At 35.4% G+C, this 57,671-nt stretch carries 52 protein-coding genes and 1 tRNA gene (1 of these 53 running past the window's edge); 33 read left to right on the plus strand and 20 right to left on the minus strand.

The genetic code is table 11. The features are described 5' to 3' along the window. Window positions 1–254 (plus strand): transposase (locus tag DPQ89_RS08275; protein ID WP_164848317.1); only part of this gene is annotated, 254 nt, incomplete at its 5' end. Between the two features lie 176 nt (window positions 255–430). On the opposite strand, the gene DPQ89_RS08280 is transcribed toward DPQ89_RS08275, so the two are convergent. Continuing rightward, window positions 431–506: transfer RNA gene (locus DPQ89_RS08280), tRNA-His, on the minus strand. 165 nt (window positions 507–671) lie between these two features. Here DPQ89_RS08280 and DPQ89_RS08285 point away from each other — a divergent pair. Continuing rightward, on the plus strand, window positions 672–1,286 hold the full coding sequence (locus DPQ89_RS08285) for a hypothetical protein (protein WP_127716468.1): 615 nt from the start codon (window positions 672–674) through the stop codon (window positions 1,284–1,286). Between the two features lie 36 nt (window positions 1,287–1,322). Further along, entirely contained in the window at window positions 1,323–2,057 is a 735-nt protein-coding gene (locus DPQ89_RS08290) for an HAD family hydrolase (RefSeq protein ID WP_127716469.1), read from the plus strand. Window positions 2,058–2,088: 31 nt separating this feature from the next. On the opposite strand, the gene DPQ89_RS08295 is transcribed toward DPQ89_RS08290, so the two are convergent. Beyond that, on the minus strand, window positions 2,089–4,281 hold the full coding sequence (locus DPQ89_RS08295; protein ID WP_127716470.1) for a serine protein kinase PrkA: 2,193 nt from the start codon (window positions 4,279–4,281) through the stop codon (window positions 2,089–2,091). A 92-nt stretch (window positions 4,282–4,373) separates the two neighbouring features. Here DPQ89_RS08295 and DPQ89_RS08300 point away from each other — a divergent pair, with 92 nt between their 5' ends. Further along, on the plus strand, window positions 4,374–5,594 hold the full coding sequence (locus DPQ89_RS08300) for a hypothetical protein (protein ID WP_127716471.1): 1,221 nt from the start codon (window positions 4,374–4,376) through the stop codon (window positions 5,592–5,594). Continuing rightward, complete coding sequence (locus DPQ89_RS08305) at window positions 5,581–6,495, plus strand: hypothetical protein (protein WP_127716472.1); 915 nt, start codon at window positions 5,581–5,583, stop codon at window positions 6,493–6,495. Before DPQ89_RS08300 ends, DPQ89_RS08305 begins: the two co-directional genes overlap by 14 nt. On the opposite strand, the gene DPQ89_RS08310 is transcribed toward DPQ89_RS08305, so the two are convergent. The 4 genes from DPQ89_RS08310 to DPQ89_RS08325 are packed head-to-tail and all read right to left on the minus strand — an operon-like array spanning window position 6,492 to window position 10,203. Next, a complete protein-coding gene (locus DPQ89_RS08310) occupies window positions 6,492–7,571 on the minus strand; it encodes a hypothetical protein (RefSeq protein WP_127716473.1) in 1,080 nt (359 codons plus the stop codon). The genes DPQ89_RS08305 and DPQ89_RS08310 overlap by 4 nt on opposite strands. After that, the gene (locus DPQ89_RS08315) at window positions 7,572–8,729 is read right to left on the minus strand and encodes a cysteine desulfurase family protein (RefSeq protein WP_127716474.1); all 1,158 of its coding nucleotides are present in this window, start codon (window positions 8,727–8,729) and stop codon (window positions 7,572–7,574) included. It abuts the gene before it with no gap. 35 nt (window positions 8,730–8,764) lie between these two features. Then, on the minus strand, window positions 8,765–9,871 hold the full coding sequence (gene nadA, locus DPQ89_RS08320) for a quinolinate synthase NadA (protein ID WP_127716475.1): 1,107 nt from the start codon (window positions 9,869–9,871) through the stop codon (window positions 8,765–8,767). Between the two features lie 11 nt (window positions 9,872–9,882). Next, a complete protein-coding gene (locus DPQ89_RS08325; protein ID WP_127716476.1) occupies window positions 9,883–10,203 on the minus strand; it encodes a rhodanese-like domain-containing protein in 321 nt (106 codons plus the stop codon). A gap of 204 nt (window positions 10,204–10,407) precedes the next feature. Between DPQ89_RS08325 and DPQ89_RS08330 the strand changes: the two genes are divergently transcribed. The 5 genes from DPQ89_RS08330 (at window position 10,408) to DPQ89_RS08350 (ending at window position 14,997) form a co-directional block, all read left to right on the plus strand. Continuing rightward, complete coding sequence (locus DPQ89_RS08330) at window positions 10,408–11,181, plus strand: ParA family protein (RefSeq protein ID WP_127716477.1); 774 nt, start codon at window positions 10,408–10,410, stop codon at window positions 11,179–11,181. Window positions 11,182–11,217: 36 nt separating this feature from the next. Continuing rightward, window positions 11,218–12,117 carry a ParB/RepB/Spo0J family partition protein gene (locus DPQ89_RS08335; protein WP_127716478.1) on the plus strand — a complete coding sequence of 300 codons (900 nt, stop codon included), beginning with the start codon at window positions 11,218–11,220 and terminating at the stop codon, window positions 12,115–12,117. A gap of 181 nt (window positions 12,118–12,298) precedes the next feature. After that, on the plus strand, window positions 12,299–13,138 hold the full coding sequence (locus DPQ89_RS08340; RefSeq protein ID WP_127716479.1) for a hypothetical protein: 840 nt from the start codon (window positions 12,299–12,301) through the stop codon (window positions 13,136–13,138). Between the two features lie 133 nt (window positions 13,139–13,271). Then, window positions 13,272–14,531: a Glu/Leu/Phe/Val dehydrogenase gene (locus tag DPQ89_RS08345; protein ID WP_127716480.1), complete on the plus strand. Its 1,260-nt coding sequence runs from the start codon at window positions 13,272–13,274 to the stop codon at window positions 14,529–14,531. Window positions 14,532–14,610: 79 nt separating this feature from the next. Next, window positions 14,611–14,997, plus strand: a complete 387-nt coding sequence (locus DPQ89_RS08350) for a hypothetical protein (RefSeq protein WP_127716481.1) — start codon at window positions 14,611–14,613, stop codon at window positions 14,995–14,997. Here DPQ89_RS08350 and DPQ89_RS08355 read toward each other — a convergent pair. Next, window positions 14,986–15,825 (minus strand): serine protease, encoded by an 840-nt coding sequence (locus DPQ89_RS08355; RefSeq protein ID WP_127716482.1) that lies wholly within the window; start codon window positions 15,823–15,825, stop codon window positions 14,986–14,988. The genes DPQ89_RS08350 and DPQ89_RS08355 overlap by 12 nt on opposite strands. 138 nt (window positions 15,826–15,963) lie before the next feature. On the opposite strand from DPQ89_RS08355, the gene DPQ89_RS08360 reads away from it, so the two are divergent. Beyond that, window positions 15,964–16,494, plus strand: coding sequence for a hypothetical protein (locus DPQ89_RS08360; protein ID WP_127716483.1), 531 nt, complete (start codon window positions 15,964–15,966; stop codon window positions 16,492–16,494). Here the strand turns inward: DPQ89_RS08360 and pfkA are convergent. Genes pfkA through DPQ89_RS08375 form a run of 3 tightly spaced genes read right to left on the minus strand, consistent with a single transcriptional unit; the run spans window position 16,475 to window position 20,664 of the window. Further along, window positions 16,475–17,443, minus strand: coding sequence for a 6-phosphofructokinase (gene pfkA, locus DPQ89_RS08365; RefSeq protein WP_370350755.1), 969 nt, complete (start codon window positions 17,441–17,443; stop codon window positions 16,475–16,477). The genes DPQ89_RS08360 and pfkA overlap by 20 nt on opposite strands. Window positions 17,444–17,460: 17 nt before the next feature. After that, window positions 17,461–18,996, minus strand: coding sequence for a 2,3-bisphosphoglycerate-independent phosphoglycerate mutase (gpmI, locus tag DPQ89_RS08370; RefSeq protein WP_164848318.1), 1,536 nt, complete (start codon window positions 18,994–18,996; stop codon window positions 17,461–17,463). A 36-nt stretch (window positions 18,997–19,032) separates the two neighbouring features. Continuing rightward, complete coding sequence (locus DPQ89_RS08375; protein WP_127716486.1) at window positions 19,033–20,664, minus strand: lipopolysaccharide assembly protein LapB; 1,632 nt, start codon at window positions 20,662–20,664, stop codon at window positions 19,033–19,035. A 242-nt stretch (window positions 20,665–20,906) separates the two neighbouring features. Between DPQ89_RS08375 and DPQ89_RS08380 the strand changes: the two genes are divergently transcribed. The 4 genes from DPQ89_RS08380 (at window position 20,907) to DPQ89_RS08395 (ending at window position 25,613) form a co-directional block, all read left to right on the plus strand. Continuing rightward, on the plus strand, window positions 20,907–21,977 hold the full coding sequence (locus tag DPQ89_RS08380; protein ID WP_127716487.1) for a FecR domain-containing protein: 1,071 nt from the start codon (window positions 20,907–20,909) through the stop codon (window positions 21,975–21,977). Window positions 21,978–22,204: 227 nt separating this feature from the next. Continuing rightward, window positions 22,205–22,909 (plus strand): hypothetical protein, encoded by a 705-nt coding sequence (locus DPQ89_RS08385; RefSeq protein WP_127716488.1) that lies wholly within the window; start codon window positions 22,205–22,207, stop codon window positions 22,907–22,909. Between the two features lie 109 nt (window positions 22,910–23,018). After that, a complete protein-coding gene (locus DPQ89_RS08390) occupies window positions 23,019–24,734 on the plus strand; it encodes an acyl-CoA dehydrogenase (RefSeq protein ID WP_127716489.1) in 1,716 nt (571 codons plus the stop codon). A gap of 48 nt (window positions 24,735–24,782) precedes the next feature. After that, entirely contained in the window at window positions 24,783–25,613 is an 831-nt protein-coding gene (locus tag DPQ89_RS08395) for a hypothetical protein (RefSeq protein WP_127716490.1), read from the plus strand. Between the two features lie 4 nt (window positions 25,614–25,617). On the opposite strand, the gene DPQ89_RS08400 is transcribed toward DPQ89_RS08395, so the two are convergent. Continuing rightward, window positions 25,618–26,913 (minus strand): class I SAM-dependent RNA methyltransferase, encoded by a 1,296-nt coding sequence (locus DPQ89_RS08400; protein WP_127716491.1) that lies wholly within the window; start codon window positions 26,911–26,913, stop codon window positions 25,618–25,620. Window positions 26,914–26,915: 2 nt separating this feature from the next. After that, on the minus strand, window positions 26,916–27,845 hold the full coding sequence (locus tag DPQ89_RS08405) for a phosphotransferase (RefSeq protein ID WP_127716492.1): 930 nt from the start codon (window positions 27,843–27,845) through the stop codon (window positions 26,916–26,918). A gap of 157 nt (window positions 27,846–28,002) precedes the next feature. On the opposite strand from DPQ89_RS08405, the gene ahcY reads away from it, so the two are divergent. The 4 genes from ahcY (at window position 28,003) to DPQ89_RS08425 (ending at window position 31,677) form a co-directional block, all read left to right on the plus strand. After that, window positions 28,003–29,298, plus strand: coding sequence for an adenosylhomocysteinase (gene ahcY / locus DPQ89_RS08410; protein ID WP_127716493.1), 1,296 nt, complete (start codon window positions 28,003–28,005; stop codon window positions 29,296–29,298). A 114-nt stretch (window positions 29,299–29,412) separates the two neighbouring features. Continuing rightward, window positions 29,413–29,853, plus strand: coding sequence for a ribose 5-phosphate isomerase B (rpiB, locus tag DPQ89_RS08415; protein WP_127716494.1), 441 nt, complete (start codon window positions 29,413–29,415; stop codon window positions 29,851–29,853). Beyond that, the gene (locus DPQ89_RS08420; protein ID WP_127716495.1) at window positions 29,853–30,524 is read left to right on the plus strand and encodes a hypothetical protein; all 672 of its coding nucleotides are present in this window, start codon (window positions 29,853–29,855) and stop codon (window positions 30,522–30,524) included. Before rpiB ends, DPQ89_RS08420 begins: the two co-directional genes overlap by 1 nt. 91 nt (window positions 30,525–30,615) lie before the next feature. After that, window positions 30,616–31,677: a hypothetical protein gene (locus DPQ89_RS08425; RefSeq protein ID WP_127716496.1), complete on the plus strand. Its 1,062-nt coding sequence runs from the start codon at window positions 30,616–30,618 to the stop codon at window positions 31,675–31,677. Between the two features lie 30 nt (window positions 31,678–31,707). Here DPQ89_RS08425 and DPQ89_RS08430 read toward each other — a convergent pair whose 3' ends face one another. The 3 genes from DPQ89_RS08430 to DPQ89_RS08440 are packed head-to-tail and all read right to left on the minus strand — an operon-like array spanning window position 31,708 to window position 34,551. After that, window positions 31,708–32,442 carry a polyprenol monophosphomannose synthase gene (locus DPQ89_RS08430; RefSeq protein WP_127716497.1) on the minus strand — a complete coding sequence of 245 codons (735 nt, stop codon included), beginning with the start codon at window positions 32,440–32,442 and terminating at the stop codon, window positions 31,708–31,710. A gap of 26 nt (window positions 32,443–32,468) precedes the next feature. Then, window positions 32,469–32,858: a thiol-disulfide oxidoreductase DCC family protein gene (locus tag DPQ89_RS08435; protein WP_127716498.1), complete on the minus strand. Its 390-nt coding sequence runs from the start codon at window positions 32,856–32,858 to the stop codon at window positions 32,469–32,471. A gap of 22 nt (window positions 32,859–32,880) precedes the next feature. Beyond that, window positions 32,881–34,551 carry a hypothetical protein gene (locus tag DPQ89_RS08440; protein ID WP_127716499.1) on the minus strand — a complete coding sequence of 557 codons (1,671 nt, stop codon included), beginning with the start codon at window positions 34,549–34,551 and terminating at the stop codon, window positions 32,881–32,883. A 195-nt stretch (window positions 34,552–34,746) separates the two neighbouring features. On the opposite strand from DPQ89_RS08440, the gene DPQ89_RS08445 reads away from it, so the two are divergent. Continuing rightward, a complete protein-coding gene (locus DPQ89_RS08445) occupies window positions 34,747–35,286 on the plus strand; it encodes a metal-dependent transcriptional regulator (RefSeq protein ID WP_127716500.1) in 540 nt (179 codons plus the stop codon). Then, a complete protein-coding gene (locus tag DPQ89_RS08450; protein ID WP_127716501.1) occupies window positions 35,273–35,974 on the plus strand; it encodes a hypothetical protein in 702 nt (233 codons plus the stop codon). Before DPQ89_RS08445 ends, DPQ89_RS08450 begins: the two co-directional genes overlap by 14 nt. Here DPQ89_RS08450 and DPQ89_RS08455 read toward each other — a convergent pair. Further along, window positions 35,961–36,749, minus strand: a complete 789-nt coding sequence (locus DPQ89_RS08455) for a glycosyltransferase (protein ID WP_164848319.1) — start codon at window positions 36,747–36,749, stop codon at window positions 35,961–35,963. The genes DPQ89_RS08450 and DPQ89_RS08455 overlap by 14 nt on opposite strands. 62 nt (window positions 36,750–36,811) lie before the next feature. On the opposite strand from DPQ89_RS08455, the gene DPQ89_RS08460 reads away from it, so the two are divergent. Together DPQ89_RS08460 and DPQ89_RS08465 are read left to right on the plus strand one after the other, a co-directional pair. Next, window positions 36,812–38,077: an Npt1/Npt2 family nucleotide transporter gene (locus DPQ89_RS08460; protein WP_127716503.1), complete on the plus strand. Its 1,266-nt coding sequence runs from the start codon at window positions 36,812–36,814 to the stop codon at window positions 38,075–38,077. After that, window positions 38,074–40,104: a M3 family metallopeptidase gene (locus tag DPQ89_RS08465; RefSeq protein ID WP_127716504.1), complete on the plus strand. Its 2,031-nt coding sequence runs from the start codon at window positions 38,074–38,076 to the stop codon at window positions 40,102–40,104. The genes DPQ89_RS08460 and DPQ89_RS08465 overlap by 4 nt, the downstream gene beginning before the upstream one ends. Before the next feature lie 31 nt (window positions 40,105–40,135). On the opposite strand, the gene DPQ89_RS08470 is transcribed toward DPQ89_RS08465, so the two are convergent. Continuing rightward, window positions 40,136–41,185, minus strand: coding sequence for a saccharopine dehydrogenase (locus tag DPQ89_RS08470; RefSeq protein WP_127716505.1), 1,050 nt, complete (start codon window positions 41,183–41,185; stop codon window positions 40,136–40,138). A gap of 2 nt (window positions 41,186–41,187) precedes the next feature. Then, window positions 41,188–42,174 (minus strand): nitronate monooxygenase family protein, encoded by a 987-nt coding sequence (locus DPQ89_RS08475; RefSeq protein ID WP_127716506.1) that lies wholly within the window; start codon window positions 42,172–42,174, stop codon window positions 41,188–41,190. A 166-nt stretch (window positions 42,175–42,340) separates the two neighbouring features. Between DPQ89_RS08475 and DPQ89_RS08480 the strand changes: the two genes are divergently transcribed. From DPQ89_RS08480 to DPQ89_RS08495, 4 genes are read left to right on the plus strand one after another with little or no spacing between them, the layout of a single operon-like run. Continuing rightward, window positions 42,341–43,528 carry a M20/M25/M40 family metallo-hydrolase gene (locus DPQ89_RS08480; RefSeq protein ID WP_127716507.1) on the plus strand — a complete coding sequence of 396 codons (1,188 nt, stop codon included), beginning with the start codon at window positions 42,341–42,343 and terminating at the stop codon, window positions 43,526–43,528. A 48-nt stretch (window positions 43,529–43,576) separates the two neighbouring features. Continuing rightward, window positions 43,577–46,237, plus strand: a complete 2,661-nt coding sequence (locus DPQ89_RS08485; protein WP_127716508.1) for a helicase-related protein — start codon at window positions 43,577–43,579, stop codon at window positions 46,235–46,237. A 2-nt stretch (window positions 46,238–46,239) separates the two neighbouring features. Next, window positions 46,240–47,061, plus strand: coding sequence for a DUF455 family protein (locus DPQ89_RS08490; protein WP_127716509.1), 822 nt, complete (start codon window positions 46,240–46,242; stop codon window positions 47,059–47,061). Continuing rightward, on the plus strand, window positions 47,049–48,032 hold the full coding sequence (locus DPQ89_RS08495) for a hypothetical protein (protein WP_127716510.1): 984 nt from the start codon (window positions 47,049–47,051) through the stop codon (window positions 48,030–48,032). Before DPQ89_RS08490 ends, DPQ89_RS08495 begins: the two co-directional genes overlap by 13 nt. On the opposite strand, the gene DPQ89_RS08500 is transcribed toward DPQ89_RS08495, so the two are convergent. After that, window positions 48,012–48,623 (minus strand): class II aldolase/adducin family protein, encoded by a 612-nt coding sequence (locus DPQ89_RS08500; protein ID WP_127716511.1) that lies wholly within the window; start codon window positions 48,621–48,623, stop codon window positions 48,012–48,014. The two genes, DPQ89_RS08495 and DPQ89_RS08500, sit on opposite strands and share 21 nt — an antisense overlap. 83 nt (window positions 48,624–48,706) lie before the next feature. On the opposite strand from DPQ89_RS08500, the gene DPQ89_RS18495 reads away from it, so the two are divergent. From DPQ89_RS18495 to DPQ89_RS08530, 6 genes are all read left to right on the plus strand, one after another. After that, window positions 48,707–49,795: a hypothetical protein gene (locus DPQ89_RS18495; protein ID WP_164848320.1), complete on the plus strand. Its 1,089-nt coding sequence runs from the start codon at window positions 48,707–48,709 to the stop codon at window positions 49,793–49,795. A gap of 106 nt (window positions 49,796–49,901) precedes the next feature. Then, window positions 49,902–52,631: a chemotaxis protein CheW gene (locus DPQ89_RS08510; RefSeq protein WP_127716513.1), complete on the plus strand. Its 2,730-nt coding sequence runs from the start codon at window positions 49,902–49,904 to the stop codon at window positions 52,629–52,631. A 9-nt stretch (window positions 52,632–52,640) separates the two neighbouring features. After that, on the plus strand, window positions 52,641–53,117 hold the full coding sequence (locus DPQ89_RS08515) for a chemotaxis protein CheW (RefSeq protein ID WP_206611150.1): 477 nt from the start codon (window positions 52,641–52,643) through the stop codon (window positions 53,115–53,117). Then, window positions 53,114–54,679, plus strand: a complete 1,566-nt coding sequence (locus DPQ89_RS08520) for a methyl-accepting chemotaxis protein (protein ID WP_127716514.1) — start codon at window positions 53,114–53,116, stop codon at window positions 54,677–54,679. Before DPQ89_RS08515 ends, DPQ89_RS08520 begins: the two co-directional genes overlap by 4 nt. Window positions 54,680–54,684: 5 nt before the next feature. Beyond that, complete coding sequence (gene cheB / locus DPQ89_RS08525; RefSeq protein WP_127716515.1) at window positions 54,685–55,743, plus strand: chemotaxis-specific protein-glutamate methyltransferase CheB; 1,059 nt, start codon at window positions 54,685–54,687, stop codon at window positions 55,741–55,743. Next, window positions 55,744–56,787: a hypothetical protein gene (locus DPQ89_RS08530; protein WP_127716516.1), complete on the plus strand. Its 1,044-nt coding sequence runs from the start codon at window positions 55,744–55,746 to the stop codon at window positions 56,785–56,787. Here the strand turns inward: DPQ89_RS08530 and DPQ89_RS08535 are convergent. Next, a protein-coding gene (locus DPQ89_RS08535; protein WP_127716517.1) for an AarF/UbiB family protein crosses the window boundary here: on the minus strand, window positions 56,780–57,671 show its 3' portion. It continues 596 nt past the right edge of the window; only the last 892 of its 1,488 coding nucleotides appear in the window; the start codon falls outside the window, past its right edge; it ends in the stop codon at window positions 56,780–56,782. The two genes, DPQ89_RS08530 and DPQ89_RS08535, sit on opposite strands and share 8 nt — an antisense overlap.

The raw sequence follows: 57,671 nt of genomic DNA on the forward strand, positions 1-57,671 counted from the left end.
AGGGAAAAAATAGGGCCTCGAGAAGCCTTAGAAAACTCACTGATGTCTTAGCTGTCTCAAAGATTAAGGAGCTACAAAGCCTACGAAGAACGCTCATGACATGGCGTGAGGAGATCTTGAATTATTTTGAGAATCGTATTACAAATGCGAGAACTGAAGGATATAACAATGTCTGTAAACAGCTCCAGAAGAGGGCTTACGGATATAGAAACTTTAATAACTATAGATTGAAAGTATTGAATGTCTGTTGTTAAGGGCTTGAGTGCAGAGCGTTCCACCATTAAGGGAGTAGAACCCTAAAAAGTTTTAATGAAAATGAGTAGGAGAGAAAGTTATTTAGAATTGGTCATGAGTTAGAAACAAAAAAGCCCGAAGTGGGTTAAACGACGGGCTCTAATATAATTCACTCCGAAGAGATCGTTACTTTAAATGGGGTGGCCGAAGGGACTCGAACCCTCGACAACTAGAATCACAATCTAGCGCTCTACCAACTGAACTACGGCCACCACAATGATTTTGAAACTCATTTATAGAGCTTTTCGACTAACGAGTCAATATCTGAGGTAAAAAATTACGCATTTGCCTTGCGTTAACTTTGACTCGAGTAATATTATTAATATAGAATGTTACTTAGTAACCTTTTAAAATCATTATTCTCAAGGACGGAGTTTATGAACAAAATAAAATTTATTACAACATTAAGTACTCTTTTATTAACTTCGAATGCTTGGTCATTGGGGATGGGTGTTTCTTCGTACCCAATGCTATCTGGTAAGAAGCTAATTTCTTCTGAATTTACTGGTATTACTTCTAGTGGTGGCGGAGTTGGTCTTCAGGCAAGATATACTCAAAAGCTTTCAAGCAAAGTAATCGCTGATGCAGGTATTGGTATTTCTGGTGGAGAAAGAGCAAATAGATTCTTTACTGGTGTAGATTTTGAGCTTTACCCAGACTATTCGAAGCAACCAAAAATATCAGTAAGAGCTGACCTTGAACTTGCTAAGGAATTTGGAGTTGGTAGAACTAAGCTTGGCATGGCGCCAACAATCTCTAAAGGTTTCAACTTTTGGGGAAGAGAAGCTTTTCCTTACTTTTCAATGCCAGTAGGTATTTCTTTAGATGGTGATACAAGTACATATAAGTCTACAGTAAGTGCAAACTTAGGGATTAATGGAAACTTACCAATAGAGAGCTACAAACATTTACAAGCTAATGCTGAATTACAAGTAGATGTTAAAGATTCTTATACTTCAATCATTGTAGGGCTTTCTTACCCATTACAATAATTCGCAAGGCCCATTTAGTTGGGCCTTTTTTAATTTATGACTCCAAAAATAGTATTTTCAGATTTTGATGGAACTTTAACTAAGGGCACTGAGTTTACCGCTCAATTCTTTAGTATCATCGAATTATTGGAGAGTAAGGGAATAGACCTAGTTATTGTGACTGGACGCTCTCTTTCTTGGGCCCACTTTCTTATAACTCATTTTACATATTTAAAATATGTTATTGCAGAAGGGGGAGGAGTTCTTGTCCGTAGAGATAAGCATGGAAACCCACTTGATATTCCATTAGTAGAAAAAGGAAATATAACTCATCTTCGAGGAGTAACTAAAAGTCTTCTAAAGAAGTTTTCTAAACTCAAACTAAGTGCTGATTCTTTTGGAAGACTTACAGATAGAGCGATAGAGTTGTCAGATCTTCTGTCTGATGTTTCTATGCTTAAAGATGTTAAGACCTTTTTAGATAAAGAGAAAATTGAATTTAGTACTTCAAATGTTCATTTAAATTTTTGGAGTGGGGATATATCTAAATATAAAGCTGTAAAAGAATTTCTTGATAAGTATTTCCCAGAAATTTCAGTTGAAGAGTGTATCTATTTTGGAGATTCTTTAAATGATCAATCTATGTTCAGATACTTTGAACACTCTGTAGGAGTTTCAAGTATTAACGAAATTCTCTCAAAATTAGAGTATAGACCTAAACTAATTTTAAATGGTGATGAAAATGATGGGCCTGATGGTGTATATAACCATCTTTGTACACTGTTAAAGTAGAAGGCAAGTTTCCTTACCTTCCACTCTTATTTTAATATCTTTCTTTAATAATATACTTAAGAAGTGCTACTGCTCCATTTTCGGAGTATCCACAAACTGTTGTAAGATTAGTGATAATCTTTTTAATTTGATTTCTATTCTCTTCTGAAAGAGGTGTGCGAACTTCTTCATCTTCAGAGCGAGTAAGTTCCTTTTCAAAGAAAACAATGTGATTAGAAAGCTCTTTTATGACTCTCTTTTGCTCTTCTCTAAAAGATGCTTGCAGTCTCTCTACAACATCAGGGAACACTTCTTTATAGACAATTTTTGTTCCAGGGTTATCCAGATACCACGCACCAAGTTTTGATATTAAGTGAGATCTAAACGACTCAGCATTTTCTTTTAAGTTAATACTCGACTCGAATTCTTGAATGAAGTAATCATCTGATTCTTCATATTTTCCAGTGATTGAATTTTTCATTCTTTCACCTTTGATCTGAGAATTGATATTTTCAATATACTTTCTTAAGAAATCTTCATATGAACGATCATCTACTAGACCCAAGGCCCCTCGTAGCTCTCTATCAAAAAGATCTAAGCTTTCTTCTTTAATAAGAGATATGAAACGAGCAGGATGGTGAAAGTCTCCCTGCGGAGTCATGTTGAGAAAGTCGTAATTATTCTTTTTCTGAATAAGTTTATAGAGATAATCAATAATTTCTACAAAAGTAATTGTTTCGTGCTTGTTGGTGATTTTATAGAGAATATTCTTGATATCTCTAGGGGAGATACCAAACTTACCTTCGTATAAGTTCTCAGACTCGAACTCGGCCCTAACATCATCTAGACCTTGAATAAGGAGTTGTTTTTCTTCAGAGTCTAGATTGTCCGGTAAAGTTCCATCTGTGTATAGTTTAATTTTCTCAAGTGGGTCAAGTGCTGTTACAATTTTAGCAAGTCTTGAGTCTTCGAAGTGTTTCGTTTGGCTAGCTCTTAGACGGGTCATTGTTGCAAAAAGACATAGGGCCTCAAGTGAATGAGGCTCGAAGACAGATTCAGTCTCTAGACCACTAATCTGTTCAAGGTAGATATTCATCTCGTCTCTAAAATTGAGTAAATAAGGAACTCTGATGAAGTTCATTCTACCTTTGAATGAGTTAAAATCTGGATGTTGTTTAAATGCAGCTAGGTGAATTTCATTACTTGTACCTAAGAAGAAAATATCTAGCTCTGTTTGAATTCCTTGGAGATTAATACTTCCCGTCTCCATAGTCATTAAAAGGTACTTGTAGGTATCTAAAGGTCTTTTAAGTAAGTCTGAGTATTCAAGAATCCCTCTATTTGCAAGGACAACTTCGCCTTGTAGAGAAAAAAGATTTAAACTTTGAAGTGAGGGAGGCAGACTTGCTAGTCGCTTATCCATCGTTATCTGCTGCATCTTTGCGTCAACATGTAACTGAGGCTCAATTGTCACTGCTCCAGAAGAATATCTCTTGGATATAACAAATCTTTCAACTCTAATATGTTTTAAAACTTCTGTATGCTTACCTTTATAATTCTTAAGTAGAGCATCATAGATCATCCTATTTCTTTTAGAGAGATCACTTTTAAAAAGATATGATTTTTCTACTTTTTTAAGTTCTTCAGGTGAACCTGCTAGTTTCTCAGAAATAATTCTTTGACGATACTCTTTCGGTATAAGCAGTAGTGGGTGATCTTTTAACTCGCTGCCTAGTATTGCAGAGATATCTTTATCTTCAAGATGGGCATAAGTATTTAAGTCTTTACTAGATTGAGTAGAGGCAAATCCTAGATTTCCTTTAATAAAGTTATCAATTGGAAAAATCCAACTAAATGAATAGAGAACACCTTCATCAGTTTTTGAATATGTTTCTGCACCTTTCATGAATTGTCTTACAAGACTTGATTTAGAAGATCCATTAGGTCCAACGAGAAGTATAAATTTATTATTAAAACCTTCTTGCTCAAAATTTTCTAAGTTCTGGATAAGGGATTCTTGTGTTTTTTGTTGTCCATAGACTGGTGGAGAGTCAGGATACTTTCTTTTAAAAACTTCATAGCCACCATCATCTGACTTTCCATAATGATTAACCATATCCATGAGATATTTATAAGTAGGTCTTGTTTCACGAAGTGGATTTTTCTCGAAGACATCCATATAGTCTTTAAATGATAAGACTTCGCTATGTGAGTCTAAGTTATTTGCTTCTTCCAACCAATCCATTGATCCCCCTGAAACTTTAATTGAACTAGATACTAAACTGACCTTTTGTTATGGTTCTGGCCCTTATATAATTATAGGCCTATGAGGGATTAATGTCCTTAAAAAAAGGGTTTATGAAAAAAGTAAAGACCGTTCTATTTACTCTATTATTTGTTTTGGGCGTTTTTGGTGTCATCTTGGCCACAATGCGCTTTAAAAATCACGCTGAGTTGAAAAGTCTTAAAAATGAAGTCGGCTCGATTCGTAAACTTGAAAGAATCTCAAAGAAGTTACTCGCAAAATGGACTTTAGGTGCCAATGACGAAGAGTGGAAGATCGCACAAAAATCCTGTCTAGATTTAAAAATTAAAGATGGAGTTGATTCAACTTATTCACGCTGTAATGCTCTATATTTTAATTGTTATTTAAAAGATCAAGACTATGAGCTTAAAGAATATGAAAAAGGAAAATTTTATAAAATTATTTCTCGTCAAACATCTCTAGAGTCAAACATACCTCACTTTGCTGTTAGAGTTTCTTTAAAATTATCAAATAAGTACTATGATTTGGATTTTGAAGACTCTTGCCGTGATGTGTACCTTCCTCAGAAAAATTATGGATATAAAACGAAGAAAACAACTCGAAATAAGTTCCTTTGGACTTGGGATAATATGAATAAGAATATTTTCTTAGATAAATTTCTGGTTTCTAATAGAGAAGTAAATGAATGGATTGAAACAACAAAGCAAGATATAGAAAAAAAGTTTCCACTCGAAAGACCTGCAAGCTCTTTAACAAAGAAAGAAATGAAAAAATACTGTGAATTTAAAGGGAAAACTCTTGCAAGTGCTAAGGTTGTAGAAGCGGCGACTTTTTATCCAAGTGCTGGTTCAGATCTTCCTGGAGGTCTTCTTTTAAAATACGATTATCCATGGACACGTAGAAAAAAAGACTCATTTCTTTATCAGTTAAGTGAAGGCAAAGAGATTGAACTGACTAAGGATCATTGCGAAAGAACTTATGTTCGTGATTGCTTTGAACTTACACCCTATGTGAATAATAAGACTTCAAGCTCTAGTTGGGCCGGTATTTTTCAAACATTAGGCGGAGTATTTGAAACCTATGACAATACGATAGAGTCTCAACGTAATATGAGGGCATCAAGCTTCTATTTTGATGCAAGAAATAAAGTTCACAGAGTAGGTGAAAAGATTTACTGGGATGGCCTGGCAAATTTGGATAAGAATATAGAGTGGGGAGATCACAAACCAGATGGTGTTAGTGGACGCAGTCTAGAAATTGGTTTTAGGTGTATGAAATATGTTCAAAATTAAATTCTTACTGATACTTATATTACTTACTTCTTGTCATTTTACTTATACTAAAAGTGAAAAAGAAGTTCTCTTTAGTTCTGAATTGATTAAGCAGTTCAGCTTCGAACATATAATTGATATTAATAAGAATTATATAAATAAGAGTTCAATTAATAGGCCGGTTGGAACTTGGGTGAGATTAATCGAAACAGAAAATATATGCCTCGACTATAGAATCGCCTCTTCAACAATCGATGGTGAGCTTCGCTTGTCTGAGAAAAATCAAAAATGCCAAGATCTGCCAGTCGGTGAGTATATTTCAGATTTAAGCTCTATTCGTAACTTAAAAATTGATTTTAAAACAGACACCGTCGAAGGTAAGAAGGTGCGCAATGCAAATTATGGTCTAACTTTCTCATACGACTATATAGGAGAGAAAAAAGTATATGCAATCCCAATGTTTAATCTAAAACGAAGTAAGTACTTCGATAAGGTCAAATATGAAAAGTATGACTCATATGCTACACATCGATGGCAAAAAGGACTTAGGATTAATCCTGAGGGAAGAGTAAAAATTAGAACGAGCTCTTGGATAGGGAGTTCAAAAAATGACTATATTCACAAGAAGATAAACTTTTGCCACAGAGTAGATAGTAGTTGTAATGAGGTTATTGAGAATACTTGTGACGAATGTCTAAATAATTGGATTGAAGTTGTTGATTATAATTGTCCTACGGGGAGCTCGAAAATTTGTGCACCTTTAAGTTGTGGACAAAGAGGAATGCCAGCTTGCCCTCGCGGAACTTTTTGGAAAGGCATAACGACGATGGTTGATCTTTGTTTTACTGATAGTCCAGCTGGTTATTGTGATGAGGGTTTAAGTACGATTTGCGATGAGAATAAAATCTTAACGTGTATTTAGATTTCTTTTCCTAGGAAGCGAGCTGGGATTTTCTCGAAATCACTACTTTTAATAAGCTCCATTTTCTCCAAAGCATATTGATCTTTATTTATATGGCAATCCATAGTGGCCATAAAGAATCGACTACATAATTTTGTAGGCGAGTGGATAATTGTCTTATCTGAAATTATCTTCTTTTGAGACTTACTATAGAAAAGTTCTAGGCGGCTTAGATATTTACCCTTACCTTCATTCTGAATTACTGGAATGCCGTGAATTTTTCTTGAAATCATCTCTGCTGATGAGCCAATTATTGCATCAATTGAATTAGGAGGAAGTCTCTTTATCATGGACTCGATAATGTCACTGGCAGAAGAGCACATATCTTTTATACAATTACTTTGAGTGTGAACGAGAAGAATGTAAGCGTTAATCTTCTTTCTTCTTAACTGCCTTTTCGCTTTAAGAATACTTAGAACAGGGTCCTCAAAGTAGAGGCCATTAAGTCGCTTTTCTTTGATAGCGTCCGTATTCTTATAAGTAGATATGGCCAAGATCGCGACTCTTACACCATTAATATTTTTAATAATATACGGTGATATATGTTTAGAAGAGTAGGGACCTTGTTTTTTTAGGTTGATAATATTGGTATTTACAAAGTTAACTTTGGAGTCATCTATGAATTTATCATCAATTTCTAAATACTCTTGCTCTGAAAATTGAATGGCATCGTAGCCAACTCTCTTATAATGAGCTAAAACATCTTTGGTAAAATTTTGAGATGAGTTAGGTTCGTTAATTTCGCCCGAATCAACTAAGAGAACTTGATCAACATATCTATCTTTTAAAATATTAATATATTTCTCAATTGTTTCACTTCCACCCACGCTCATTACTCCGGCCTGGTTAAAGTTCTCGGTCTGAGGGCTTATTGCTCCAGAGAAGAAGTTAGTAGAAGTTACAACAACTCTCTTAATATCACTGTCTGAGTCTATATTTGACCATTCGGGCTCGCTAAGTACTTTAGTAGGTACTTCAATAGTTGCACAGGCAACTGCTAATATAGCTAGAGATGAATATAGATATTTTTTTATCATTTAATAGCTTTTAATTTTTCCAAGTTTTTCATAGGCCTTAGTTAAAGCTTCGAGTATTTCGTCATAACTTTCAAGTGGGCTACAATGTCCTAAACTAATTCTAACTACTCCACGACCGACTTCATCAGTTACTCCCATCGCTTTCAGAACTTTCGAAGTGACGGGCTCGTTGTCAGAGCAGGCCGATGAAGTTGTCACAAAAATATCCGAGGATTCAAGTTCAATTTGAACAGCTTGTCCGTGAATTCCAGGAAATGCTATATAGGTTGTACTTGGAACACGATGAGATTCTTCACCAAGAATAACTACTTGAGGGAATCTCTCTTTAATTTTTGATTCGAACTCAAGTTTCTTAGCTTTGAGGTCCTTATACTTATGAGAGTTTTTTTGAAAAGAATTCAAGGCAACTGCTAGTGTTTCATATCCAAGATAATTTTGAGTTCCACCACGAATTCCCTTTTCTTGCCCACCGCCTATTACAAGAGCGCTTAGCTTTGCTGGATGTTTAGCAATAAGAATACCTGTTCCTGTTAGTGCACCAAATTTATGCCCACTCGTAACAGCGTAGTCTATATTGGAGTCTTTAAAATTGAACTCTTCTTTACCGATTAATTGTGTCGTGTCACAAAGATAGGGAATAGCAGATTCATGACAAAGATTTGCAATCTCTTTATATGGTTGAACTACACCTGTTTCATTATTTGCGGCCATCACTGAGATAAGCGCGATTCTTCCTCTAAATTCCGAAGTCCAATCAATAAGAGTTTTAATATCTACAACACCATTTGAAAGGGTCGGTAGAACTTTATATGTATAACCCTTATTTTCGTAATATCTAGAGCAATTGATAATTGCAGAATGCTCTATGCCCGAAGTAATAATGATATTCTTTCCATCATCTAGTGCAGACTCAAGCACACTATGAAAGACTTGTGTGATTCCTTCCGAGGCACCTGAATTGAATATAACTTGAGTATACTTTGCTCCAAGAACCTTAGCACACATTGCCCTAGAATTTTCCATTGCCGTTAAGACTTTAGTTCCTAGTCTGTGAATTGCATTAGGGTTGGCAAAAGGTCCTTCTTGTAATCTATTGATGAAGTATTCTTTTACATCTTCACAAATAGGAGCACTTCCGTTGTAGTCAGCGTAGATCATATCCCTTCCTTAGAGTCGTTGTGTGTGTTTGTTCTCTAGCTTAATTCAAGCATTTTATTCAAGGCCTTCAGAGAAAGTTCCGTTGTCTCTTTGTCGACTTGAATAATATTGATAGGCTTATCTTCCTTTATCGCTCTAAAACTGGCAAGTAACCAACGAGGTCTAACGCGATACATTGTCGTACAGAGACATTGGTAGGGTGAAAGTGAGATAATTTCTTTGTCAGGAAAGTTCTGAGCTAGTCTATTAACAAGATTTATTTCAGTTCCCACTGCAAAGCTAGATCCTGCAGGAGCTTCTTTTATTTTATTTATAATATATGCTGTTGAACCATTGTCATGAGATGCTTTAACAACATCATGAGAACATTCTGGATGAACAATAACAGTTGTTTCTGGTTTTTCTTTCTTTATTTTTTCAACTTGATTGGCAGTAAAGCCCTGATGAACAGAACAGTAGCCATACCAAAGAATAACTTTTGCCTTAGCAATTTGATCGGCGCTAAGTCCGCCATTTAGCATATTTGGATTATAGACCACCATATCTTCTAGTGCTATTCCCATTTGTGCACAAGTATTTCTACCTAGATGTTGATCTGGAAAGAATAATAATTTCTCACCTTCTTTAAATGCCCATTCTATAATTGATCTTGCATTAGAAGAAGTGCAAATGCTGCCACCTTTTTCGCCGACAAAGGCCTTTAAAGTTGCTGCACAATTAATGTATGTAATAGGGACTATTTTTTCATTTGTAGAAGAACTAATGAATTCCCAAGCTTTATCTATTTGCTCTCTATTTGCCATATCTGCCATTGAGCAGCCAGCGCGTAGATCTGGAAGAATAACTTTTTGGTGATCGGCCACTAGCATGTCAGTTGTTTCTGCCATGAAGTGAACCCCACAAAAGATAATATAGTCCTTATCCAGGCCAGCAGCATCTTGAGCAAGTTTGAGTGAATCACCAGTAACATCAGCAAATTGAAAAACATCATCTTGTTGATAATGGTGACCCAAAACGACAACTCTATCTTTAAGTTCTTCTTTTATTTTTTTCAGCTCAACGATAACTTGTTCATCTGAGAGCTCTTTTTCAGAAATTAAAGGTAGGTGGTCATTACTCTTTTCTTCAAATAGATTTAGCATTGCTTATCCAATTATTCGACAGTTTCAAAGCCGTTATTTACCCAGCCCATGATTCCATCTTCAAGGTTTGTTAAGTTCTCATAGTCTTCACCAAGTAAAAACTGACAAGCATTTAAAGATCTTTTTCCTGATCTACATTGCATAACGATTTGGGCTTCCTTATTAGGTAGAGCGTCTCCATGTAATTGTTCAAACTTACTAAGTGGAACAAACTTAGCCTGTGCGATATGACCTGCATCCCATTCATCTTGTTCTCTGCAGTCAATAAGTATTAAGTCTTCGTTGGCGTCCAGCTTTGCTTTAAGTTCTTTAGAATTAATAGATTTGATCATGGTTTCCCCTTATTTTGAATTGCCCAAATATTGTTCATTTTAGCCTAATTGTCTAGACGCACATTGATACGCGTCAAACTTTGAAAAAAAATGTCTAAGAACTTTGACGAACCGTGACTCATTTCTTACTATTTTAATATGTTAGATCTTTTGAAAGATCGTTACACACTGGAATTGGACTCCAGTGTATTTAAGGAGTGATTCATGGAAGTTATCACAGTGGCCAACAACAAGGGCGGTGTTGGTAAAACGATGCAGTGTTATCAGCTTATTTGCCATCTAGCGAATAAAGGGCACAGAGTTCTTGTTATCGATTTAGATTCTCAGGCAAATTTGAGTTCAACTCTAGGTGTTCAAATTCAAAGAACATTAATTCCAGAATGGTTAATCGGTGATGTACCAGCTGAGGATGTAGTTGTGCAAGCAGAGGGAGATGCTGAGTTCTATCAAAATATAACTCTAATTCCTTCAAGTAGACACTTGGCGAATCTATCAAAACTTTTAATCCTTTCTGAAAGTGAAATTAGAAGAGATGCTGGAAGAAAAGAGAGACTACTAAGACTAAGGCTGCAAGAAATAGCTGATAGCTATGACTATGTGGTAATTGATACTCCACCAATGCTTGGTGATGAGTTGATTATGTCACTAGTTGCTTCAAATAGAATCTTGATTCCAACTCAGGCACAAGATTACTCTATTGATGGTCTTGAAGAATTAATGGATACATTTGAAATTATCAAGGAAACTGAAAATCCAACTTTGGATTTTTCAATTATTCCTTCAATGGTTGATACGAGAAGAAAAATTGAGCAGCAAAGGATTGTTGAACTTTCTCAGTCTTTCAGTATCACACCTCCAATTAGAAACTTGGTACAAATGCAAGAGTCGATCTCTACGCGTAAGCCAGTATTTATGATGGGGAAGAACAGTAGAGGAAAAGAAGATTACCAAAAGCTTTGGGATACTTTAAATCTATAGTTTTATTTTTTAACACAAGGATGTGGGGATTATTTTATGGCAAAGTCATTTGCTCCAAGAGTAGCTAAAAAACAAAGAAAAACGATTGATCTCTCTGAGAATCTCACTCGTGATTTAATTAAACTTGCTGACGATAGGCTTTTAAAAGGCGCTAAGTTAGATGAAATTCTAATTAAAGATATTATCGTTAAAGAGCAGGTTAGAACTAAGTTTAATGATTCTTCGTTAAAAGAGCTTTCTGCAAATATCAAAGTAAATGGATTGATTCAGCCGTTAGTGCTTCATAAGTCTAAAAAAGGCTACACGTTAATTTGTGGTGAAAGACGTTATAGAGCGATGAGCTTGATCAATATGAAGAAGTGTCCATGCTTCGTTCTAGATAATAAGACCGAAGAAGAGTTGATGGCAATTCAGTTTTCTGAAAACTCTTCAAGAGAAGCACTTCATTATATTGATAAGGCCGATGGTATTTTAAATTATCAAATAGCGACTAAAGCAAGTGAGAGAAAGATTTGTTCTGCCTTAGGTATCTCTAAGTCGGAGGTTCATAGATCTCTTCTAATCGCTAGAATGCCTAAGAAGTTAAGAGAGGCGGCTAAAGTACATAATATCGAAAAATATGTATTACTTGAGCTAGATGCTCTAGAAAAGTCTCCACTTAAAACTAAGCTGATGAAGTCAGTGCTTGGCGGAGATATTATTAAGAGATCTCAGCTTAAAAAGGCCATATCTTCAGGAACTATTAATGCTGGTAAGAAGAAGGCCACTGGAGCTAAGAAAAAAGTAACCAAAAAGCCGGCCCTTCCTAAAGGATTAACGGCAAGTGCGTTTTTAAAGGCCATGAATATGAAGTCTAAGGACTTGAAATTAGATAAGAAAACTAAGGAAATTCTTAAAACCTTGGTTGAAGAGACCAAAGATATGGTCGATCAGTAAGAAATCAATAATTTTTAGGGGTCTTTTTGGACCCCTTTTTTTTTCCTTTTTAGATTATGGTAGAATTTTAGGGTAGATACAGCCTTCAGGGAGGAAGTCGTGTCGCTTAGAGCTAATATTGGTACAGTGCTTGCACTATTAATTGTAGATAATAATTAAACTACGAGAAATAGGACAAAGTATGAAGCAATCACTATCAATAGTTTTTACAGGCCGTCTAAAAGTTAGTCAGTTCATTTTGGCGCTAGCTTTAATGTGCTCAGCTAATGCTCAAGGACCTTTATCTAAAGAAGATAATGTAAAGCTTCTTACTTCTCTTAATCCATATGTAAAATCAAATTCTAGAGGACCTAATAACTTTGTTCCAGACGAAGAGGCTAGAGACCTTCCGACAAATATTGTTCTTTGGTACGAAAATATCTTAGTAGAAGATACTGCCGGAGTTATGAGATCAATGAAGGATACTTATGATCAATGGGAAAAAACCAGAGAGTATGCTGAGAATTGGAATATGGAGTCAACAGGGCTCTACGACATAAAAGGACAAGAAGATAGAGTTGCTCACTTTAATCGTCATATTCTTAAATATCTAGATAAGAGATTATCAGGTGAAATTAAACAAGCGGAAGAAGGTTCGGCGCTAGCTAGGGTTGGAACTGTACAAAAAGCTCTTAAACCACAAACAAATGTTGATATATCACCTAATGTAAAATTAAAGTTTAAGGCAAGAGTTCTTCAGGCCCAGGCGCTTATGTATGTTGATAATCCATGGGTTAATAACTCAACAACTATTAAAGCAGATGGAAGAATTAATATTAATGTAAATAAAAATATTGGTCTTCTTGGTCTTAATGCAAATTTAGATTATTCAGTTAATGAAGGTCAGTATGTAGCAAGCCTTAATAAGACTTTAACTAAAGAAATTACGGCCCGTGTCACATCTTCACAAACTGATAAAGAAGTTGCTTTTACTGACTTTGATCAGCAAACATTTGAAGTATTGTATAATCTAGCGTTCTAAGCACTCTCTCTTTCTTAGATTGCTCAAGGATGAGCAAGAAATTACTCAAAAAAAATATCTGTTAAAGCTTCCTTAGTAGTAGTAAATTTAGTAAATATATCATGCTAAAAAATGAAAACTATAAGGAGCTAAAATGAGCTTATTTGATGCCCCGCTTTTTAAAGATGCATATGAGCAACTTGAGGATGCGGCAGATGTTATGGGTCTAGATAGAAATATTCTAGAAAGACTTAAGTATCCTAAACGTGCACTTCAAGTTGCCGTACCTATTAGACTAGATGATGGTTCAGTGAGAACTTTTCAAGGTTATAGAGTTCAACACAATATGACTCTTGGTCCTGGTAAAGGTGGAATTCGTTTTCATCCAGGTGTAGATCTTTCTGAAACAGCTGCACTTGCAATGCTTATGACTTTTAAGTGTGCGCTAGTTGGTCTTCCTCTAGGTGGAGCAAAAGGTGGGATTGAAGTTGATCCTACAACTCTCTCTAGACAAGAGCTTCAGTCTTTAACGAGAAGATACTGTACAGAGATCAGTATGATTATTGGTCCAAACACAGATATTCCTGCGCCAGATATTGGTACTGATGGGCAGACGATGGCCTGGTTTATGGATACATATTCTCAGCTCAAAGGTTACACAATTCCTGGTGTTGTTACTGGGAAGCCAATCGCAATTGGTGGGTCTCTTGGTAGAGCGGAATCAACTGGTAAAGGTGTTGCATTCTGTGTGAACTTTGCATATCAAAAATTAGATAAAGTTATTGATAAGAATACAACTGTTGCTATTCACGGTTTTGGTAAAGTAGGTGTTCCGGCCGCAGAAGATCTTGCTGCTCAGGGTGCAAGAATTGTCGCTATCTCTGATGTGTCAGGAGCCGTTTATAATGAAAATGGTTTAGATATTGAAAAGTGCTCGCAATGGACTCAATCAGGAAAACTATTAAAAGATCTTGATGGCGTGAAGTTAATCTCTAATGAAGAACTTCTAGAGCTTGATGTTGATGTTCTAATTCCTGCTGCAATTGATGGAGTTGTAACTAAGGAAAATGCTCCAAGGATTAAGGCCAAAATTATTGCTGAAGGTGCAAACGGTCCTTTGACTAAAGAAGCTATTCAAATAATTTCTGCGCGTGGTGGATTTATCATTCCAGATATTCTTTGTAATGCTGGTGGTGTTATCGTTTCATACTTTGAGTGGGTTCAGGGATTACAGAATTTTTTCTGGGATCTTGATCAAATTAATTCAAAATTACACGATATTTTAAAAGATTCTTTTGATAACGTTTTTGAAACAGCGACTAAGTATAATACTGATATGAAGAAAGCTGCATTCATTGTTGCTCTTGCTAGAATTGAAAGAGCGATGAGATTAAGAGGATTATTCCCTGCTTAATAAATTCGTATTTATTTTTCTTATTATCCAATGGCCTTGTTTTTCTAAAGTAATTGAAAATAAGGCCATTGGTCTTTCTATGAAAACCTATACATTTAGAGAAGTTTGTAAATCAATGGGGATAGAGAATAATCTTCTTGAGTCGGCCGTAGGTATGACAGAAGTAGATTGTACTTCAAGAAAAGTTTCGATCCTAGATTTTTGTAAAAAAAGAAAGTCTTCTCAAAAGCCTCTTATAAGAGGGAGAGTTGATAGTCTTGATCGAACTAAAGCATTGTGCGAATTTGCCGAGTCTGTTGTTTTAAGAATAAGTTGCGATGATAAAAGCGTAGACTGTAAAAATAAAAAGCAAAGCTGTTTGAATCTAAGAGCTGTTTTTGCTTATGGCCTAGATTTCCATTACTCAAAGATAGACAAGAGTATTCTAAGTTGTTTTTATACCGCTTCAAAAGATTTAGGGCTTTAACAGTTCTATAAGATTACCCTCTCCGCTATAATCACCCTTAGAAATCTCTCCTCCCCAAACATTACAGTTACGATCAGGGTCTCTTTCCATATTTTGACCAATTCCTCTTACTAAGATTCCAACAATTTCATTCGTATCAGCACTGAATATAGCTGAGCCAGAGTTAACTGAAAAAACATCTAAGTCATGACTAAAGCTGGAGTCAAATATTCTTGTGACTGAACCATTGTCTTGATATTTCATTGCAAGTCCAAAAGGAAATCCTAGAATAAAAACTTCTTCACCAATTTCGACTCTATCCTTTGATAAGGTTAATGGAGTTCTATTTTCTACAACTCTATCAAGTTCAATAACTGCAACGTCTTTGTCCTTAGGAAAGTTAAATATATATTGAGTGGTATCTTTTAGTTCAAATATTTGCTCTTTTGAAATGATAAAGTCTTCTTGATTGTGGGAAGTTACTTTATAGTCAAATATAGCGTAGTAACCACTGATATCAACTTTACCGTTATGCTCTATACAATGACCGGCAGTACCAATCTTATTTGGACCAACAAGAAAGGCCGAACAGTTAGCAACTATAGTTTGAGTTTCAACAAATCGAGCATCACCACAGAAATTTAGAGACTCTACATAGCTTTGACCCAAAAGCTTAAAGCTTCCATCGTCTTGTGGGATAACATTTTCCTTTCTAACAAGTGCTGCAATAGAATTTGATAGTTTTTGGATGGCAACAGGTGCGTCAATAATTTCGTGCCTATCATCATCTCCTGAGATGGCAGCGAGAGCACTATTAAGTAAAAGAAAGGCAATTAAAAATTTTATCATGAGACACAATCTATCAAAAAAAGTAGGGCAGATGTGAAAGCTAGTAAAAATTATCTATTCTCTTCAATGAAAAATTAATACCTTATAAAGTATTTTACTTATCTTCTTTGCATTAATGGACCAGTTAAGGAGAAGTTTATGGAAATGATGATTAAAGGACTTGTTAGAAATAAAAATCTATATAGAACCCTCAATATCTTCTCGTACTCAACAAATGGGTTGCCGGGGCTAGAGATTCGAGTTGGAACAAAAAGTTCGAGAATCTTGAAAGAGAAGATTATCTATTTGAGTCGAAAGCTTGATGTGAAGATACCCATAAAGAGATATGTCATTTGCGTAGAAGAGGGGGAAAATTTCTTACATTCTAGCGAGCTTAATCACTTAGAGCTTCCAATTCTAATCCTGTATTGGTGTTTAGCGTCTCAGATTTCAATCTCAAAACTTGATGATTGCATATGTGGGGGAACAGTATCTCTAGAGGGAATTATTAGACCACTAAATATTGAAGGAGAATATCTAAGGTTTTTTGAAAATAGAGAAGGTGTGAAAGTGTGGAAAGTTATTGCGGGACCAGCTCAAATAGAGTGTCGTAATTTACTTAGACTACCAATAGAAGATTTAATTAATCTTCCACTGGTAGGTGATAAGCTTAAATCGATAACGTCTTAACGAGATTTATATATTGCGGAAGGTACTCTGTTTTCTTTTCTAAACACTCTGTAAAGGGTACTGCAACAACATTTCCATTTCGATAAGCAGTAACAAAAGAGTTTTCTCCTTTCATTAGATTCTTTATTGCTAAATAGCCCATTCCTGAAGCGATAAAGCGGTCAACTCCAGATGGATTACCACCTCTTTGAATATGACCAAGAATACAAACATGAGAATCAATTGAGTAATTACTTTTAAGATTTTCTCGGATCTCATGGCTGAGACCTTCTTTTTCCCCTTCAGCAACGATAATTATTGAAGAGTTCTTACCTCTTTTAACACCACGTTGAACGTCAGCAGCTATCTCGTCTATATTTACTTTTTCACTAGGGAGTACAACATTTTCTGCTCCTGTACAGACTCCTACGTGCAAGGCTATCGCAGGAGACTTTCTTCCCATAACCTCTACGATAAATGTTCTTTCATGAGAAGATGCTGTATCTCTAATCTTATCAACCGCATCTATTGCTGTTTGAACAGCAGTATCAAACCCTATTGAATAGTCTGTTCCAGAGATATCATTATCAATAGTTCCCGGAATACCTGCAACAGGAATTCCATGTTCAGAGTGAAGCTTGTAGGCTCCATTAAATGAACCATCTCCACCAATAACAACAAGAGCATCAATTTTTTTTCGTTTTAAAATATGGGCAGCTTCTTTTCTAATTTCTGCTTCTTTGAATTCTGGACATCTCGATGTCTGCAAGATCGTTCCACCATGTTGAATAATATTTCCAACACTCGATACATCTAACTTTTTAATATTACCCTCTAAAAGTCCTGCATATCCTCTTTGGATTCCATAAACTTCTAGTCCTTCGTTGATGGCAGTTCTAACGACGGCCCTAATTGCACAGTTCATACCTGGGCTATCTCCACCGCTACAAAGTAGGCCAATTGATTTAATTTCGCTCATAATCTTTCCTATGCAAAAATATTTTTACCACTAAAGTAAGAAGGAATTTCTTTTCCCATTACATATAATATTGTTGGAGAAACATCCATAAGTGCATGTTCACCAGGGTTAATTTTGTAATCACATTCTTTTAGACTTGGATGGAAAACACAAAAAGGCACTAAAGAATTAGTGTGAGAAGTGTGAGGAGAACCATCTTCGTAGGCCATTTGATCACTATTTCCATGATCGGCGGTTAAAAGTAGAGTTACATTTTCTTTTTCACACTTTTCTAATAATTTTTCTACACACTTGTCTAATGTTTCTACTGCTTTTACAGCAGCTTCAAAGTTTCCAGTATGTCCAACCATATCCGAATTTGCAAAATTAACTAGATAGAACTTAATTGACTCATCTTCTAGTTTCTCCAGTAGCTTATCTGTTACCTTGTATGCACTCATCTGAGGCATTTGGTCATAAGTACTTACTTCTTTTGGAGATGGGATTAAAAAGTGTTCCTCATTTGGAAATGTCTCTTTCTTACCTCCATTGAAGAAGAATGTTACGTGAGCGTATTTTTCAGTTTCTGCGATCTTAAATTGTTTCAGACCCAGTGATGAGACGTATTCCGACATAACTCCTGATAGCTTCTCTTTATCAAAGAGAATAGGAAGCTGGACTTCATCAGGAATGTATGGAGTCATACATAAGAAGTAATGTGGAATAAAGGTTCTTTCAAACTCTTTAAATTTAGGATCATTAAAACATAGAGATAGTTGAATAGCTCTGTCAGGTCTAAAGTTTATGAAGAAGATTGAATCCCCATCTTTCATGGCGCCACTTTTATCTAGTAGCGCAGGTGTTATGAATTCATCAAAGCGACCTTCTTGATATTCATTTTCTAGGTATTCAATAGGTGAGAGCTCGGAGATTTTTGCATTTGCTGTAAATGTATCATAGCAAAGTTTTATCTTTTCCCATCTTCTATCTCTATCCATTCCTACTGAGCGTCCTTGAATCGAAGCAAACGTAAAATTAGGAATTGTTAATAAGTCTTGAATATATTTTGCTCCAACATCTCTAGCTGTGTCTCTTCCATCCATGAAAGCATGAAAGAAAACTTCTAAATCACCCTCACTATTTAAGGCCTCAATTGTATGCTTAATATGATTGATATGTGAGTGAACTCCACCATCTGAGAGAAGACCCATTATATGGATACGTTTATTTGATTTTCTCGCGGCCTGCTTTAATTCTTTTATTTTTTCAAGTTCATGAAACTTTCCAGCTTCAATTGATTCATTGATTCTCACAAGGTCTTGTCTAACAGGTCTTCCGGCCCCTAGGTTCATATGGCCAACTTCAGAGTTGCCAATGACTCCTTTAGGTAATCCAACTTTTACGCCGCCAGCTTCAATCTTAGTAAAAGGATATTGCTTAAAGAGCTTGTCTAGATTTGGTGTATCTGCGGCCTTTATAGCATTCTTGTAATCACTATCATTAATGCCGTATCCGTCTAAGATAACCAGTAAGGCCCTATCACTAAGGTTTTTTATAGATTTCAAAAAGTTCTCCTGTAGTTTTAAACAGATTCTACAATATTAATATGTATAGGTAAGGCCAAAAGAAGTGTCAAAAACATTCGTCTTAGCTGAAGATTTCCATGACTTAATGCTTTGTGTAGCGTCGAAGTCTATAGATAGACCTTTAATATATTGAAATCGGTAGCTTAAGTAAGCGCTTAGTAAGAACTCAGAGTAACTAAGATCAGCATTAGCATTCGTGTTCATAATGAAGGAGCTATACGCAAATAGGGTAAATCTTCTATTAAACGTAGTATAGTTACTTGCTGTAAGGGAGTATGCCATAGAGTTACTTGAGTAAAATTCCCCTTCTTCAATTTGAGAAACCTTTGCTGAGTAAGATGGAGAAAAATAGATAGTATTCCAAAAAGGTGTGTAGGAGATGATCAGAGACTTTGTAATCCTTGCTGTTTGCTCAAATTCATATTGAAGTACTTCAATAGGAATTTGATAACTTAATGTTCCAGATTTTAAATTATAAATATATTCAGCACTAAGTTCCGTAAAAGTATTATTCTTTTTGTGTCCACTCATTTGATCAATGGGAGTATATGTCTGTCTATAGTCAAGGCCAAATCTTAATAGAGATTTCTCAAAATTATCATATCTCAAAGAAAATGCACCTCCCATAACTCTTTCATCAAGAGCAATTAAGAGAGGATCATTATATGTTAAATCACTAAAACGAAAGCTGCTCACAAAAGAGAAGTTTCCATAATGTTTACTTGAAAAGAGGACATCAAGATTTGCCTTGTTAAAGTTTGCAGATTTTTTTCCATACACTGAAGGGTCTAGAGTCTCGAGCTGAATATCTGTTAGGGAATTAACATTAGAGTTATATCCATAATCGTAGCCAAATTTAAATGTAAAGTATGGAATGGTAATACCTCTAATATATAAATTAGCAAATTGCTTTAAAGAGGTTTCCGCACTCGGATCAAGAGAAATTGACTTTAAGAAAATCATTCCAGCTTCAGTATGACCATCACGAATTAAACTATCAGCGAGTAGGTAGTTAATATTTTGAAGATCTGCCCCAGGATTACCTTTTGTAAATTCTTCTTTGGCCGCGTTGAAGTTTTGAATCGCCTCTTGATAGTTATCGAGCTTTGAACTTGTAAGACCTAGAAAGTACTTACTAGAAGCTAAGTCATAGCGAAAGCGCTCACAAACTCTAAAAAACTTATATGCGTGCATGTATAATTGCTTTTGAAAGTCTTTGTTATTCTCAAAGCTCTCAGCAATTGCGAGATAGGTCTTTCCTATTTCCATATAGACTTCAAGGGCCTGAGTTGACGGTACAGAGATAGACTTTAAAAGTTTATTAAGTGAATCAATATTCTTTTGTAAAATAATTTTCTTACCGTCTATAGGGTGAACTTTCTTAATTATATAATAGTAGACTCGCATCGCTTTGGAGTTATTGCCCTTTTCTAAATGTAGCTTTGCTAGAAAGTAGTAAGTCGGAATATGAAAGTTGTCTTTATCCATATTCATCTTTATAAGTTCAAAGGCCTTATCAAAGTCTTTATCTGTAATTGCTAGCTCAATCTTAGCTAGCCGAACTTCTTGGATTTCTTGAATAGGAGTAAGAGCAAATACTTGATTCGTTAGAAAGAGTAAAATTGCTAGTTTTAGAAAAAAAGCCATAAAGAGTCATTATTAAAGTAATTCTAATAAAAATAATAACTTAGTATCAATTTTATATGTACTGGGAATCAATTCCCTTATTTTATTTATAACAAGTAGTATCAGGTACTTGTGAGTTAGGTGACCCAAAAAGATGGAGGTTTTTTCTCAAGTATTTCGTTAAGTTTCCGATAATATGTTGTGATCCCTAATCACGGTAGAATCAACTAGAAGACATATCTTTAAACCTCAAGGAGAGGAAGATGAAGACCTTTATACTTACACTCTTTTTATTTGCATTAAGTTTGAGCTCTCTTTCTCTTGAATCAATTGGTCGCGTTGTAAAAATTCACGGAGACGTCCTAAACCATTATGAAGGTGCAGAGCTTTCGCTAAAAAAGGGTGATCATCTCTATGTTGGAGCGAAGCTTGTTAGTGGAAAGAGAAGTTTTATCAAAATTATGATGAAGGATGACACAATCTTTCAACTTGGACCTAATTCTGAGTTCTCATTAGAGAAGTTTGAATTCAAATCTAAGTCTGAAAGAGAGGCCGTATATAATTTGGCGAAAGGGAAACTAAGAAGCCTTTTCACTGTAAAAGCACCAACAAGGAGTCTTAAGATAAAGACTCCTACAGCTTCAATGGGAGTTAGAGGAACAGAAATTCTCTCTGATGTTTATAAGTTAGAAGGAAAGATCACAACAGATATCGCTCTTCTTTCTGGCTCTCTTGAAGTCCAGGCCAAAGGTGTAACTAAGAAGATCATGATGCAGCCAGGATTTGTATATAAATCTTCTCTTGGTAACTCCATTGATAAAATTGCTGTTAGAGGTGAAATGAGAAGAATGGACCGAAGAGTATTTGCAAGGGCCAAGAGCTCAAAAGATATTAAGAACGTTTTTCTAAGTGATGTAAGATCAAGTGTTGATGCTAAATTAACAAAGGGAATTAAGTTCGAAACGACTCCTGAAAAAACAAAAGAAGAGCAAATCAGAGTACCTGCAACTAACGATCTAAAGCCGCAGATGAATAAAGAAGAGTCGAGCAGGCCTAGTAATAAAATGAATCAACATATAAAACCACAAACAATGGATATCAAAACTCGGCCAGCAATTGATGAAGGTTCATCTATTAAATTCATGGATAAGAACAAATTGAAGTCAAAGTTGATTAGAGAAAATACTCTTATTAGGAAGACTCAATTTGATTCAACTAATTTTAAGATTGATCAAAGAAGTCTGCCTGCACCAAAGCCTATAGCCCCGACTGACACTAAGCCTGATGCAGGAACTATTACTGATCCTGTTAGCGGACAAACTAGCACCCCATAAGTACATAGGCCTTCAAATGAAGGCCTTTCGTCTCATCTTTGATAGCGACTAAATTCTTCACACTAATAAATAAATATAATGATAAATTGTCTAAACTTTAGTCACCGTACAGTTTTCTATACTCTAGTCACCTCATAAGTACTTAATTCTTAGTACTTAATTTTGGCACTCATATTGCTCTATTAATAAGTGAACAAAACTTATTCGTTAATACGGAGGATAGAGATATGAAACTTAAAACGGCTTTGCATTTTTTGGTGGCTGCCTTAATTGCTTTTGGAGTTACTTCTTGTGGAAGTGATAAAAATAAAACTGATTCTGGTGCGATAGTTAATACGACCCCAATTACTGGAACTATTAATGCTAATCCAGGTCAGGGAGCACTAACGAGAGATGAATTTTATAATGAAGTTGCTAATAATCGCTTTGATGAAGGAAGTGAGCCAGGATTATATTCATTTCCAAAAAACTCAACTTCAGGTTCTAACTTTAACTTCGATTTTTGTTGGGGTTATCAAGACTGTATGCAGCAGCAATTAGAAAAGTCTCAAGCTCAGGTAAATTATGCTTATTGGAGATTTTTAGAAAGCGACAGCGAAACAATTTATAGAAACTTTACGGCCAATGGTCTTACTTATACTGCACCGGCAAGTGATGATATGTTTGGTAATACTATGTCTAGTCTTAGATCAGGACTACTGACAATTATCAGTAACGCATCAAGTGTAGAGAAGTATGATTCATACTATGGAGGATTTACTAGAGTGACTTCAACAACTAGTAATGGGACAGTTGATATTTCTCCTTACTTTGGAGGAAATAACTCAAGCTATCAGCAGCGCTCAAAGGTCTTCAGATTTAGATTTAATAATAAGTACTATATTATTGATCTAACAAAATCATTAATTAAAAACCCGACTGCGGTTTACTAATAAAAAGGAGAGCAATAAGCTCTCCTTTTTTTTGTCTACTTTTTCCACTGCCTAGAATTTCCAAAATGACATATAATAAATTGGTATTAATTTTAAAAGGATTTAGAATATGGCCCAATTTAAAACAGATCTTCAAGATATCTATTTTAACTTATTTAACGTAAATAAAGTTCAAGATCATTCAACTGATCTAGGAATAGATGACCTAAAGGATATTATCTCTCAATTTAATAAGTTCACTGAAAATGAAATCTATCCAACGAGAATGAAAGGGGATGAAGAAGGCGTTAAGATTGTTGATGGAAAGGTTATTGTTCCTGAGTGCTTTCACAGTCCTAATAAGCAATTTTATGAAAATGGTTGGTATGCTCTAGGTTACCCTGAAGATATCGGAGGAATGCCTGCACCACATGCTGTTTCTATTACTTGCAACTCAATTGCGATTGGAGCGAATGTAGCTTTCTCAATGTATTACGGACTTACTAGAGGGGCCATGAATGTGATTCATCAAGTTGGTACACAGGCGCAAAAAGACTTATACGTTCCAAAGATGATGTCTGGTGAATGGGGTGGGACAATGTGTCTTACTGAAGCCGGAGCAGGGTCTGATGTTGGAGCTGCACAAAGTACTGCGACTCCGATTGAAGGTGGAAAGTATTCAATAAAGGGTGTAAAAATATTTATTTCTTCTGGAGAGAGTGATCTCTATGAAAATAATATTCACCTCGTTCTAGCTAAAACGCCGAATGCGCCAAAAGGATCGAAAGGCCTTTCACTATTTATTGTTCCAAGATTTAATATTGAAAATGGTAGTAGCAATAATGTTACATGTACCAAGATAGAAGAAAAGATGGGGATTCATGCTTCGGCAACTTGTGAATTAACATTTGGTCAAGATGGGGAATGTGTAGGAGAGCTCATTGGAGAAGAGTTTGCTGGTATGGCAAATATGTTCATTATGATGAATGAAGCGAGACTTCTTTGTGGATTACAAGGAGAGTCTCAGGCCAATTTGGCATATATGCTAACTGAACAATATGCCAGAGAAAGAGTTCAGTTTGGAACTGAAATCTGTAATCTTCCAGATGTCAGAAGACTACTTTTAAAAATGAGAGCGCTATCTAGAGGAATGAGGGCCCTAACTCTATACACGGGTAATCTCTTTGATTTAGAACATACTGATGAAATAGCGGCCAAAGAGATTGCTCTACTAACTCCAATTTGTAAGGCCTATTGTTCGGATGAAGGTTTCAATGTTGCAGTTGATGCAGTTCAGGTTCACGGTGGCTATGGTTTTTGTACAGAGTATGGAGTAGAGCAATTTATCAGAGACACGAAGATTGCAAGTATTTATGAAGGTACTAATGGAATTCAAGCAATCGATTTTGTAACGAGAAAAATTTTAAAAGATAAGGCGCAGACTTTCTTTGCTGTTGGTAAGAAGATTCAAGCTGTTATGGAAACTCCTGAAGCAAAAGAGTTTACTCATGAAACTTCGATGATTGGAAAGTCGATGGAAATGTCTGAGGAGATATTGAAAAGATTTTCTAAAATGGTTGCAGAGAAAAAGGAGTTAGATATACTTTCTCACTCTACTGACTTTCTCAATTACTGTGGAAATCTAGTTGTTGCTTGGATGCTTCTAGAGCACGCCGTTCTAGCAAAAAAAGAGATGGCCACGGAATGTAGTGAAGAAGAGAAGAAATATTACCAGTCTAAAATAGTCGACTTTAAGATCTTTTGTCAGTACCAGCTTGTCAAAAATATTGGTATAGGCAATAGCATATTAAATTTTGAAAATAACTTAATGAAACTAGAGCTTTAGGGCAATTAGTGTTAAGATGTGTTTTGTATTATTTTGAACTAGGGAAATATGGATTCATCAGAATTTGATACATTTATCGAGCAGTTTAATGAGTCAACTCATGGAAGCTCCGACTATGATAAAGATGAGTTCTTTGTTCGTATTGGTAATACTGGAATCTATGCTCCTTTGAAGTTTTTACAAAAGAAAATCAAAGGAATAGAGTCAACTTCTCTCATTTTAAAAAAAGGTTTTGTTTGTGACTCTCTAGAGTTATTTGAATTAGAAGCTTTTAGTAAATGGTTTGAGAAACAATTTTCAAGAAAATTAAAGCGTGCCCAGGCCAAGAAAATTTCTATTCTGGGTATGCCTGATAATAAATCAATTCTAGATGCTGTTGAAACAGTGAATAAATGTTACCAAATTCTTAGAAGCCAGCAGATTTTAGTGAATGGAAAGAAGCTGCCTGTGCAACTTGGAGAATGGTACGCAAAATGTATCTTTGGATTACATCAAAAAAAATCAACTTCTCAAAGAGGATTTGATTTTTACTTTGATGGAACAAAGAGGGTTGAAGTCATTGTTCACTGGGGGGATCATTCTTCTCCTAAGGGCGTTAAGATCAGAAAGAGTCTCGTTGAATTAAGTGAGTACTGCATTATTGTTTATGTGGCAAAGAACTTTATGATTAGAGAAATTTGTTTTCTAGATTGTGAATTTATAACTAGAAAGTTTTCCGGAAAAGGTCATACACTCTTTCTCAAAGATAGTGATATAGGACCTTACTTCTTTTCTAGATCAGATAAGCATACAGATAAGGTTATGAGTTCAAATACTTTATTGAAGTACTCTACGCCTAATATGGCGATGAAGCTTGTTGATAGATTTAGTACTGAGTAAAGCTTTATCTAATCTCGTATTTTAGCATCCTACATTCAATTCCACCGTTAAAGAAAACTTTTCTCATCGATGTTTGAAGAGAAATCGCCTTTCTTAGTTCAGGTTCACTAGTTAGAAGATAGCATCTATAACCTTTATAATTGGCCTTAAAGTTTTCACCGAGGTCATGGTAAAGGGCGACAAGGTCAGTTTCTTGGCCAATTCTTTCTCCGTAAGGAGGATTGGTCATAACAATTCCTGGAGCTTCTTCAAATGGCATTAACTTAGTGGCATCTCCTTGTGTCAGTTCAACTAAGTCATCAGGAAACAGAGCGTATCTCAGTGAGCTTCTAGCAATATTGAGAGATTTGTCTGATAGGTCATTTCCAAAGAATTGACCCGCTGGTAATTCGTCAACACGTGCTTGCCCTTCTTTGAGTAAGAAATTTGCATAATCTATTAACTTTTGATCAAGGTTTTCTTTTCTAAACCATAGGTGATTTTGAAAATCATAAACGGTACTTCCCGAAGATAGAGCATTTAGCTTTAACCAACTTCCAGGAAGTTTTGCAGCTTGATATAGAGCTTCAATTAATAGAGTCCCTGATCCACACATTGGATCAATGAATATATCTTCTTGGCTATTCCAGTCTGAGCTTTGAATCATTGCTGCTGCAAGATTCTCTCTTAATGGAGCTTCATGTCCTCTTGGTCTATAACCTCTATTACTTAGAGGGTTGCCACATAAATCAAGGTAAATTCTATTGTACCAACCCTTTTGACCTTCTATGCCTTCAATTCTTTGAAGAATGGAAATATCTGGCGAGTCTTTTGATATATTAGGTCTTGCCCCAACATTTTCTCTGAAGCTATCAACGATAGCATCTTTTAATCTTAAAGATTGAACCATAGAGTTTTTGAAAAACTTTGAAGCATCTTTATCAAATAAAGTTGAAATTTTAAATGTTTGATTTAGTTCAAATATATGATGCCACCACTTATCTTTTGCCATTGAGAAGTGGTCTTCGTCGTTGAAAAATTTATACTGATGTATTTCTTGGAAAACTCTACTTGCAAGTCTTGTATTTAAAATGAACTCGACAAGATTCCAACTCTTTGCTTGGAAACGAATTCCTCCCGTGAACTCTTGAAATCCAGATGCACCATATTCTTTAAGCTCTTCTTGAATAAGTTCTTCCATTCCTGTTGGGCAAGAAGCAAAGTACCATTTCTGATCTTTCTTAGATTGATATGGAGCGACCTTTTTAGATGCTTTCTTTTTTTCTTTAAAAGGTTTTTTAAATTTTTTCTGATCGTTCATTGTTAATTCCTGTCGTCCCAAAATAGTTTGGCCTTATTTAGAAGTTCTTTATAGCTGTCACTCATGAGAGGATTGAGCTTTCCTTCTTTGAATCTCTTTATTCTCCAGCGAGAAATGGATAAGAGCCCAAGTACTATGGCCGAATTTAAGTTCTCTTTTTCTATTGAACAAAGAGGTCTTATTTCTTCATAACCCTTTAAGTAAGAGTTAATTAAGTTCTTATTAATTCTATCCTTTTCAAGACAGGTTCCAGAAATAGAGATACCTAGGTCAAATAAGTATTCTCCATAGCCAGCCTGTTCAAAGTCCAAAATTACTGCAAGATGATTCGCATCAAATAAAGTATTATCGTAATAGAGATCACCGTGGATAATACCTTTTTCTAATGTTAGAGCATTAAAGGCATCTAGAGACTCTGGAAAGAAGTATTCAACAATTTCTTTAAAGTCTTCTGGACACCTATCAGTTTTAATATACTCAGCTATCTCAACACCACCGAAACCAACTTCGTTGTGAGCTCTCACTTTTGTTTCATCTACTTTTACTTTGTGTAGCCGAGCAAGTCCTCTTCCAATTTCAAAACAAGTTTGATCACATGGTCCTGGAGCAATTCCTTCAACAAATGGATAAAGCACTCCAAAGAAGTCTTTCCATGTGTAGACAGTTTTATTCTCTATCGTTGTAAAGGGAGTGAGGGATAATTCAAAATTTTCATTATGCAGTAGCATGAGGATATCTTGCTCTTTTTCAAGATCCCCTTGACCTTTGTCATTTGAAACTTTCAGTAGGTACTTACTGTCGTTTGAGACAACTAAGTAGTTCGAATTAGAGATTCCAAGTGATAAAGATTTAAGCTCAGATGCAGGACCAAGAGCATAGATCTCAAGTATTTCACTTGCGTCATTTATGCTTAATTTAGTGTAGTCTCCCACAGTGTGTCCTTTTTGCGTTGTGTCCTAATGTCGAATAGGCCACTTTTTATCTTTTTTCAAGTGTTTGGTCAATCTAATGGGTAAAGGTTTCTTGCTCCAACGGTCTCCTAAGTGTTATATTATTCGAGATTTTTACATAAATATTCTGGAGGATTAAATGGAATTTACTGACTACAAAGTAAAAGATATCTCTCTTGCCGATTGGGGAAGAAAGGAAATACAAATCGCTGAATCTGAAATGCCAGGTTTAATGTCTTTAAGAGCTGAGTTTGGAGCTTCTAAACCACTTAAGGGTGCGAAAATCGCTGGTTGTCTTCACATGACTATTCAGACAGCAGTACTTATTGAGACTCTAGTTGAACTAGGTGCAGAAGTAAGATGGTCTTCTTGTAATATCTTCTCTACTCAGGATCACGCTGCTGCTGCAATCGCTGCTGCAGGAATTCCTGTTTTTGCTTGGAAAGGTCTAAGCGACGAAGAATTTGATTGGTGTATTGAAAAAACACTTAAATGGGCAGACGGTACTTCTTTAAATATGATTCTTGACGATGGTGGTGATCTTACAAATATGGTTCACGACAAGTTCCCGGAAATGATTGAAGCAATCAAAGGTCTTTCTGAAGAAACAACTACTGGTGTTCATAGACTTTATGAAAGAGTTGAAAAAGGTACTTTAAAAATGCCTGCTATCAATATCAATGATTCTGTAACTAAGTCTAAGTTTGATAACCTTTACGGTTGTAGAGAGTCACTAGTTGACGGTATCAAAAGAGCAACTGATGTTATGATTGCTGGTAAGGTTTGTGTCGTTGCTGGTTACGGTGATGTTGGGAAAGGTTCAGCTCAGTCACTTAAAGGACTTGGTGGTCGTGTAATCGTAACTGAAATTGATCCAATCTGTGCTCTTCAAGCTTCTATGGAAGGTTTTGAAGTAATGCCAATGAATGATGCTGCTAAAATTGGTGATATCTTTGTAACAACTACAGGTTGTTATGATGTTCTTAATGCAAATCATATTGATATGATGAAAGACAATGCAATTATTTCAAATATCGGTCACTTTGATAATGAAATTGACGTAGCTCACTTAAATAAAAACTATGACAAAGTAAATATCAAGCCTCAGGTTGATCAGTATATTGCAAAAGATGGAAGAAGACTTATTCTTCTTGCTGAAGGCCGTCTAGTTAACCTAGGTTGTGCAACAGGACACCCTTCATTTGTTATGTCTAACTCATTTACTAACCAAGTAATGGCGCAAATGGAGCTTTGGGATAACTCTGATAAGTACGAAAATAAAGTTTATATGCTTCCTAAGCATTTAGATGAAAAGGTAGCAAGACTTCACCTTGAAAGAGTTGGTGTAAGACTTGATACTCTTTCTCAATCTCAGGCGGATTACTTAAGTGTTCCTGTAGAAGGACCTTATAAGCCAAATCACTACAGATACTAAACGCGTGCGGCATGACCTGCTTTTAGCAGGTCATCTGACGCTCCGTTAGCCCCTCGTATTTAAAGCAAGTTTTGTGAATAGGCTACAGGGGCAAATCACCCTGATTGGAAAATTATGAAACTATTTATTGGCTGCGATCACGCTGCATTCGAAGAAAAAGAAGAGCTTAAAAACTACCTTGTTGAGAAAGGTTATGAGATTGGTGATGTCGGTACTCATGAAAATGAAAGATGTGACTATCCAGACTTTGCTAGTGCCCTTGCTATAGGTGTTGCTCACGAAAATGTTAAAGGAATCCTCCTATGCGGATCTGGTATAGGTGTTTCAATGGTCGCTAATAAGTATAAGGGGATTAGGGCCGCTTTATGTAGAAGTACAACGGATGCTAGACTTTCAGTTGAGCACAATAACTCCAATGTTCTTTGTGTTGGAGCGAGAATCAATACAATGGAAGAAATCAAAGAGATTACGCAGGCATGGTTAAGTGCTGAATTTCAAAATGGACGACATGCTCATAGAGTAGAGATGTTCAATTCTATTGGTGAGGATATTTAATGATTACTTTAGAAAGAGTGATGTACGTATTCGTCTTTATTGTTGCTGTAATTGGTGTGGTTTCTTCTAATACAAACTTAACTTGGTATGAAGGCTTTTATGTAAAAGAAGATGGTATCGTTGAGTGGTTAACAGTTATTGGTCTTCTAGTTGGAGCTATTGCTTGCTTCTATAGAGCTAAAATCTTAAAACCTTTTCGAGCACCATTATTTATAGTTTGTACTATTTTCTTAGGTTTGATTTTTCTTTTTGGAGTGGGTGAAGAGATTTCATGGGGGCAGAGAATATTCAATATTCAATCTTCAGAATTTTTCTTAAAAAATAACTCCCAAGGAGAGACGAATCTTCACAATCTTGTAATAGGTGAGACCAGAATTAATAAGTTGGTCTTTGGTACGATTTTGGGGATTTTAGTTGGAACATATTTTTTAATTCTTCCTGTTTTGTATAGAAAGGTCTCAAAAATAAAAAATCTAATTGATAAGATGGCCATTCCTCTTCCAAAGAATTTTCATATTGTAGCCTATCTCATTCTAGTGGGGCTTACTGAATTGATTGCAGGTGGCAAAAAGGGAGAGATCCTAGAATTTGGTGGAGTTTGGATTTTTGTTCTAATGCTTTTTTCACCTCTAAATCGAGCTATCTTTTCTAGAAAATCTTTTGAAAGGTAATACCTGATAGAAATACTGCTGATTTGAAGAGTCATGACGAACTTATGTTTAAGAAGATAGAATTCTTAAATAGATAAAACAAGGACGTCTTATGAAAACAATCTTCTCAGTAGTATTGTTACTACTTTCTGTCTCTACGCTTGCAAGTATAAATGATTCAGATTTATCTCCTGGCCTAATAAATAAGAACTTAAAATCTCAGGACTATTTTAGAGCAGACTCTGTAGAAAGAGCTATTCTTAGACGTAACACTATTTCAGTAAGAGCTGTTTTAGTTAAAAATGGTAAAGAGCAGCTTATAGAAGGAGTTAAGTTTGATTTAACTATGGGCTCTAGGCAGAGAATTAGCTCTACACTTAATGAAGAGTTTATTTGGGAAGCTTGTGAGGCACAGAGCTCTTTTCAAGGAAGAGCAAAACTATCTCTTGAAAAGTTTCGTATTCAAAATAGAAAAGGTCGAGAGTACGAATTACTCTTTGATGGAACTTGTGGTGAGAGCTTAACTCTGAAGTTTAATTTTGACTCTCTTGGGGGAGAGTTCTTTGGAATATGGAATATCTCTAATAAAATAACTAAGAAGTTTAATGAAGAAGGTCTAGGTGATTTTCTAACGAGTAAAGTAAGAATTAGCTTCCCTGCTAATGGAGATTACTATAACGGAGTTGTAAATGTAACAAAGGGTTATCAATGGGATGTTGTAGGGCACGAAATTGGGCATGCGATTTATTCTAGAGCACGAATAGGTCGTAGTGCTGGCGGAAGCCATAGAATTGATGAGTGTTATTCCTCAGCTCTTGCTCTAAGTGAAGGCTGGGCAAGCTTTTTCTCTGCATGGGTTAGTGTTGATCTAGATGATGAAGATGCTAAATTTGAGTATATGGTACCTAGAAGGGCCCCTTTAGAAATAGAGCATGTTCCGGCCGATGTTTGTATCGGTCCAAAGAATGAGTGGAGAGTGTATTCATTCTTATGGGATCTGGTTGATTTAAATAATGATAATGAAAATATTAATATCGGATTTAGAGAGCTATGGGATATTTCGGCAGGAGTAATGCATAGAGATATTAATTCATTTAAGGATGCTCTGCTTAACAAAGGTCTAGACCCAGTTATTGTTAATATAGTTTGGGATCAAAATATATTAAATAGGTAAAAAAAAGCCGCTGTTAAAGCGGCTTTTTTATTATGAATTAAGTTTTCCAATCATCTTATAAAATCTAAGTTGTAAGACTGAAAAAAGAGCTTCGAAGATGATACCTCCGGCCATCTTAGATTCACCGTCTCTTCTTTCATAGAATATAATAGGAACTTCTTTAACACTAAGTCCTTGGCTCCAAACTTTATAATTAAGTTCAAGTTGAAAGATATAACCTTTAGAAATTATATTATCCAAGTTTAAAGACTGAAGAGCTTTTCTTGTGAAGCACTTGAATCCACCAGTTGTGTCATTAACAGGTATTCCTGTAACAAATCTTGTGTAAATAGATGCTAAGTAAGAAAGAAGTAATCTTCTAAACGGCCAATTAATAATTCTAATACCATCAATATATCTAGAACCAATAACGAGGTCATTTGTTTGAGCAGCTTCAAGTAGGTCTGGAACTTGCTTCGGATCATGTGAAAAGTCACAGTCCATTTCAAAGACAAATTCATAGTCTCTTTCTAAGGCCCATTTAAAGCCAGTTACATATGCTGTTCCTAGACCTAGTTTTCCAGTTCTTTGAATCATATGTAAATTTTCAGGAAACTTTTCTTGATATTTTTTAACCACATCGGCCGTCCCATCAGGAGAGCCATCTTCAATAATTAAAAGAGATACGCCTTTATGCATATCAAATAGTGTTGTGATCATTCTTTCAATATTGTCGATTTCATTGAAAGTAGGAATAATTATAAGTGTCTTATTAAAAGGTAACAAAGCGTTGCTCCAAAATTTAGAATTAGTTATTTATTCTTACATTTTGGGCATCTATTTAGCAATGATTCACGGTAAACATTTGCGGATTTATAGAATAGATTCATCGCTTTTTGGCCTGCGTCACTCTCAATGAGCCAAGAGATTTTCTTGATGGCTGGGTTTAGTTTTATTAAGTGCTCAACTGCAGCCGCTCCTTCTAAGATGGTGTCTCTATCAATGACTAGGTGAAGCTTTTTTTCACACTCTTCCTTACTTAGGTAGGGATGATCTATATAAATTGCATCGTTATGAAGCGACTCTATTTCTATATGTGAAGTGGATTCAAACTTTTTAATTGAATGTGCGAATCGATTGCATAGTGAGCATTCTCCATCAAATATAAGAAGTGGAGGGGGGGATTCTATAGCTTGTTGCATTTCCTTATGCCTTTGTTAAATATTAATCCTTAATATATTCCAGTCTTCTCCATCCAGAGACCTGGTATCTTCTTGAGATAATATCAAAAATAATTCTATTCTTATTATTAGAAATTTGGGCCTGATTTAATGCCTTGTCGGAACCTTCTGGAAAGTTTAGAACTGCTGTTTTTGAGTTCTTTCTCTTTTTCTTCTTATTCAGTCCAAGTCTTCGAAGTAAGTCTGATGAGCTAGATTTCTTTGAAGGTTTTTCTGAGTTTATTCCATCACCACCTGAGAAAGTTAGTACACTTGAGTTTTGTTTTCTAGAGTTAGAATTAGAGTACCTTCTTATTCCACTTGATGATCCTGTGGCCGAATTGAAGTTTGCCATATTCTTCTTCATTTCAGGAGTCATTGGAGTCGTCGCAAATTTCTTTGCAATATTTGGAGGAAGACCCATCTTCGTAAGTAAGTTGAACTCTTCTTTTTGTCTCTTATTTAAATTGGAGTTATTCTTTGGAACCTTACTATCATATTCTCTAAGTTTCGCTATAGCATTATTCAAAGTATTATTTGAGTTGTTTAAACTCTTAGCTGTTAGCTCACCTCTGGAGAGTTGTGAAAAATCTCCTAGAAGAGGAGAGTTCGCAAAAGATGTTCCACCAAACCCTTTAATTGTAGTCATAACTTTCTTATCGACACATGTATCCCTTTGAGCACAAGCACAAGCAGGGTCTTCTTTCATATTCTCATCAATACAAGTAACTCTTTCAGAAGTGACAAGAATATTTCTATTGTGGAGATCTGGCCTACAGTATTTAACATAGTCTGGCCTTTGCTTGGATGTCTCTTCTGTACAAAAACAAGTCTTATCTGTAATTGGGTTACAGTCTCCTTTTCCAGGAAGCTTATTGGCAACATCTCTTGTTTTTTGTGCATAGTCTTTGTGAGCACCTACTTGATTAGCGTAGAAGCCTGTAAGAAGAACAGAGGCAGAAAGTTTTAAAACATTGCTCCAACTTCCCCAAGCAGCTCCTCCGAAAGTCATCATGCTTACATAACAAGCAGTACCAACACCCCATCCTGCAGTTTGAATTTGAGCTGTCTTAGCACGGCTATCATGATTTTCTGCGGCCTTCAGTAGTGAGTCTTTTTGAGCAGTCTCAACACTTTGAGGTAGCATACCAATTGATTTTTGATCTGATGTAGTATTGAACATAGCGATTGCTTCAGTAGCAACAGGTATATATTTACAATAATCTTTCTGTGTTTTTTCTTTGGCTCCGTCTTCTGCTGTCTCTTTTGCAGCTTCTTCAGTTCCTTTCTTTGCAGCTTCTTCAGTTCCTTTCTTTGTAGCTTCTTCCGCACCTTCTTCTACAGCTGAGTCGAGTTCTCCGCCAACACCTCCCATACCAATAATCATAGTATAGGCCTTCGCTAGCATTCCAATCATGGAGCTTTTCATTCCGAGAACTTTTGGATCAGCTTTTTCCCCTAGACAGGCCTCTTCCGTCTCACCATCTTTAGTACATTCTTCTTCATAAATTCTTTGAACTCTTCCATCATGTATAAAGTTCTCTGAAAGATCTTTATCTTGATCTGTTAGATTAGTCGGATCATTGTCTCCGTACTTAGTATTTGTGATTGCCTGCGAGTAGATATTAGTACTCAGTAATAAGCTCAGGCAGATGATTAGCGATTTAAGTTTCATGGAGAAATTCCTTATTTCAATACTTTATAATTTTATCATGGGACTGTTTTATTACTGCATGGGAAAATGTAACCACTTAGAGGAATACTGTGATTACAGCTATTTACCATGAGTTTTGAGTGTGATAGTCTTTTGTTTAACTGCAAATAATTATTGACGTTTGACGCGCATTTTATTGATTGGTAGAACTATCTTATGACTAACAAAACACACGAAATTGAATTATCCCACTCTATGGCCCACTACTTATTAACGATACATAAGTTAAAAGAAGGTAGGGGGTTTGCGAGAGTTACTGATATTGCTAAAGATCTTAAGTTAACAAAGGGAAGCGTTTCTACCGCTTTAAATAACTTAAAGAAAAAAGGCTTTGTTACTGAAGAAGAGGATTGTAAATTCTTACTTCTGACAGATAAGGGACACGATGAGGTTCATAGAATTCTTTCTTCAAGAACTCTACTCTTTTACTTTTTAAAAGACTTTGTAGGGGTTTCTGAGGAGACGGCAGAAAGAGATTCATGTTTAATGGAGCATTTAATGAGCTCAGAAACTAGTACTAAATTCTTTGATTTTATGAAGAACTTAGCATGTACTTGCGAGCGAATATCTAAAGAGGGTGGAGAGCTTCCTAAAGGTTTTAACTTTAAAACTTCTCTGGACTTCTGTGAATTTGATTCTGCTGAGAACTTTTTCGAAAGCCAAACAGGTGATTCTCACCTTGATGAAAACTCTTAATATTATTTTTCTATTTTTCCTAACCTCTCAAGCTTTTAGTAATGACTTGAGAGGAATCTGCTTTGATCGCTCAGTATCTTTAGAGAGCGTTGTTTCGTATAGCTCTCAAATAACGGCTCCGGGAGATCGTTTTTTAAAAAACTCATCTAAGCATTGTATTGAAATTGTGGCAGATGAAAAAAGAATGGATTTATATGACAAATTCATTGGAATGAATTTTAAAATCATTAGAAGATATGGAAATACTCTTGAGTCACAAAAGAGAGAATGTCTCTTTGAGATCGAAAATATAAAAGCTCGCAATCAAAAGAAAATATCTTACGAGCTCAGTAAGAAGCCATTTGCAAACGAAGAAGTAGATTCCTCTACTAGAAAAACCACAACTGCTCTTAGAATGATGGAGTCTAAAACAGCTCAATTCCTAGTAAATGGTAATATTGTCACAATTACTTGTAGATTGAAGGCAAAGTTTGCTGAAGTCGATATTTCATTAGGATCGAAAAATACAAATGTTCTTACAACGTTGCAAATGAGTAAGAATCAAAGAGTTGATTTGGCCCAAGTTGTTGAAGACCTATCGAAGAAGAGTAGTGGTAACGAAATTTCAACTGGCAATGATCGCTATTCTGTAACTAATAAAAAAACTGTCGGAACTTTTAAAGAGCAGTTCTTTATTACTTTGAAGTAACTTTTAGGGGCGCTTCTTTTTGCGATAACTTTCTTACTTCCTTCACTTTGAAATTATAAATAGATCTAAATGCACAAAGTTCAAAGAAAAGTTGAATTTGCATAGCGATGAAACTGAATAGCGAAGTTGAGCTAGCGCCAAAAATACGTCTGCGATGAACGACTGGAATTTGTCTCATTCCTTTAGATGTCCTAGCTGCGAGAAGGCTTAAAAATACATTAGGTGAACATGTTACTGAAGGTATTTCATGAAGCATATTCTTTAGATGAGTAGATTCATATAATCTATAGGATATATCTATATCCTTCAGTGAAGTCTGATACAGAAGAGATGCGAATTTAGAAATCAAATTTGAGCAAATATCTTTTATACGAAGGCCTGAAAAATTAGCTCTGTATCCTATTTGAGTATGAAAACTATTTCTTTCTTTCCATAGTTTTAAAAAATCTAATGCTCTTAGCTCACCATTACTATCAGTATGAAATATCCATCGTGAATTAGTATTTGTAGCTTCTAATAGTCCACGCTTTAAACATTGACCGTAACCTTCATTTTGAATATCCGTTAAGACAATTGCACTATTGTCTGATGCCAGTGATCTTAAGACTCCACGAGTGTCATCTGTTGAACCACAGTTTATTGCCAAAATTTGATATTTTATCTTGTGAAAGGTTAGGACTGAGACCCACTCTTCTATAAAAGGAGCAACATTTTGTTGCTCGTTATAAAATGGAACAACTAAGCAAACTTTATCTTCTAAAATGTTATGTTTCATACTCTTCATCATTCAAGTACTATTATAATAACTTTTTAAAAATTTGATAGGATGATGCAACAATGGCAACTTCTGATTATTTCTCCGACCTAAAAGATCAGCTACTTTCCTTGGGAAAGGATAAAAAGAAGGCCTTAATATTGGCCAGCCTAAGCCTTTTCTTTCTACTCTTTTCTTATCCTATGATCAGAAGTGCCGCTGAGGCAATATTCTTAGAAAGCTATGGTGCAAAGAGCTCACCCCTTGCATGGCTATACTCTATTGTCGCTCTAAGTATTTCTATTTCGATATTTAATAAATTACAGGTTAGTAAAAGTGTTCAAACCATCTTTTGGCTAATTGGGCTTAGTACATTTGCTATATTATCAATTGCAGTATTCTTTATTAATAAGGACGTAAAACTACTCTCATATGTTTTGATTATATGGAAAGAAGTTTACATTGTTCTGATGGTTCATCTTGTCTTAGGTTATGTGAATTCTATTTTAAGCTATAAACTGGCAAAGACTATTTATGGCCCAATGGGAGCACTTGGATCAATTGGTGGAATTATAGGCGGACAGGTTACATCAAAGTATGTTGGTGCTTTGGGTGGTGCTGAAGGTGTGGCCATATTTGGTTCTGTTTTTATTGTCGTTTCATGTATCTGTTTTCAGTTAACGGGACCTAAATTCAGTAGGCTTGATGATACGAATGATAGAAAGAATGAATCACCATTACATAGTATTTTAGATGTAAAAAAGTATGTATTTTTAATCGCTCTAATTATTCTTCTTTCACAGTTTTGTATTAATCTAGCTAACTTTAAATTTAATATTATGCTTGAGAGGTTTGTTCAAACAAAAGCAGAGAAAGTTAGCTATCTGGGGAATCTCTATTCCTCCATAAATGGTGTATCACTATTTATGCAAGTCCTAGTTATTCCAGTGTTGTTTAATCTGGTAAAAAATCGCTCTATTCACTTCTTTATCCCTGTTTTCTTCTTTCTTATCTCTGGACTTGGGGTTTCTTTGGGAAGTGCGTCACTTTTTCCCGTTGCTTTGACATTCGTTATGTTTAAGGGAACTGATTATTCTCTATTTAGTGCTGCAAAGGAAATGCTTTATTTTCCATTGGTTACAAGGCAAAAATATGGCGCAAAATATGTTGTTGATATGGTAGTGTATCGTTTTGCGAAAGGGCTTATTTCCTTTTTGCTAATATTTTATCAAAGTGAAACTTTTGTTGATATATGCCTTTCAATTTGTCTAATTGTTTGGATTTTTATATTAATTCCACTGTTCATAGAACAGAAGAAAGTTTTGAAGGTTAATAAGGAGTATTTATGAACCCAATATCTAACGAGTATAAAACGGTATTTTCAACAGTACCTTTTGAAGAAATTAAAAATGAACACTATCTTCCCGCACTTGAGGAAGGAATTAAAATAGCAAAAGACAATCTTGCAAAAATTAAAGCAAACCCAGAACCGGCTACTTTTGAAAATACAATTGTTGCTTTAGAAAGGTCTGGAGATGCTGTAGATAAGGTAGCTGAAATATTTTTTAATCTCTTGTCTGCTGAAACAAATGATGAAATGCAAGAAATTGCAAAAGAGTTCTCTCCTAAGATAACTGCGTATGGGAATGACATTCTTCTAGATGCTGAACTTTTTTCTAAGGTCAAAGAGGTTTGGGAAAATAAAGATTCTTTTTCATTAGATGCGGAAGATTTAAAACTACTAGAAAAGAATTATAAATCATTTGTTAGAAATGGAGCTCTTCTTAATGAAACTCAAAAAAGTGAACTACGTAGTATCGATGAGGAGCTATCAACTCTTTCTTTAAATTTTGGTAATAATAACCTTAAAGAAACTAATAAATACGAAATGGTTCTTGAGAATGAGTCGGACCTTGCTGGTCTTCCTGATGGAGCTAAGGAAGCTGCCGCAATGATTGCTAAGGAAAAAGGATATGAAGGTAAGTGGGTAATAACTTTAGATTATCCAAGTTTGATTCCTTTTATGACTTATGCAGAAAATAGAGATTTAAGAGAAAAGTTATACCGTGCAAATACGACGAAGTCTTGCAAAGGTGATGAGCTTGATAATAAAGAAAATGTGAAGAGGTTCTCTGTACTTAGGCATAAGAGGGCAAACCTTTTAGGTTATGCTAGTCATGCTGATTTCACTTTAGAAGAAAGAATGGCCTCGACTCCTGGAAATGTTGGAGAGTTTTTGGAAAATCTACTTTCTAAATCTAAACCACATGCTCAAAATGAAATCGAAGAGTTAAAAAAGTATGTAATTGCTAATGGTGGGCCGGAAGATCTACAGAACTGGGATACTGCATTTTGGTCTGAGAAGCTTAAGAAGGAAAAGTTTAGTGTTGATGACGAAATGTTAAAACCGTACTTTAAATTAGAAAATGTTATTGATGGTGTTTTTCAAGTTGCTTCAAAGCTGTATGGCCTAAATTTTAATGAAAGATCAGATATTCAAAAGTATCACAAAGATGTGATGACTTATGAAGTTACAGACGAGTCAGGAAAGCATATTGCTGCTTTTTATGCGGATTTCTTCCCAAGAGCAACTAAAAGAAATGGTGCTTGGATGACGGCCTATAGAGGTCAGTCTAATTTTGCGGGAGAAGAAAAAAGGCCGCATATTTCTATTGTGTGTAACTTTACTAAACCTACTGAAACAAAGCCTTCTCTTTTAACATTCAATGAAGTTACAACCTTGTTTCACGAGTTTGGTCACGCCCTTCATGGTATGCTTGCTGATACAAAGTATCCAAGTCTTTCTGGAACTAGTGTATTTTGGGATTTCGTTGAGCTTCCATCCCAAATCCTGGAGAACTGGGCGTACGAACAAGAATGTCTCGCTCTATTTGCAAAGCACTATGAAACTGGGGAAGTTATTCCATCTGAGTTAGTTCAAAAAATTAAAGATTCTGCTAGCTTCCACGCTGGAATGGGAACTATGAGACAGTTAAGTTTCGCACTTTTAGATATGGCATGGCACTCTGGAGATAATTCGTCTGTTGATGATGCAGAAGCATTTGAGAAAAAAGCGATGGAATCCACAACTCTCTTGCCTAAAGTAGATGGATCTATGATGTCTACTTCATTTGGTCATATTTTTGCGGGAGGATATTCGTCAGGATATTATTCATATAAGTGGGCGGAAGTTTTAGATGCAGATGCATTTGAGCACTTTAAAGAAAATGGAATCTTTAACAGAGAGATTGCTAAAAAGTTTAAGGACAATATCCTTTCTAAAGGTGGAACAGAACATCCAATGGAACTTTATAAAAAGTTTAGAGGAGCAGAACCTACTCCGGATGCACTACTTAGAAGAAGTGGATTAATTTAAAAGTAAAAAGGAGCTTGATAGCTCCTTTTTTTTAAGATTTAGAAAATTTATTAAAGGTATCTAAAGCAGCTTTCCATACAGGGTCTTCGATACCTTTAGTTGCAAGATTAAGCAGGTGAGGAGTAAGCTGATCTGAAAAATCGACAGAGCTCTCTCTTGGTAATAGGCTTGGAAGGTTATCTACGGCAAGCAGTTCTAGTCCACAAGTCTCAACGAATGGTTTCTCCCACGAAGTAATATCATCATAAATAGGAATTGGATTAAGATTACTTGTTGGATCACAGCTAACATCACCAATAATTGATAGGTTTTTATTTCCTGCGAGGATATCTTTAGTGATAAATGGAGGTACTTTCGTTGTCATTAAAACGCAGTTAACGAAAATATCGTGCTCAGCGATTTCTTTGAAGGGGCCGCCGGCCTTAGTTTCTTCATAGTCCCATAAAGTAGTTTCTACACCAAAGTGATCGAAAACTTCTTTTGCTCCACTTCCGCATCGTCCCTTTGCTCCAATAATTATTGCTCTAGGATTGCGAGTTGACTCTTCTTTGTGTGATGAAATTTGGGAATAAAGACCATTAATATCTTCAAATGATTTCATTGCTGGGTAAGGAGTATTCAATTGTTTTTGATAGAATCGATCTAGAGAAATTGCTGCTCCTACAAAGCCTGCCCACTTTCCAAATGCGGCTACACGCCTTGAGTTTTCATCGACTAAGTATTCTAGATCAAAGTGTTGTCCGTTGCCTTGAATATATCTATTTAGTACTTCTTTATGACCATCTTGGCCCTTAAAAATATGTGCGAAGTAGATATGTCTATGTTTTAGAGGGAAGCTATCAAGTGGAAGCTCTTTAAGGCCTAGAATAAAAGATCTCTCATCTTCCTGCTTCCAAGATTCAATTGGAGTAATTTCACATCCCACTTCTTGATATTCACTATCCTTAAAAATTCGATCAGGACAAGTTTCAACTTTTACACTATGACCTGCTTCGATTATTTTCTTGGCATTGGCCGGTGTTAGAGGAGTTCTTCTTTCAAAGGCCTTAAATTCTTTTCTTAGTATAAAAGTAGCTTTCATTCTTAAACCATTTTCTCTTGAAACTCTTTAACGGAGATTTCATATTCTGAAATTAATCTATCTATAATATCTTTAGTCGTTTCTATTTTATCTGTAAACTCAATAGATGGACCAGCACACCATACACTCTTATAAGTTGCAGAAAAGGCAGCTTTTTCAACGAGCTTCATACCCTTGTAATACGTCAGCATTTTTGCATACTTCTTTAATTTCTTATTTTTATTTAAGTACGACTCTAGAAAGTTTTGTTCTGTACCAATCTTTTTAACAAAAGGAGTATTAATGACAGTACAAGGGGAGCCAGATACTTTAGTAGTCATCACAATATCCTTTGCTCCGTAGTCAACAACTGCTTGCTTATAGCCTTCAGAAACATCACTTTCAACTGTTGCAATGAATGGAGAACCAATTGAGACGCCTTCTGAGCCAAGAGCAAGGACAGAAAAAAGAGCTGATCCTGTTCCTACACCTCCAGCACTAATAACCGGTAGAGAACAGTTTTCTTTTAGTAGAGGAACAAGAATTGAAGCAGGAGTAGGGCCGGCATGTCCTCCAGCTCCAGAATTCACTGCAATTAAAGCATCGGCGCCAAGTTCTTCGCATTTCTTAGCATAAGTAACATCAACGACATCGCAGATGACTTTTGTTCCCTTAGACCCACATCTTTTAATTATTTCTTCAGGACTCCCAAGGGAGGTAATAATAAAGTCTGGAATATACTTCTCACAAATTTCAATTTGCTTTTTTAGATGAATATTTGACTTGTTTGCTATGAGATTGATGCCAAATGGACCTTCACACTTTTCTTTGAGTTCTTTAATTCCCTTTTCAAATTCTTCAGGAGTTCTCCAGTTAAGTGCAGGTATACAGCCCATAAAACCGGCCTTAGACGCTTCAATTAGCATCTTATTATTTGATACTAGGAACATTGGAGCTAAAATTATTGGATATTTAATCTTAAATGTCTCAGTAAGCCATGTTTTTATCATTATATTACTCCATATTTCTTTCTATAACTTGTTGGATTTATTCTTACATAGATAGCTTTTGGCTTAAAGTTTTATTTTGTAAGAACTTATTTGCAGTAAAAAAAGAAGCATTGGCCTAGAATAGTTAAAAAGAATCAGGAAGATTTTATTTATTAGGAGTATTTAAATGAAAAACTCATTGAAATGGATTTCGCTCTCATTGCTATTAAGTGCGAATGTTTATGCTGCACCGGCCAAGAAATTTATTACTATCGATAACGATGCTGTTCACTTTTCTAAGTCAAAATTCAAATCATCAGTCTCTGCACTTAAGTCAGTAGAAGGTATTTCAGTTCTTGAAATTGATGAAAACTCTCTATTAGAGCTAAGTCATGAAATGCATGAGAACTTTCACCGTTGCGGTGGGTTTATGCTTCATGACTCTTTAGAAGATGCAATGGAGGCGGTTAACTCAATTGAGACTCGTAACTTTGCTAAGTCTGCTCCGTTTGCAGATTATAACATTACAGCAGAGGATGAGGTGACACCTCTTATTCCTCAAGTTAGTGAAAAAGAAATAACTAGTACTATTAAAAAATTATCAAGTTTTAAAAATAGATATTATCAATCAGAAACTGGTGTTCAGGCCGTGAAGTGGATTCACGATAAGTGGGCCGCTCTTACTGCTCATAGAAGTGACGTAACTGTTGAGCTATATAATCATTCTAGCTGGAAGCAGCCATCTGTTATTTTAACTATTAAGGGTGAGTCTGATGAAACAATTGTAGTTGGTGGTCACGCTGACTCTATTGCCGGTTATTGGGGAAGAGAAAGAGCGACGGCACCTGGTGCGGATGATAATGCATCAGGAATTGCGACTGTAACTGAAATTATTCGAGTTCTTGCAACGTCGAACTTCAAGCCTACTAAAACAATTAAGTTTATGGGCTATGCCGCTGAAGAGGTTGGTCTTAGAGGATCAAAAGAAATTGCGAAAAGAATGAAAAATGATGGAGCGAATATAATTGGAGTTCTTCAATTAGATATGACGAATTATAAAGGTTCTGATCTTGATATCGTTATGATGACTGACTTCACTAATCAGCAACAAAATGCTTTCATAGGAAATCTATTAGACAAGTATTTACCAGAAATAAGCTGGGGATATGACAAATGTGGTTACGGTTGTTCTGATCATGCATCATGGCATGGTGAAGGATATCCAGCGTCAATGCCATTTGAGTCTAAAAAGAGAGATATGAATAACAATATTCATACTGCTCGTGATACAATTGAACAATCAAGAGGTGGTTCTAACCACGCTGTAAAATTTGCTAAGCTTGGTCTATCGTTCGTTGTTGAATTAGACAGGTAGTAAATCTCACACTGGAACGGGCCGCTTTAACTTTATAATGGAGTAAACGTGGCCCTATCTGAGGTTCCTTCGCTTGTTGACTTTGAAGAAGTCAAAAATCAATTAGAAACAGAAAGAAAAACCCTAGTTAAAATTAATAGTTTTAGTGATGATGAAGAGTATATTCGCTCTGTCGATGATGCTGCAATTATCTTGGACGTTATTAAAGGAATTCAACAATCCCTTTATACTTTCTTTTTAGAGTATCCTAGTCTTTTACCAATGTTCAGTAAGGATTACATTCCTTTTTACGACTTTGTTCAAAGAGCAAATATATTAGATCTTATCTTTTTAGATGACTGTTTATTTCCTGAACTAGAAAGATACTACTTTGGACAAGATGGTGGTTTGAGTCTAAATATTATGTCTCTACATCACAAGGCAATTTTAGAATGGATTGATAAAAAGAAATTGGCCCATGAAAAAGCTCAGAAGACTATTGAATTAGAGTTTGATTTAAATTTAAAGATGGCAGATTTATCATGTCAGTGTATGGACTGTGTGGCAACATTTAGAGCTCGCATGAGAGACTTCGTATTTAACAAGTGCACTGCAGATATTGATGAAGCCAAAGAGCAGATTGAAGAGAAACTAAACGGAACTATAGATCAAGTTAGTGATGTCTATAATACACTTCAAAAAACTCTAGATAAGACGCTATATAAAGTTAGAACTAAATTAAAGAGATCATCGTTAAATAGATTAGAGTCACAAATAAAAAATAAGCTTCATGAAAAATATAATTATCCAAGTGATATAGCAAAAGATCATGCAAGAAATATAATTCCGATGTTAAGAAATTGGCTTTCAGATAATGAGTTCTCTGAAGACCTACTTACGGAAAATGAGTATCATAAATTCTTCTCTCAACTTTCTTCGGATTTTTGGAAAGGGACAAAGAGTTTACAAAGAGATTTTAGAAAATTTGTTAGAGCAATTGTTGTCTTAAAGAAGAAGGATGTTTCCTCAAAAATCTTAAATGATTATTTAGGAGAGTTCTGGGTTCACTCAAGTTCCCGAGAGATAAAAAGAAAAATTATATATCATATGGGGCCGACTAACTCTGGTAAGACTTATCATGCAATAGAGGCCTTAAGTAAGGCAAAAACTGGTTGTTACCTTGCACCTCTAAGGTTATTAGCGGGAGAACTTTACGATACTTTAAACTCAAAAGGAGTAACTACAACATTACTCACAGGTGAAGAAGTAATAGAAAAGGAAGGATCTACACATTTTTCATCAACGATTGAAATGGCAAGGTTTCAGCAAGTATTTGATTGCTGTGTTATTGATGAAATTCAAATGATTACAGATAAACAAAGAGGCTGGGCTTGGACTAGAGCACTTGTAAATATGTATTCTCCTGAAATCCATGTTTGTGGTGACGCCTCAGCTTATGAATTAGTTAAGAATGTTGCAGACCTTTGTGGTGATGAGCTAATAGTTAAGAATTATGAAAGGATGACAACATTAAATGTTGAAAAAAGACCAATCGTTGTTGGTCAACTTGAAAAGAACGATGCTCTAATTGTTTTTTCAAGAAGAAATGCTCTTCGCTATAAGAGAGATCTTGAAAAAGTTGGATTTAAGGTTTCAATTGTTTATGGTCGTTTAAGTCCTGAGGTTAGAAGAGAACAGGCCCGAAAATTTGATGAGGGTGAAACAGATATTATCGTAAGTACAGATGCTATCTCTATGGGAATGAACTTACCCGTTAGAAGGATTGTATTTTCTACTTTATCTAAATATATTGATGGTCATGAGTTTATAATTTCTCACTCTGAAATTAAGCAAATTGCAGGTCGTGCAGGAAGATTTAAAAGATTTCCTACAGGCTTTGTTACTACTTTATCTAAAGTAGAAGGAGGGCTTCAAGAGATTACTGAAGCTCTAAATGCAACTTTAGATCAATCTACGAAATGTATGGTTGGTCCTGATTTGGATATATACAATCAAGTAAATGATGCTTTAACAAAGAATAATCTTCCTGGTCTAAAGTTATCAGAGTTTTTAAGACTCTTTCATACGATGGATTTTAAGGCACCATTTTTCTGTGTTGAATTAAAAGAGATGATTGAACTTGCTGAAATGGTGGAAGACACTGACTCGGAAAACATCTTAACTACTTCAGAGATTTTTGGTTTTGCTTGTGCTCCTGTTAATCAAGGACTTCAAGAACATGTTCAATATTATATGTGGATATTATCTCACTACGTGAAATCTCAACCAATTATTAATGAGCCAATTGATCCTAAATCAGCCGATATAGACTATCTTGAGACTTCAATTAAGTGTGTCGAGCTCTATCAGTGGCTAGCACGCCACTTTGATAATAAGAACTTTTCATTTAATGAAAATGATCTTCTAGAGAATAAATCTCTTGCTGTTGACCAGCTTAACGATCTCTTGTCTGCGAAAATTGTTCCGACTTGTTCTAGTTGCGGGTGCAAATTACCAGAAAAACATAAGTTTGCAATTTGTGAAGACTGCTTTCATCAAAGACGCTTTTCGAATCGAGGAGGGGGGCGCAGAGGTCCAAAGAGAGGGACTAGTCCAGCCGAAGCATTTAAAAAAGGGCTGTCTAAAAAAGCTGGAAAAAAGAGTACTTCAGCTAGAGAGGCCTTTAGTAAGAAAAGGACTAAGAAGAGGAAATTTACTGGTAAGAAATAAGTATGAATATTGATGAATATGCCAAAAATATACTCTTTTCAAAAGACTTGGATGATAAATTACAATCGCCAAGTATCGTGACTAGTTGTGATGATTTTGAAGTTCGTGAAAGACCAAGTTTTCCTGCTCGAGCAGATAATATGAAATTTCGAAAAGAACAAACAAAGTTTCCTAAGGCAGGTTCTCTTCATATTCCAGAAAAACGAGCAATCACTTTGCACTTCTTCGCTAATCATGAGTTGTTGGCCATTGAAATGATGGCAGCTGCTATTCTTTGTTTACCAAATCGAAATGAAGAAGATTTAAAAGCTAAGAAGGGGCTGCTTGCTACGATTGCAGATGAGCAAAAACACTTCTTACTTTATAAGAAAAGGATGGAGTCATTAGGCCTGGGCTTTGGAGAGGTCTCTTTAAATAGTTTCTTTTGGAACCAATATACGAAAGCGCAGACTTTAGACGATTTCTTTTCAATTGTTTCTTTAACCTTTGAAGGGGCAAACCTGGATTTTGCGAATTTCTATTCAGGAGTATTTGAAGATATCGAAGACTTCGAAACAAAGAAAATTGTAGATATAGTCTATGAGGATGAAATTTCTCATGTTGCTTATGGAAGAAACTGGTTAAACAAATGGAAAGGAGATAAAAGTCTCTGGGAGTACTATTTATTACATTTGCCTGAAAACCTATCTCCAGCAAGAGCAAAGGGGATGCAGTTCGATCACTCTTCTAGAATTAGGGCCGGCCTTGATAATGACTTTATCTCAAATGTTGAAGCCTATAGAGATGACTTTTCGATAACTGACAGGAAACAATGGAAGAGCTGATCTACGAAGTAGATTTTAACTTTGAAAGTAAGCTTGCACAGAGAACTCAAAATAATAGTGCAATGTCTTGGTTTGATCATGTATTTTTCTTTATCAATGAAGAAGATAATTGCCAACTTTCAACAAAGTATAATTTTTCTAAACAATATCTCGAATATTTACGTGATATAGGTATCAAAAATACTAAAGTGACTTCTGCTCGTCCTACTAAACTTTGGTGGTCGAATGATGATAATTTAGAATTAAATAAAAAACTAAATTCAAAAATAAAAATGAGTCAATTAGGAATTGATCAGGGCTGGATTCCAATAAGAACATCAATTGGTCTTGAAACAGCTCATATGTACGATGGAAGAATTGTTGCACGTGAAGAGTGGGGTTTTTCTGGTAGAGGGACATATTTTATTAATAAACATGAGAAGATTTCTCAAAAAGGAGAATTTGTTCTTAGTGAATATGTCAGAAAAATAAAAGACTATGGAGTTACGTATTTCGCGAATAGTACTGAGTACTTTATTGTTGAGAATTTTATTGATACTAGAGGACAGTTCTGTGGAGGACAAGTCATTAGTACTAAAGATTTTGTAGATGAAGTCGGTGAAGACTCGATAGAGAAGATGAGTCAAATAAGAGACTTCTTATTTAAACTTGATTTAAAAAAGTCTATTCAGATTGATTGTTTCTTATATGAGAATGGATTTCATCCCTTTGTAGAAGTAAATTATAGAAAAACTATGGGAATGATGATCTATGCCCTTAGAAAATATATTGAAAAAGAGTTTTATTTCTGGAGAATATATAAACCAAAAAAAGAGTTAAGTTTCGATATAATAAATGAGGCCCTAACACAGAAGGGCATACACTTTATAATTACATCACCTGTAGACAAATTTGTTTCAATTTGTTGCGGAAGTGATTCTGTTAAACAACTTGAATTAGATAGGGCATGGTTAGAGAAATTTTTTAGCTAACTGTAGAATCAAGTCTCCACAACTATCAAGATTTGTCGCATAAGCAATTACACCATCTTGATGGCCTTTCATTACAATAGTGCCATGAGTTGAGTCACCAATTATTCGTTGTACATTTGTAGCCATCTCTAAAGTACCGTATGGAATATCTTCATGAGTTGCTGGGTAATCATTATCAATCATACCTTTCCAGATCCTCGTATTATGTATATGAAATACTGCCTTGATTGAATCATTTGCTTCATAAATAGATGCATGAGTTAAGGCTTCACTTGAAGGTTCAACACTACCTCTAGAGAAGAGTTTCATATTTTTTAAATCATAACCTTCTATTATTGTATAAAGTGAGCCATCTAGTTGAGCATACTTACCTGTTTGAGTTCCTGTGATGACAAATGAGACTTGCTCTTGCTTTGCAATAAATTGAGAGACATTTCCAAAACCAACTTTTTCAGTAGGGTACTCACCAATTAAATTGAGCGAGTATAATTTTGCTCGCCATAGCTCTAAATCTTTCCATAAGGATTCATCTAATGGGCCAGAGTAGGTAAAGTTTGACCTGTCATATTTAATTACACCATCATCAATCACTTTTTCTCAACCTTTTTGATTAAATTTCGATAAGTTATAAAACAAACATAATATAAGTTATTGAATCCTGCAAAGGAATTGAAATGTCGAATGGTTTAAAAGATAAGATTGAAAGTTTTATTCATGGAATAAAGTCGAAATTACGTAAAAAAGGTGATGACGATGATGAGGATTATGAATATGAGGACGAAGATGAGTCTGAAGAGTCAGATGAATTCGCTGAAAAAACTGAAGAGATAGATGGTTCGGCCATAATTAGTTCGGAAGAGGATGAAGACTCTGACGATGAAGATTACGATGATGAAGACGAAGAAGATGATGAAAAAAAAGCTGCAAAGAAAAAACAGCTGCTTATCCGAGGATTTATTGTCTTAATTATAGCCTTTCTTGCTTATGACACCTTATTGGCTCCAAAGGAAGAGGAAATTGTGCAAGTACCTGAGGTTAAAAGACCAAAGAGAAAAAGAGCGAGAGTAAATAGAAAGAAAACTCCTGTTGTAAAAGAGAAAGTTGATAAAGCTGCTGAATCAAAATCGAATACAGCTCCAACTGTTGAAAAATCTCCTGTAGCGCAAGATCCTCCTGTTGTTAAAGAAGAACAAGTTCCGGCTCCTTCTGGTGAGGAGAAAGCTCCTGTTGTAGCAAATGAGGAAAGTACTTCAGCTAACGAACAACCAGAAGTTGTTGCGCCTGATGATACTAATAATCAGATGAATGAAAACAATCAAGAAGATCAAACTGAGTCGAAAGAAACTATTGTTGAAAATTCACTGCAATTAAATAACTCTACTGAAGAGTCGGCAGAAGTTTCCCTTGGCGAAAATAATTCGGCAGCTGAAAAAAGTGAAAGTTCTCTAGATAAAACCTTAGATAACTTGTCAGAGAATGCGCCAAAAATGATAGAGAAAGTTCCTGAAAAAGAAATAGAATATCAAGAACCTCCTAGTTATCAAAATACAGGACGAGGGTTAGTTTACAATTGTTTGGGAAAACATTGGGCATGTGTGGACCAGACAAGTTATCTAAATTGTAAGAAAAATTCTGATTGGAGTCTTGCCAACGATAAATCACCTGAATGTTTTCCAAGTGATATTTATCAGAATTTTAAAGACTGTAGAACAATACAAATTGATCGGATAAATACCTTATCAGATACGTCTTTTTGTAAGTAAAATATTTAAGAATTCTTCATCTTTATCTTAATGTAAATTTGAAGTGTGAAAAATATGGATCAAAATTAAAATATTTTTAGTTAAGAAATATTTAATTGAGATCCATATGACAGAACAAAATGCAGCTATAATTCACGAGTTTTTAATAGAGTCTTTTGAGAACCTCTCTGGCATTAGCGAAGAGATTACACAATATGAAAAAGATCATAGCAATAGTGAATTATTAAATTCAATATATAGAAAAGTACATACCCTAAAAGGGTCCTCCAGTTTTCTCTCATTTAAAATTCTAGAAAGTGTTACTCACCATGCTGAAAATATCTTAGATATGATTCGTGAAGGTGAGATGGAAATGGATTCTGACATTATTGATATATTGCTTGAAACATTTGATGCTTGTCTTGAAATGTTAAAAAATATTGAAGCAAATGGGACAGAAGGTGAGAATAAATATTCTGATTTAAATGCAAGGCTCTTAAAAGTAGAGTCAAATGAGTCCATCGATGATGGACTTCGAAAAAAGTTTGAAGAGCAGAAAATTTCAGAAACCTCTGATCTTCCTGCCTTGAATATTAAACTAGAAGTAATGAACGAAACAAAACTTCAGAATAAATCTTCAAGTGAAGAACTTGCATTAGTAACACAAAATCAAAATGCTTCAGAGTCTGTAAAAACTGAAGTAGTAAAGCTGGCCACTGAAGACGTGCTAGAAAAGAAACCGGAAGTAAAGAAAGCAGAGACTAAAAAAGTAGACCTAAAGACTGAGGAGCCAAAGAAGGTGATTAGTCTTACGGATAGTGTCGTAAGAGTTAATGTTCAATTACTTGATAAAATTATGAATGTTGTAGGAGAACTTGTCCTTAATAGAAATCAAATATTGCAGTATGCGAATATTTCAGACTCACCTGATTTAACAAGATTAGCGCAACAACTCAATGTCATAACAACCGATTTACAAACTGATATTATGACAACAAGAATGCAGCCTGTTGGAACTGTTTTAACAAAATTTGAAAGAATTGTTAGAGATTTAAGTCGAGAACAAGGTAAATCCATTAAGCTAACAATTAGTGGAAAAGAAACAGAGCTTGATAAAACTCTCTTGGAGGCCATACGTGATCCAATGACTCACCTTGTGAGAAATTCTGTTGATCATGGTATTGAAGACTCAAGCAGAAGACTCGAGAATGGAAAGAGTGAAGATGGACATATACATATCAAGTCTTATCACGAGGGTGGGCAAGTTACTATAGAGATCTCTGATGATGGTAATGGAATTAACCCAGAAGTTATTCTCGCTAAGGCAATTAGTAAGAACCTTGTTAGTAAAGAGAAGGGCGCGACTTTGTCTGAGAGACAGATTCTTAACTTAATTTTTACACCAGGCTTCTCAACAGCTGAGCAAGTGACAAATATTTCAGGACGTGGCGTTGGAATGGATGTCGTTAAGAGTAATATTGAAAAGATCGGAGGCTCAGTAGACGTTCACTCCGTTGTTGGAAATGGAACAACATTTAAGTTGAAGATCCCGTTAACTTTAGCAATTGTTCCAGCTCTCGTTGTACGCTCAAGCGGAGAAACTTTTGCAATACCTCAGATAAATCTAGTCGAGCTGGTTCGAATTGAGAACGAAGGAAATGAGAATCATATTGAAAAGTTACTTGAGTCTGAATTTTTCAGATTAAGGGGAGAACTAATACCTGTTTTTAGACTTGGGGAAAGTTTAAAGCTCTTGGATAAAGATGAAGTTGTTGAAGACATTAATGAAGACTGTGTAAATATAGTAATCTTAAATGCTGAAGGACAATTTTATGGGTTAATTGTAGATCATGTTTTAGATACGGAAGAAATTGTTGTTAAGCCACTTTCGAGAAAGTTAAAGGATTTAAACTTATTTGGAGGGGCAACTATTATGGGTGATGGGAGTGTTGCGCTCATTGTTGATGCCCTGGGATTCTTTAATTCTGTCGACAGTGGAGCCTCTGCCAGAACAGACGAGCACGACTTCCTAGAAGAAAAAGAACAGATTAAGAATGGAGAAACGCAAGAGATACTCTTGACTCAACTTGGAGATTCTCGCGACTATGGAATACCTCTATGTCTTGTGAATAGATTGGAAGAATTTCCGTTAAAGGATATTGAATGGACTGGTGATCAACCCTTAGTTCGGTATGGGAATCAGCCAATGTTGCTAATTAACCTAGAGGAGTGTTTAGAGCTTGAAGGGACTTCAAGTTTACTCAGTGAAGAAAAGGATATTACTGTCGCATGTATAGTGACTAAGGTTCGTGGAAGTTACTTTGGTTTAGTTGTTAAAGAAATAAAAGATATTGCTTTTAGTGAAAGTGACGTCAATGAAGAGATGAGCGATAGAGATGGAATAATGGGAACAATCTTCATTAATGGTAAGACTGTATCACTACTTGATGTTCACAAAGTTATTGATAGTAAGAAGAGATCAAAAAATATTGCATCTAATAATTTAAGTGTTCTACTCGTTGATGATTCGCCTTTACATCAAAGAGTTCAAAAAGAAATTATTACTGAACTTGGCTATTGTGTAACAACTGCATGTGATGGTGTTGATGGAATGCAGAAATTTAGTGAAATGCCAGATCTAAAGCTAATAGTGACAGATATTGAAATGCCTAATTTAAATGGTTGGGAATTTATTAAAAAAGTTCGAGAAACAAATCCAAATATCCCTGTTATCGGAATTTCTAGTCGCATCACTTCTAAAGATGAAGAACGTGGAGAGAGAAATGGATTTAATTGTTTTATAGATAAAAGCAACCAAGAGAAAATGACAGAAGCAATCCTGAATTGTGTCGGATAAGGAGAAGTTGTGGAATTAAATATAGATCAATCAATGTATACAAGCTCTGACTTAAATCAGTTATGTGGCTTCAAGATTGGAAGTGGACACTATGCTGTGTCTGTTCTGGAGGTTCAAGAGGTTATAAAGCCGCAGCTTTTAACTCCGGTACCTCTAGCGCCAAAGTATATTAAAGGTTTAATTAACTTAAGAGGACAGATCGTAACAGCGATAAGTTTAAGGACGTTGTTTGGATTAGATGAAATAGATCGAGAAGATTATATGAATATCATTGTTCGCTCTGGAGATTCATTATACTCCCTCGTTGTTGATGAAATTCTAGATGTAATAGATGTTGAAAAAGAGACTTATGAAACGACCCCTGAAACTCTAGATGAAAAAATTAAAAAATTTATTAGTGGTGTTTATAAATTAGAAAAGAAATTATTAATCTTATTAGACTTGGAAAAAGTTTTAAATATTGAACGAAGTGAGGACTTAAAATGAGAGCACAAAGTGTAGAAATGGTTAGAGAAGATAATGATCAAGAAAAAGGGACTGGGCAAAACTACGAGCAGATGCTTGAGCTATCCCCAATTAATACTCTTATGGCAACACCAGACGGTGTTCTGACTTACATGAATTCTAATTCAATTAAGACTCTAAGAACTCTAGAGCAGTATCTTCCTGATAGAGTAGATAATCTTGTTGGCAAGAAGATTGACTGGTTTCACAAAGTTCCAGACCATCAATTAGGTATCATCAGAAACCCCGCAAACTTACCACATAGGGCGACTATTAACGTAGGACCAGAAAAATTAGATCTTCTAGTATCTGCGATAATGTCTGAATCAGGTGACTATTTAGGACCAATGGTAACATGGGAAGTTGTTACAGATAAATTAAAGCTAGAGGCCGAAATGGCAAGAGCAAGTCAAATGGTTGATAAGTCTCCAATAAATACGATGATGGCGACACCTGATGGAAAAATGGTCTACATGAATGAGGCTGCAGCTAAGACGCTTAGAACTCTTGAGGATAGACTACCAGCAAAAGTAGATAATTTAGTTGGAAACAGTATCGATTGGTTTCATAAAAACCCTGCTGGACCTAAGAATATTATATCTGATCCAGCGAATTTACCACATAAAGCAATTATCAGTGTTGGAGAAGATAAGTTAGATCTTTTGATCTCAGGAATTTCCGCCAATGATGGATCTTATCTTGGAGCAATGGTTACATGGGATGTTGTTACAGATAAGGTTAATCTCGTTAAAGAACTCACTAAGAGTGCATCCGAGCTTAATGATTCAGCTCAAAATTTACAAACTGTTTCGAGTTCACTTTCAGCAGGAGCTGAAGAAACTTCGGCGCAAGCTAATACTGCTAGTGTTGCATCTGAAGAAGTTAATGCCGGTGTTCAAACTGTTGCTTCAAATATGGAAGAGATGGTTGCAGCGATTAAGGAAATTACAAAAACTACCAACGAAGCTTCTTCAATGACTAATGATGCAATGAAGATGGCGAAGAATACTAACGAAATAATTTCGCAGCTTGGTGAAAGTAGTATGGATATTGGTAATGTAATAAAAGTTATTTCTTCAATTGCTCAGCAAACCAACCTTCTTGCTCTTAATGCAACTATTGAAGCAGCTAGAGCAGGTGAAGCTGGAAAAGGGTTCGCTGTTGTTGCAAATGAAGTTAAAGAGCTTGCGAAGCAAACTGCCAAAGCAACATCAGATATTACTAAGAAGATTGAAAATATTCAAAGTGATTCAAAAGGTGCCGTTAATGCCATCAAAGAGATTAGCGAGGCCATTGAGAAAGTAAATGGTTATGCAGGTAATATTGCTGCGTCTGTTGAAGAACAAGCTGCAACGACTAATGAAGTAACAAGAATTGTTACAGAATCAGCTGAAGGGGTTAAACAAATTAATGAGAATATTTCTCAGGTTTCTCAAGCAGCAGCAACAACAGGTAAAGATGCTCAGAGTGCTCAAGAAGCGAGCAGAATCTTAACTGAAATTTCAAACAATCTTCAAATACATGTAGAGAAGATAAAAGTGTAGTATTGATGAAAGTTTTAATAGTTGACGATAGTATTGTTTATAGATCTGCAATATCCCAGGCACTCGAAACGGTGCCTGGAATAATTATAGCGAAATCTGTTTCTAACGGAGAGCTTGCAGTAAAGTATCTTCAAGATAATGCTGACATAGACTTAATAACTTTAGATATGGAGATGCCTGTTTTAGATGGAATGGAAACCATAAGGCAAGTCCGAAAGTTCAATAGACACGTAACAATCATAGTGTTCTCTTCTTTTACAAAGAAGGGAGCTGAAAGAACGATAAAAGCTCTTAGTATCGGAGCTGATGATTTTGTTGAAAAAGTTGAGGGGACTGGGAGTATTGAGGGATCAATCTCCATGATTCGTAAAGAGTTAGTTCCTCGAATTGAAGCCTTGCAAAAGCGCTCTTTCTCGAGAGAGCAAATTGAAAATACGATTAAAGATAATATTAGTGGTGGTGTTGAAATAGAGAATATTGTCATGAACATGAGTTTAAAACCGAAACTCATATGTTTAGGATGTTCTACTGGGGGGCCAGAGGCATTAACCTCGATATTTAAAACTATTACTGAAAACTTAACTATTCCAATGGTTATTGTTCAGCATATGCCTCCGATGTTTACACAGAAATTAGCTGAAATGTTAGATAAGCTATCACCTATTGAAGTTAGAGAAGCACAACACGGTGATACAATTCGAGCTGGTCTATGCTTAATTGCACCAGGTGACTACCATATGGAAATAACACCAGAATTGAAAGTTAAGCTTAATCAGGACGAAAAGGTTTGTTTTGTGCGACCGGCAGTGGATGTTCTTTTTAAATCAATTTCAAGAAACTTCACAGGACAAGTTCTGTCTATCATTTTGACAGGCATGGGTGATGATGGAGCAAATGGTTGTATCGAATTGAAAAAGAGAGGAGCTTATCAATTTATTCAAGATGAGAGCTCTTGTATTGTCTGGGGTATGCCCGGTGCTGTTTCACGTACAGGAATTAATCCTACGACATTAAAGTTAGATCAATTCGGAAAATTACTAAACCTAGTATCAAAGAGAGTGTAAATGTATTTTGGATCGTATTTATTTAAAAATAAGCATCTAAGTTTTAAAGATTATATTTCTTGCTTAAGTGCTCAGATAAAATCAACTCCAAGCCTTTTAGAATGTTTGGTCAGTGAGGATCTATTACCTGAAGAGAAAATTGTAGATCTTGTAAATATTCAGTTTAATACGAAAAGGAGTCTTAGAGATCTATTGATAAATGAGAATTTTATTACTCAAGATCAACTTTCATCATTAATGAATAAACTTACCCAATCACAAAAGAGCTTTTCAGAGCTTTTAATCGAAAATGGTTTACTTAAGAAAGAAGAAATAGAAACCCTTTTAAAAGAATATGAAAAGACTGCAGTAAACGATGAATATTCAGCTCAAGCAGGGACTAAGAGTGAAGCGTCGACTGAGGAAGTAGAGATAAACTCAGCAGCGCTAGAGTCTTTAAAAGAGTTAGAGGGCGTTGACCTAAGCGACTTTAATATTGTACCTAAAGAAAAAGTCTCTGATGAAAGTAGCTGTAATGATGAAGGTCTTTCTCTTGCAGCACTAGAATCATTGAGAGAGTTAGATCCAGAAGCAGCAGGAAAACTTGAAATTAAATATGATGAAAAAGAAAAGGTCGCCCAAAGTCCTAATGATACATTTGTAAATGAATTTGCAGAGACATTTAATGAAAAAATGTTCAGGAAGATGAAGAAAATCGTTGTTGTGATTTTTAAAACAGCAAAAGAAGATGGAGATTTTTCTAATTTCTTCAATTCGCTCTTTCGTGAATTTCACCTTGTAAAGGGAGCCGCACGATTAGCTGGTTTTAAGCTTGTTGAAGATGTCTTAGACCAATGGGAAGACTGTCTTGATAGCTTTTTTAAGTTAAGTGATCAAGATCAAAAGAATTGGTTAAATGCATATGGAGAAAAAATTAACGATCTTATAGATGCATCATGGTCAATTAGAGAGTCTCTCGTAAGTGGAGAAAATGAATCTGAGATAGACCTTTCCAAAATAAGAGGGCTAGTTGATTTATTTTCAGGGGAGAGGCTCGCTAGTTAAGTTTTATCAATATTTCTTGATTAGAACTTTCTATATGTATAAGTGTTTGTGGTCGTAGTTTATTTTTGTATCCTGTCGCTATAACTTCTTTTAGATCCACTCCAGCTTGTTCTAGCTTTTCTAATGTGCTTACTTGCATATAATCTCCAATATTTTTTAAAACTTGTGAAGGAAAGGTTAGGTTAACTTTCTCAATACAGTTTTCAGAGACAATAATATTTAAATGGTGTGACATTTCTTTAAAGAAATCTTCTGCATGATCTAGTGGAACTGATATAGAGCTAGTCTCTTCAAATGTTGCTACAGATACTACTTCTTTTAGTATTTTAGAAAAAAAGATTGGAGTGTTGAAGCGAGTTAGAGTTTTAAGCAATAAAGAGTAAGATCTCATAAGAGAGAATACCTCATTATTTCCTGCCATCCTAAACCACCACTTGTCTTCACCTAGAATATTGTCAACGATCTTCTTTATATCATAGTTGTTTAGATCAAACTTTAAAGGGCTTGTGAAAGGTGAGAAAATTGCTGAAAGAAGAGGGACTATTCTATTGGAGATGTGAGAAAGTTTATCTTTATCAAACCCTATATTGCCCAATAGGTCCAGGTAATTTATGTCTTCTTTATTTTGGAGACCAGTGATTATTCTTAAAAGAGAGTGGACCTTATTTTTATCAATTTTCTGACAATTTCCTAAATCTAGGAGGTATATAATATTATTATCAGTATTGAAAAGAAAGTTGTCCTCCTGATTATCAATTTGAATGAATTTTGACTCAAATAGAGTATAAAGGTAATTCTTTAATAATTCTTTTGCAAAGAATTCTCTCGTCGACTGAATACTGTTTGATAATTCTTTTGCACTTAGACCATCGGCCCAGTTTAGA

The sequence above is a fragment of the Halobacteriovorax sp. HLS genome, from assembly GCF_004006665.1.
Taxonomy (GTDB): domain Bacteria; phylum Bdellovibrionota; class Bacteriovoracia; order Bacteriovoracales; family Bacteriovoracaceae; genus Halobacteriovorax.

Bases quoted from the DNA above. Each gene is read 5' to 3' on its own strand.
- DPQ89_RS08300 (WP_127716471.1), top strand. From the start codon at position 4,374: ATGTCCTTAAAAAAAGGGTTTATGAAAAAAGTAAAGACCGTTCTATTT.
- DPQ89_RS08510 (WP_127716513.1), top strand. From the start codon at position 49,902: ATGACAGAACAAAATGCAGCTATAATTCACGAGTTTTTAATAGAGTCT.
- DPQ89_RS08285 (WP_127716468.1), top strand. From the start codon at position 672: ATGAACAAAATAAAATTTATTACAACATTAAGTACTCTTTTATTAACT.
- DPQ89_RS08340 (WP_127716479.1), top strand. From the start codon at position 12,299: ATGAAGCAATCACTATCAATAGTTTTTACAGGCCGTCTAAAAGTTAGT.
- DPQ89_RS08345 (WP_127716480.1), top strand. From the start codon at position 13,272: ATGAGCTTATTTGATGCCCCGCTTTTTAAAGATGCATATGAGCAACTT.
- DPQ89_RS08335 (WP_127716478.1), top strand. From the start codon at position 11,218: ATGGCAAAGTCATTTGCTCCAAGAGTAGCTAAAAAACAAAGAAAAACG.
- DPQ89_RS08475 (WP_127716506.1), bottom strand. From the start codon at position 42,174: ATGATAAAAACATGGCTTACTGAGACATTTAAGATTAAATATCCAATA.
- DPQ89_RS08530 (WP_127716516.1), top strand. From the start codon at position 55,744: ATGTATTTTGGATCGTATTTATTTAAAAATAAGCATCTAAGTTTTAAA.
- DPQ89_RS08295 (WP_127716470.1), bottom strand. From the start codon at position 4,281: ATGGATTGGTTGGAAGAAGCAAATAACTTAGACTCACATAGCGAAGTC.
- DPQ89_RS08380 (WP_127716487.1), top strand. From the start codon at position 20,907: ATGAAGACCTTTATACTTACACTCTTTTTATTTGCATTAAGTTTGAGC.
- DPQ89_RS08420 (WP_127716495.1), top strand. From the start codon at position 29,853: ATGATTACTTTAGAAAGAGTGATGTACGTATTCGTCTTTATTGTTGCT.
- DPQ89_RS08290 (WP_127716469.1), top strand. From the start codon at position 1,323: ATGACTCCAAAAATAGTATTTTCAGATTTTGATGGAACTTTAACTAAG.
- DPQ89_RS08360 (WP_127716483.1), top strand. From the start codon at position 15,964: ATGGAAATGATGATTAAAGGACTTGTTAGAAATAAAAATCTATATAGA.
- DPQ89_RS08425 (WP_127716496.1), top strand. From the start codon at position 30,616: ATGAAAACAATCTTCTCAGTAGTATTGTTACTACTTTCTGTCTCTACG.
- cheB (WP_127716515.1), top strand. From the start codon at position 54,685: ATGAAAGTTTTAATAGTTGACGATAGTATTGTTTATAGATCTGCAATA.
- DPQ89_RS08495 (WP_127716510.1), top strand. From the start codon at position 47,049: ATGGAAGAGCTGATCTACGAAGTAGATTTTAACTTTGAAAGTAAGCTT.
- DPQ89_RS08390 (WP_127716489.1), top strand. From the start codon at position 23,019: ATGGCCCAATTTAAAACAGATCTTCAAGATATCTATTTTAACTTATTT.
- DPQ89_RS08470 (WP_127716505.1), bottom strand. From the start codon at position 41,185: ATGAAAGCTACTTTTATACTAAGAAAAGAATTTAAGGCCTTTGAAAGA.
- DPQ89_RS08465 (WP_127716504.1), top strand. From the start codon at position 38,074: ATGAACCCAATATCTAACGAGTATAAAACGGTATTTTCAACAGTACCT.
- DPQ89_RS08520 (WP_127716514.1), top strand. From the start codon at position 53,114: ATGAGAGCACAAAGTGTAGAAATGGTTAGAGAAGATAATGATCAAGAA.
- DPQ89_RS08350 (WP_127716481.1), top strand. From the start codon at position 14,611: ATGAAAACCTATACATTTAGAGAAGTTTGTAAATCAATGGGGATAGAG.
- DPQ89_RS08480 (WP_127716507.1), top strand. From the start codon at position 42,341: ATGAAAAACTCATTGAAATGGATTTCGCTCTCATTGCTATTAAGTGCG.
- DPQ89_RS08460 (WP_127716503.1), top strand. From the start codon at position 36,812: ATGGCAACTTCTGATTATTTCTCCGACCTAAAAGATCAGCTACTTTCC.
- DPQ89_RS08400 (WP_127716491.1), bottom strand. From the start codon at position 26,913: ATGAACGATCAGAAAAAATTTAAAAAACCTTTTAAAGAAAAAAAGAAA.
- DPQ89_RS08395 (WP_127716490.1), top strand. From the start codon at position 24,783: ATGGATTCATCAGAATTTGATACATTTATCGAGCAGTTTAATGAGTCA.
- DPQ89_RS08330 (WP_127716477.1), top strand. From the start codon at position 10,408: ATGGAAGTTATCACAGTGGCCAACAACAAGGGCGGTGTTGGTAAAACG.
- DPQ89_RS08305 (WP_127716472.1), top strand. From the start codon at position 5,581: ATGTTCAAAATTAAATTCTTACTGATACTTATATTACTTACTTCTTGT.
- DPQ89_RS08385 (WP_127716488.1), top strand. From the start codon at position 22,205: ATGAAACTTAAAACGGCTTTGCATTTTTTGGTGGCTGCCTTAATTGCT.
- DPQ89_RS08445 (WP_127716500.1), top strand. From the start codon at position 34,747: ATGACTAACAAAACACACGAAATTGAATTATCCCACTCTATGGCCCAC.
- DPQ89_RS08325 (WP_127716476.1), bottom strand. From the start codon at position 10,203: ATGATCAAATCTATTAATTCTAAAGAACTTAAAGCAAAGCTGGACGCC.
- DPQ89_RS08450 (WP_127716501.1), top strand. From the start codon at position 35,273: ATGAAAACTCTTAATATTATTTTTCTATTTTTCCTAACCTCTCAAGCT.
- DPQ89_RS08440 (WP_127716499.1), bottom strand. From the start codon at position 34,551: ATGAAACTTAAATCGCTAATCATCTGCCTGAGCTTATTACTGAGTACT.
- DPQ89_RS08455 (WP_164848319.1), bottom strand. From the start codon at position 36,749: ATGAAACATAACATTTTAGAAGATAAAGTTTGCTTAGTTGTTCCATTT.
- DPQ89_RS08310 (WP_127716473.1), bottom strand. From the start codon at position 7,571: ATGATAAAAAAATATCTATATTCATCTCTAGCTATATTAGCAGTTGCC.
- rpiB (WP_127716494.1), top strand. From the start codon at position 29,413: ATGAAACTATTTATTGGCTGCGATCACGCTGCATTCGAAGAAAAAGAA.
- DPQ89_RS08490 (WP_127716509.1), top strand. From the start codon at position 46,240: ATGAATATTGATGAATATGCCAAAAATATACTCTTTTCAAAAGACTTG.
- DPQ89_RS08355 (WP_127716482.1), bottom strand. From the start codon at position 15,825: ATGATAAAATTTTTAATTGCCTTTCTTTTACTTAATAGTGCTCTCGCT.
- DPQ89_RS08375 (WP_127716486.1), bottom strand. From the start codon at position 20,664: ATGGCTTTTTTTCTAAAACTAGCAATTTTACTCTTTCTAACGAATCAA.
- ahcY (WP_127716493.1), top strand. From the start codon at position 28,003: ATGGAATTTACTGACTACAAAGTAAAAGATATCTCTCTTGCCGATTGG.
- DPQ89_RS18495 (WP_164848320.1), top strand. From the start codon at position 48,707: ATGTCGAATGGTTTAAAAGATAAGATTGAAAGTTTTATTCATGGAATA.
- nadA (WP_127716475.1), bottom strand. From the start codon at position 9,871: ATGCTAAATCTATTTGAAGAAAAGAGTAATGACCACCTACCTTTAATT.
- DPQ89_RS08435 (WP_127716498.1), bottom strand. From the start codon at position 32,858: ATGCAACAAGCTATAGAATCCCCCCCTCCACTTCTTATATTTGATGGA.
- DPQ89_RS08315 (WP_127716474.1), bottom strand. From the start codon at position 8,729: ATGATCTACGCTGACTACAACGGAAGTGCTCCTATTTGTGAAGATGTA.